The following is a 56356-nucleotide window of genomic DNA, read 5'->3' as shown; positions in this document are numbered from 1 at the left end:
AGGGAGTAATCGCGGGAATTGCCCCCCATGCTCGCACGATCGATCTGAATCATCAAATTTCGCCCCAAGACCTTTACGCTGGTCGTTTTATTCTCCTGAATGCCTATCAATACTTTCCCCAAGGCACTATTCATCTGGCAGTTATAGATCCGGGGGTAGGAAGCAAAAGACGCGGGGTAGGGATTCGTTTTGCCGGTGGTTATTTAGTCGGGCCAGATAATGGTTTATTTAGTGGCATTTTAAGCCAATATACCGCTATATCTGCCGTTAATCTCAATAATTCTTCCTATTGGCGCACCCCTAACCCTAGCACTACTTTTCATGGTCGTGATATTTTTGCTCCTGTGGCCGCTTATTTGTCCCGGGGAGTACCCCTAGAAATGTTAGGTGAGATTATTGATCCCGATAGCTTGCAACAATTAGCGATCGCTGTTCCGCAAATCGAGGAAGATAAAATCAGGGGTCAAATTCAATATATTGACATTTTCGGCAATTTAATCAGCAATATTCCCGATTATCTCCTAGAGGGAAAAAATTGGTCGGTGCAGTTGGGGCCAAAAATTATCCCCGCAAAAAACACCTACAGTGATGTTCCTTGGGGGGAAATAGTCGCTTTTATCGGTAGTCACGGGGGGTTAGAAATTGCCGTCAATAGTGGTAGCGCCCAAAAGCAATTACACCTAAATATTGGCGATGCGATCGAGGTTAGAATAGATAGGAGATAGGAGATAGGAGTCAGGAGACTCCGAGATAGGAGTTAGGAGTCAGGAGATAGGAGTCAGGAGATAGGAGTCAGGAGACTCCGAGATAGGAGTCAGGAGTCAGGAGTCAGGAGATAGGAGATTATTTCTATTTATTCTTCCCACACCCGTTACAGTAGAGCAGGAAGTCGCCTTCCCACCCCCTGCTTCAAAACCGGACTTACGACTTTCGCCGTATCCGGCTCCTGAGTAACTAGGCTACTGTCATTAGTAGAATAATAATGGGAATTATTATTTCCTTGTCTATTCAACCCTCTTGGCTGTATCCCCACCAGACAAGATTGTTGGTTTTAGGGCGTATATGACCGTTGATTGTTGCTTAGACTTCCTAGTTACCCGTCCTTTGTCAGCATATCTTTGATATTACTCAAAGCCTTGGCTTTTAAGGACATCCTCTCCCTCTATTGACTTGCGGATGGTTTCCTACTGCCCCGAACGGGCAGAGTCAATCAGGGTTACTTCGTTCCCTATAACCATTGGTTGAACCCTTAGGATGATACTGTCCACAACAGAGTAACGGGAATGCCTTACTGATAGTGGTATGAGCTATCAGCCCCAACTCTGTTAACTTTTGTTTCGAGCCTGTCAGCCTTTTGGCTCGTGGGTGTTGACGATGGTTAATTCGTATCTTCGCCCCAGGGCTATCCATAGGTTCTGGCTCAACGGGTTTCTGATTTAGGCTATCAGATACCGCTTTTTTTTTCCTCGCTCACTACCTCAGATGTACCAAGTCTAAAGCAGCAGGAAATGCCGTCACTCTAGGCATCTAGAGGACAGGACTAAGGTTATTACTAACCCGCACCTGTAGGGTTATAAAGTTATCAAGGTACTACATTTACCAAGCGGCTAATCCTCTAAACGTCTTACTGTCTAGTTTCTAGCCAACGAATCGCACCACACCCTACACCCTACACCCCACACCCCACACCCCACACCCCACACCCTACATCCCACACCCCACACCCCACACCCTACTGATAACTGATATAGCTTTTTAATCAATTCTCATACTAATATCTAACCAAGTAGAACGGGTAATCGGGGCGCTAGTGGAAATATAATCTACTCCTGTTTCGGCAACGTTGCGAATGCGATCGAGGGTAATATTTCCCGATGCTTCTATTTTGGTTTTACTATTAAAATTGCGGATCATCTCCACGGCAGTTTGCATCATCTCTAAATCCATATTATCTAACATAATGATCTCTACCTGCTGCTGCAGGGCCTGATTCACTTCTTCTAATTGGCTGGTTTCTACCTCAATTGTGAGAGGATAGGGCATATTTTGCCGTACACGACGCACTGCTTCCTCAATGCTGCCGGCTGCTTGAATATGATTATCTTTAATCATAATTGCATCATCTAACCCCAAACGATGGTTAATAGCGCCACCGATACCGGAGGCATATTTTTCTAAAATTCGCAATCCGGGGGTAGTTTTGCGAGTATCCACCAATCTTGTCGATAAATCGGCAATTTTCTGCACATACTGACGAGTGGCACTAGCAATCCCACTCAAGCGCATGGCAAGATTTAAAGCGACTCTTTCCCCGATTAACAGCGCATCGAGGGAACCTTCTATCTCAGCAATAACTTTAGACTTGGGGCAGAATTCCCCCTCGGCAACGGTGGGGGTAAAGTGAATAGTGGGGTTAAGCAGTTGAAAAACTCGTTCAGCTACGGGTAAACCGGCAATAACTCCCGCTTCTTTGGCAATCCAACTAGCTTGACCGATTTTAGCATGACCGAAGAAAATTGCTTGGGTGGTGCGATCGCCTCTACCGAGATCTTCTCGTAACCAGTTTTCTAACAAGGGATCAAGAACTAATAGGGGCGGTAACATAGAATTTATCGAAACAATCGGGACGTATTTATTTTAAGTCTAGGAATGTTTGACCTTTTTGTAAACTTTCTTTAATCGAAACTTATCCCTTCATAGAGTAACTCGATCGCACAGTGAAAATCGAGACTAGATAGAATAATTTCTTCCCCTTGACTATAAGCGCAGTAAAACCAAATTTTATCTTCACCGCGACGATAAACCTCGACACTGATCGATTCAGGATCGACTAAAACGTATTCTTGTAAACTAGGAATCTGACGATAATATTGTAACTTTTTAGTGCGATCATAGTTTCCTGTGCTAGGGGAAAGCACTTCAATAATCACTTGTGGATGTTGAATAAAATTACGAGATTCTCTATCCCTAAAATCGCAACTAATCACCAAATCGGGATAAAAATAACGACTATTATTAGCTTGTACCTTGGCATCAGATACATTGACTCGACAGCCTCGCGGACGGAGATGAGAATATAAAGTTCTGTAAAAATTTAGGGTAATATCATTATGAGGCAGACTACCCCCAGTCATGGCGATAATTTCCCCATCAATATATTCATGGCGACATTCCTGTGTAGCTTCCCATTCTAGATACTCTTCCGGGGTCATTCTTTCTGGGTATTGAGGTTGAGCGATCATTTTTCTTTTTCCTTGTCAACTAACTAAATTAATATCCCATTTCCTTTTTATCTTATACCATTTTCTCGCCCGAAGATTTAAGAATAGTTATAATTAAGCGGTGACTGATTACCCTAATGATAAGATGGAGACAGAAAGCATTATTATCGCAGGTCGCTAAGATGACGAAAACAGTTGCCGATATCATGACTCCCAATCCCATCACCGTCACCGCTAACACTTCTCTGTCTGAAGCAGTGAAGATTTTGGCCGAAAAGCGGTTTAGTGGTTTACCCGTGGTGGATGACAATATGCGACTGATTGGGGTTATCTCCGAAACTGACCTTATGTGGCAGGAAACGGGAGTAGAAGCTCCTCCTTACATTATGCTCCTCGATAGTGTCATCTATCTACAAAATCCTAGCCGTCACGAGAAATTACTCCATAAAGCTCTCGGTCAAACCGTGGGGGAAGTAATGACCGATAAACCTATTAGTATCACAGCCGATCGCCCTTTGAAAGAAGCGGCCTCGTTAATGTATGATCGTCATGTGCGTCGTTTACCGGTGATTGAGGAAGAAACCCACAAAGTAATTGGTATTATCACTCGCGGCGATATCATTCGCGATATGGCAAAATCGGAAGCATAATGGCTTTTCTAGGGCAACAATTAACTAAAAGGTCTTGAACAAATGAATCAATCTCAGGAAACGGTTACTTATTCCCTAGAAACTATCTTGACGCGGATGGAGGGAAAAATCGATTCGTTACAAAAAGATGTGACGGATTTAAAGGTAGGACAAGCGGTGTTAACGGGAAAAGTTGAGGGAATAGAAAATCGACTAAACTCATTAGAAGGAAACCAAAAATATCAGGTTTGGGCATTAATTGTCCTCTTAGCTGGGGCAATTGTGAAAACTTTTTTTTTCCCTCGATCCCCCCTTAATCCCCCCTTAATAAGGGGGGCATCTGATAATTTTTAACGCCTACCTACTTAAATTCTTATTTCCCTGGCAATTTCTCTAAAAACTATCAGAATGAAGCGCCGTCAATTTTTCATTAATTCCGCTCTAACTGCTGTTAGTTTTTCCCTAATTACCAGAAAAGTTATTAGCAATAATTTTCCTCTAATTAAACCGCCACATCTACAACCGGGGGACGGAGTGGGTATTATTAGTCCGGCGGGGGCAACTTTTAAAGAAGATGATTTGAATATAGTTATTGAAGCAGTTAAAGCTTTAAAATTAGTCCCAAAAGTTGGTCAACACGCTTTAGATCGTTATGGTTATCTAGCCGGTAAAGATAGGGAGCGAGCCGCGGATATAAATCAATTTTTTGCCGATGATAATATTGCCTTAATTTTACCAATTCGCGGCGGTTGGGGAAGCGCTCGTTTATTACCTTATCTCGACTACGATTTAATTGGCCGTCATCCGAAAATTATCTGTGGTTTTAGTGATATAACTTCTTTATTATTAGCTATTTATGCCAAAACTGGTTTAGTTACTTTCCATGCTCCCAATGGCTTTTCTAGTTGGCGCACCGCTCAAACTGAAAGCTTTCGACAGGTTTTATTTTCCGGGGAAAAGTTGACTTTTAGAAATATTCCCGATCCCGATGATGCCAATCGTTTAATGCGGGTAAAAAATCGGATTCAAACTATTACTAAAGGTCAAGCAAAAGGTAAATTAATCGGTGGTAATTTAACCACTTTAGCCTCGATCGCAGGTTCTCCCTATCTACCAGATTTTACCAGTGCTATCCTATTTTTAGAAGATATTGGTGAAGATATTTATGAAATAGATCGCCTGTTAAATCAATTAAAATTAGCAGGAATTCTCGATAATTTAGCTGGGTTTATCTTCGGTCAATGTAGCAATTGTAGCGCCGATAGTGACTATGGTTCCCTGACTTTAGAAGAAGTGATCCGAGAATATATCCAACCCTTAAAAATTCCCGCTTGTTTAGGTTTGATGATCGGACATTTGGAGATTATCGAGACTCTAGCTATTGGTATTGCAGTAGAATTTGATGCTAATCGGGGAACAATTACTATGTTAGAATCGGCGGTTAGTAAGTAGATGTTAAAGCATCAAAAACTGTTCCGGCGTTGCCACTCAAAGACTTTTTCAGCAGCTCCTATATTAATTTTTGGGGTACTGATAAGTAGTTGGACAAAAGTAAAGTTAACTGTGGGGTAAGGAGTCAGTCCCGATGAAAAAATTTTCACCCCCACAGATGAAAGAGGTTTCTTTCCCTACACCCCACACCCCACACCCTACACCCTCTTTCAAGTCAGAGGAATGTAGCGAAATATACGGAGCGATCGAACCAATTTGTAATATATGTGGGCTATAAAATAGGATGATGCGAGCGTTGTCCATACTTGCATCGGGAGGGAACCGTGACGACTTTTCTGGCTTCGCTCAATATACTGCCTTCTAGTTCTCCCGCTGCCAATTTTCGGACTGGAGAATGGACTTTTCCCACACTCTACTCCACTCTGGCTCCTGCTGCCCTAGCAGATTTGGTTTTTTCTCGTTACGAGATTGATGTACCGAAAAATTGTCAATTTTGGCATCGGGGTTTAAGTGATGTGTATCTCCTCGAAACCCTGAAAACTCCCTACATTTTGCGCGTATCTCACTGCCATTGGCGCAGCAAAATGGAAATAGACTTCGAGTTAGAATTATTAGATTATCTCGATCGCTCTCAGGTTCCCGTCGCTGCGCCAATTCGCACCAAAAACGGTAATTTATCCGTAGAAATTAAGGCTCCGGAAGGGAAACGTTACGCCGTCCTTTTTCCCTATGCTCCTGGAGGAATTGCTATTGGGGACATAGATATAGAACAAGCCTATCATTTAGGGGCGATCGTGGCTAATTTACATCGGGTGACAGCAGATTTTCAACCCCTAGCCTATCGTCATCCCCTCAACCTCAAATATCTTCTCGACGATTCCCTGCAAATTATCGCACCTTTTCTGCACCAACGACCGAGCGACCTAGACTGTGTTTTAGAAACCATTGGGGAAATAGAGGAAGAAACCGCTAAATTACCGACAGAATCTCCCTATTGGAGCATTTGTTGGGGCGATCCTCATAGTGGTAATGTGCATATCACCCCTGATAATCAGATGACCCTATTTGATTTCGATCAGTGCGGTTATGGTTGGCGAGTTTTTGATATCGCTAAATTTCTGCAAGTTTCCCTACAATCCGGCTTAAATCGCCAGGTTCGCCATGGTTTCATCCAAGGCTACGATGAAACAGTGCCTTTAACCGATGGTGAATTATCTTGTCTTCAGTATCTCACCCAAGCGGCCTATATTTGGTCTTGGTCAATTAGCTTAAATAACCTGCGTTTAACCGATTATAGTCGTCTGTGCGCCAATTATTTTAGCAGCCGTTTGGCCATTCTCAAACGTTTAAGAACCCAAGAATGGGAATTATTCTAAGCAGCCTTGATCCTGCTGGTGAGCAAATTTCCTGGGGGTAGGTTGTGGGGTGTGGGGTTTTACCTAATTTTCAGGGAAAAATTACCTGAATTTTCCCCCTGATCACTCCAATGACCGGCACTTTTTGATGGCCAAAAAGTCTAAAAGTCTTATCCAAAAAGCCGGCCCCAACTAACCAAGATCAACTTTCTTGCTGGTCAATGGCCAAACGAGGGATCGATCCCTGTATGCTGGTAAGTATAGATAATCACTAGGTAAAGACTTTCTTCTCCATCTGCCAAAAGTGAAGCAAGCTTTACCGCTTTTGAATACTCTCTCACAGCCTCACAGACAGATGGTATTATGTCCAGAAGAAAGAAGAAGTTTCCCTGTGGTCACAAGGGTTATGGCCAAGTCTGCCATCATTGCGCTCAACTAGATGCCGCGTGGGAAGAAAGAAAACGTCAAAAAAATGCTTGGGAAGCCACTTTTTCGCAAGATCCGATCGATCTGCGGGAATTACCGAAAAATGTGGTACTTAAAGCTAGGGAAATCCTGCAAGGATTGCAAAATCACCGCAATTATCGAGATTTCCACGGTAAACGATTGCGACACGATCGCTTTATTATCAGTATCCCCGTTACCCGCAATTATCGCCTCATCTGTCGCGACCACGGCAATCTCCTCGTCCCGGAAGCGGTCATCTCTCACGAAGATTATAACGTCTGTAAACCGGGTAGGTGAAGCTAATCTTTAGTTTGCTTGGGAAGATTTATCGCTGTTTATGTCTCCCGAAAATCCGGCAGCCAATTTTGATCGAGAATCTCCTCTAGACTAGCTAACAATTCCACAGGGAAAATACTGGCATCTAATTGGGTGATATCAATAATTATCTCCCGAGCATCGCTGTAACATTCCTCAAGTATCTCGGATAAATAGGGTTTGAGACTGGGACTATCTCTCAGTATTTTCTTGATTTGTTTCCGAAAGGTTCTAATTTCCCCTTTCCATGCTGCTTGATTATAATCTCGTTGGGATTGCCAGTAAGTTAACTTCAGTAAATGTTCTAAAAGTCGAGTTAATAAACTTTCTAATGCTCGTCGATTATTTTTACCCAAATCTGCCAACTCCTCTAATAAATTCGGCCAATCTACTGCTTGAAAATCCCCTTGACGCAATTGGTTGATAGTGGACTCTAACCAAAGTTGATAATCGCTATCGTAGAGATTTGAAATGGTAATATTCATCATTTTTTACTCCTTAATTGCACTTTTCAGAATCATTGCCGATAGCTTCCCAATCCGGCAGCCAATTTTCAGCGAGAATCTCCTCTAGACTAGCTAACACTTCCAGAGGGAAAATACTGGCATCTAATTCGGTTTCGTCAATAAGCAGATTGCGAGCATCGAGATAACATTCCGGCAAAATTTCCCTTAAATAGGACTTTAAACTGGGACTATCTTTGAGAATTTTTTTGATCTGAATACGAAAATTGCGAATTTCTTTTTTCCATCCAGCTTGATTATAATCCCGTTGGGATTGCCAGTAAGTTAACTTCAGTAAATGTTCTAAAAGTCGAGTTAATAAACTTTCTAATGCTCGTCGTTCACTTTTTCCCAAATCTGCCAACTCCTCTAATAAATTCGGCCAATCTACCGCTTGAAAATCCCCTTGACGCAATTGGTTGATAGTGGACTCTAACCAAAGTTGATAATCGCTATCGTAGAGATTTGGGATGGTAATATTCATCATTTTAAGTAGCTGGTTATAATTAAATTAAAAATGGATTTTAGGTTCGATCCCCCCTGCCCCCCTTGATAAGGGGGGTGCCGATAGGCGGGGGGAGCTACCCTTGATAAGGGGGGTGCCGATAGGCAGGCGGGGGGAGCTACCCTTGATAAGGGGGGTGCCGATCCCCCCTTAATCCCCCCTTAATAAGGGGGGCATCTGATAATTTTTAACGCCTACCTACTTAAAAATGGGTAAAAATCAGGGCTCTTCGGTAATTGTTATGCAATGGACGGGGGTTATAAGGGATGGAACCCTTATATAGAAAGGCATTTAGCGATTTTTGTCAATTATTTTTGATCTAGAGCGAACTAATCAATTAAGTCTCTTACCAGATAAGGATTTAGTCGATTTATGACCCCCTATCGAACCATACCAAGTAACGAAGAACCAAAATCAGGAGTTAAGCTGCCGGTGTCCAAAGTATAGGAGAAATTTGGGGCTAATCAATCAGCTAGTTTTGCCGGTTTAGCCGAATTATCCTCTCGATCACATCTAACTGCGAAAAAAACCGCCAAAAAGAGTGATAATAAACCTAAGTGGGTGGGTGGAATTAAATATAAGATGAACGTAGGTTGGGTTGAAGCATGAAACCCAACCTACGATTATGTTACGCTACCGCTAACCCATCCTACAAATAATTATGCCTCCCTACTTAGCTATTCCCAGAGTAACAAGAAAAGCCCGATGGTGAAAACAGTAATAGGTGTCGATTTAGGTGGAACTGCGATTAAAATTGGTAAATTTGACCAAGAGGGCAATTGTCTCGAATCTCTCACCTTGCCCACTCCCCAACCCGCTACACCCAAAGAAGTCGCCCTTACCATACATCAAGGCATTTGTCAAGTAAATTTAGATAAAAGTTGTCAAGCCATCGGTGTGGGAACGCCGGGGCCGGCGGATGCTCAGGGAAGAATTGCCAAAATAGCGATTAATTTGGCAGGATGGCGGGATATTCCCCTCGCCGATTGGTTAGAAGAAAGTACGGGAATGCCGACAATTTTAGCCAATGATGCCAATTGTGCCGGTTTGGGGGAAGCTTGGTTAGGAGCGGGCAAACGGTTTCAAAACTTGATCCTGTTGACCTTGGGGACGGGAGTAGGAGGGGCAATTATCCTCGATGGTAACTTATTTGTGGGCAGCAAGGGAACAGCCGCAGAATTAGGCTTAATAACCCTCAATTTTGACGGTCCATTGTGCAATAGCGGTAATCGGGGTTCCTTGGAACAATACGTCTCCCGGCAAGCTATTCGCCGGATGACCGGCAAAGAACCGAAGCAATTGGCAGAATTGGCCGAAAAAGGCGATCGAGAGGCTTTAGAATTCTGGCAGCGTTACGGCTGTTTACTGGGGGCTGGTATCGCCAGTTTACTCTATGTTCTCACTCCAGAGGCGGTAATTATCGGCGGCGGCATTAGCGCCAGTGCTAAGTTTTTCTTTCCCTCTCTGCTCACAGAAATCGAAGGACGGGTGTTACCTAGTTCCAGAGAAGGATTAGAGGTATTAACGGCCGAGTTAGGTAATCGCGCTGGGATGGTGGGGGCCGCTAAATTAGCTTGGCAATTATTGGACCTCCGCAAGGAGTCTATTATGGGGGGGGACTGACTTAATCGTGAATAATTAAGTGGCGATCGCAATCGCTGCTCACGGCTCCCTGACGCTGAAATTCGCCTAACAAACGCGTCACCGTTACCCTTGTAGTACCGATAGCATTGGCGAGATTTTGATGGGTTAAACGGATCTTTAAACGACTGCCTTGGGCGATTGGTTCTCCCATTTCCCGCTTTAATAACTGTAGTAACTGCTGGAGACGTTCCTCCACTCGTTTGAGTCCTGCGATCGCAAGAAGCGATTCCGTTTGTTGTTGACGACGGATCATTTGATTTAACATCATCCTAGTTAATTCCGCCGAATTTTCTACTTCGGCGATCGTGTACCATTTTAGGTACAGTTCCGACAAGGCTCTGGCGTGATAGGATTCTAGATGGGTCAAATTTAAGCCAAAAAAGTGGGATGAATGGGCCCAGCCTAGTAAAATTTCCTCTCCACTCTCAGATACTTGACTTAGTTGCGCCATACCCCGATAAACTTGCCAGACTCCATCAACCACCAGAGGAATATTTTCCCCGCGATCATAAAAATGGAGCCGACGACTCTCGCTATAGTCTTCTCGGAAGGGTGAGACGCTGGGATTATAGGTCAGCAACATGATCAAAGTTCTCCTGGGTGAGGGGCTAACAATTTTAACCCCACTTTACTGTATCAAGGTAAACATTAGGTAATCCCCAGATTAACAGTTATCAGTTATCAGTGGGTCAGTCATCAGTGGGTCAGTCATCAGTTTTCAGATGTGAGTTATCAGTTCACTGATTACTGTTTACTGTTCACTGAAATAAGACGGCCACTGCCATCTCCCGAAGCTGAAAAACCTAAAGATCATTAATTTAAAGCATCTTTAAGAGCCGTGCGAGCGGCCAGATGATTGCGAGTCGAGGTGAGAATTTCCGATTCTCGTTGCAGACGACTGACTGTATCGAGCATTTCTAATAAAGCTTGTTGTTCCCCGGCCACACCGTAGAGATTACCCGCCACCCAGTAGGATAATTCCAGGGGAAGACTAGGCAAATCGTCGGGGAGTTCAATTTTCTGAGCGGTTAATTTGGCTGAGAGATGAACCACATCCCGCAGCAGTCGATCCACTTCTTTGGCCAGAGGTCGCAGATCTTGGGTGGTGGGGACATCTTCAATCCACTCCACTAAACCGACACGATAGGGTTTTTCCCGGACGTATTCTAGGACACGGAAGCGCTGTTGACCGATGGTGAGAATTTTTAACCGGTCGTCCGGGAGACGTTGACAACGGACAACTTCGGCACAACTGCCGACTTTAGCGATTTCTCCCGTGGCTGGATCTACCATTAAGACCCCAAAACGGCGATCTTCTTCCAATATCGTATTCATCATAATCCGATAGCGAAACTCGAAGATGTGCAGGGGCAGAGGACGACCCGGGAATAAAACAACTTCGGGTAGGGGAAAGAGAGGTAATTCTCTAACGGCAATGGAAGAAGTGGCCATAGGTTTAGTAAAAAAAAACCGATCTTTTCTTATTTTTACACAATACCCCCTGAACCGCTAGGTAAGGGCAAGAGACTCCGAGCCAGTATTCAGGAGTCGGGAGATTGCCTTTATTTATTCTCCCCACACCCCACACCCCACACCCCACACCCCACACCCCACACCCCAGACCCCACACCCCCCCTCAATGCACCCCACACCCCACACCCCAGACCCCACACCCCCCCTCAATGCACTTACTGCATGATATAAATCCTTAAACACGATGGTTAACGGATTTCTGTTACAGACAATACAAAATTACCCAAGTTAAAACGAATTAAATAACAGATAGAGACTAGGTAAGTTACTAAATTTTTGCTAATGACGACGGTATTTTAAATAATACTTATTGTTAAATCCCGATTTCTTCATTTCTAACCCGCACCAACTAGAACAATTGCACCCAGAGACCAGTAAGGAGATAGATTCGTGGTACAAGCACCTGAAAAAGATGGAACAACTCTCAATAAATTCGAGAAATTTAAAGCCGAAAAAGACGGATTAGCCATTAAAGATGAACTAGATCATTTTGCCCAAATCGGTTGGGAAGCGATGGATAAAACCGATTTAGAACATCGCTTAAAATGGGTGGGGGTGTTTTATCGTCCCGTCACCCCGGGCAAATTCATGATGCGTTTGCGGGTTCCTAACGGCATTCTCAGCAGTGAGCAAATGCGCGTTTTAGGGGAAATCGTGCAGCGTTACGGTGATGATGGTAATGCCGATATTACTACTCGTCAAAACCTACAATTACGCGGTATTCGCATCGAAGATATTCCTGATATTTTCCAACGACTAAAATCCGTGGGTATGACTTCGGTACAATCGGGCATGGATAATGTCAGAAATATTACCGGTTCACCCATGGCGGGACTAGATGCGGATGAATTAATTGACACCAGGGAATTAGTCCAAAAAGTCCAAGATATGATTACCAACTACGGTGAAGGTAATTATCAATTTAGCAATCTGCCCCGCAAATTTAATATTGCCATCGAGGGGGGACGGGATAACTCCGTTCATGCGGAAATTAACGATATTGCCTTTGTTCCTGCCTATAAAGAGGGAGAATTAGGCTTTAATGTCGTGGTGGGCGGCTTTTTCTCGGCTAAACGCTGTGAAGCGGCAATTCCCATCAATGTTTGGGTGAGACCGAATCAGGAAGTGGTGGATTTATGCCGAGCAATTTTAGAAGTTTACCGCGATAACGGATTACGCGCCAATCGTCAAAAATCCCGTTTAATGTGGTTAATTGATGAGTGGGGAATTGAGGAATTCCGCACGCGGGTGGCTAATCAGTTAGGTTATCCCTTGGCAACGGCAGCCGAAAAAGATGCAATCGACTGGGAAAAACGGGATCATTTAGGAGTTTTTCCGCAAAAACAGGAGGGATTGAGCTATATCGGTTTTTGTGTTCCCGTTGGTCGTCTATTTGCCGATGATATGTTCGATTTGGCCCGGATTGCTGAAGTGTATGGCAGCGGAGAATTGCGTTTAACCGTGGAACAAAACGTGATTATTCCCAATATAGCGGCTGAAAATATGCCAACTCTTTTAAGCGAGCCTTTACTGGCTAAGTTTACCCCCAATCCCACTCCTTTGCAACGAGCGCTCGTTTCCTGTACGGGGGCGCAATTCTGCAATTTTGCCCTGATTGAAACCAAAAACAGGGCTGTGGACTTGATTAGTCAGTTAGATGCTGAATTAAATATCCCCCGGGGTGTGCGGATCCATTGGACCGGTTGCCCTAACTCCTGCGGACAACCCCAAGTGGCCGATATCGGTTTGATGGGGACAAAAGCGCGCAAAGACGGCAAAACCGTGGAGGGAGTTGACCTCTACATGGGGGGTAAAGTGGGTAAAGATGCCCACCTGGGAAGTTGTGTACAAAAAGGGATTCCCTGTGAAGACTTAAAATCGGTGTTAACCTCTATCCTCATCGAACAATTTGGGGCGACACCGAAAGGTTAATTAACAAGTTTCTCGATACGCTGGGGGGTTTATCCCCTCTTTTTTTTCTGTATCTCTGTTGCTTTAAATTGGCAAACCTCTTGCTATAGTAGGGGGCAGATAGGAGCAGGAAAATCCTTATGTATAGCGTTTCTCACACCTGTGTGGCACAGTCAAACCTTTGCTGATTAAGCTTTTCACCATCGACAATGTACCTCTTGCGAACAGGAAACGCTATATTTTCCTACCAGATGGGAATCGTTACTTAGGGTTTGCTGAATAAATGTGAAATATAGACGAGGTAAGAGTTTTAGGGTACTGTTTCGCCCCCACAGGTGCAAGATTTTGAGAGTCCTGTAAGGGCGAAGCATTCGGGCAATAACCTATCGGTGAAACCGTAGATTTTCTATCCGAATGCTTCGCCCCTACTTTTTGCCGCAAACCCTATTTAGCTTCAAATTGGGCTTGTTTACGAAGTAATTCCCCGATGGTTAAATTGGGTTGAGGTTTGCCCTCAAAAACCGTTCCTACCTCAAATTTTTGCAACTGTACCCTTGCCAAATGATAGGCCTCATCCGGTAGGGGAATATAACCAATATTATCTAATAAATTGGGAACTCGATCGAGATAATGTTCGACAAATTTCTCTAAAGCGGGATTCTCTTGGGCTTTTTGGGCATTAACATAAATAAACAAAGGACGCGATAAAGGCTGATATTTACTATCCTCGACATTGCTGCGAGTTGGTTCAATACCATTAACTTTCAAAGCTTTTAATTTATCCCGATTTTGTTCATAGTAAGCATGGCCAAAATAGCCTAATGCGTTGGGGTCTTGACTGACGGCATTAACTAAAGCTTGGTCATCTTCACTAAAATTAAAGTCCCCACGACTGGCATCTTTGCCGTTAATTACATCACTAAAAAAATCGTAGGTTCCGGAATCTTTACCCGGCCCGTGAAGGGTAATCGGTCGGTCGGTCCAAGCGGGATTAATTTGATTCCAACGTTTGATTTTATTCTCGGCTGCTGGTTCCCAAATAGTTTTTAATTCTCTGGTGGAAATATCATCAAGCCAGTTATTTTGGGGATTGACTACCACGGTTAAAGCATCAAAAGCGATCGGTAGTTCGATAAATCTGACCTTATTAGCATCACATTCTTTTAATTCTTCCACAGAAATCGGCCGAGAAGCATTATTAATATCGGTTTCTCCCGCACAAAATTTTCTAAAACCGCCGCCAGTTCCTGAAATATTAGCGTCAATTTTAACATCAGCCAAAGCTTTGTTAGGAGTATTAGCTTTAAAATCTTCGAGAACTTTATCGGTAATTGGTGCTACGGTACTCGAACCATCGATTTTAATTGGTTTTAGGTCTTGAGGATTAATATTGGCACAGGCGGGTAAAATTAGGGCAGTACCCAGGACAATTGCCACTACTTTGGTGGGACGAGATAGCTGAGTAAAAATTCCTAGCATAGGTGTAAAAAGGAGAAAGTAAAAACGGGTATTGGGGAGACTTTTCAGTTATCAGTGGGGTAGTGGGGTAGTGGGGTAGTGGGGAGTTTTTTGCTGTAATCGGTAATCGGTGAACTGAAAACTCACATCTGATAACTGATAACTGATAACTGATAACTGATAACTGATTCAAGGCTGAGGGATGATGACTAAAAACCTTAATCTTTTCTTTGTTGTTTTTACGTCACTACAATGATAGGGAAAGAGAAAAACCTAATCTAAACTGGAAAAGTCAGCGGCTTTACCCGCGACTTAAAACTAATGTTTAGTCAAAATAAATAGTAAAAGAAGAACGTAGGTTGGGTTGAAGCATGAAACCCAACGCCCGCATGGGTTACGCTACCGCTAACCCATCCTACAAATAATTGTGCCTCCCTACTTAAAACTAATGTTTAGTCAAAATAAATAGTAAAAGAAGTTGAGATTTTTGTCTAGTTATCGAGAAAATTTTTCTTGACAATACATTATGTTTTTTTATTCACTTCTTAACCTATTCTTTACCAAGGCGTGGTAGGTTTTAGCGTAAGATTTAAGGCAGTTTACGGATCAAAATTAATCCTATGCTCAGCAAAAACAGAACCCATTTACTAACAGCCTTATCCCTAGCGACTTTAACAGCGACTTTAACCGCTTGTGGGGGCGGTGATACGGCGGGAACCAGTGGAGAGGGAAGCAATAGGATCGCCCAAGTTCCTCTGCAAGGAGAGGTCGCCCTCAATGGTGCGGGCGCTTCTTTTCCTGCACCCCTATATCAAAACTGGTTTGTCACCATCAATCAACTATTTTCTAAACTACTAATTAACTATCAATCTACCGGTAGCGGGGCGGGAGTCGAACAATTTATTCAAGGTACGATCGATTTTGGCGCTTCCGATGTGGCCATGAGTGACGAGGATATGGCCAGAGTTAGCCGCGGGGTTTTACTGCTACCGATGACGGCGGGAAGCATCGTTATGGCTTATAATTTGCCCGGAGTAGAAGGGCTGAAACTAAGCAGGGAAGCCTATGTAGGCATCTTTTTAGGCACGATTACCCGTTGGAACGATGCCAAAATCGCCGCCGATAACCCCGATTTAAAACTACCCAATGAAGAAATTACCGTAGTTCACCGGGCAGACGGTAGCGGGACGACGGGAGTTTTTACTAAGTTTTTAAGCGCCGTTAGTCCCGAATGGAAAAAAAGTATCGGTGAAGGAAAAGCCGTACAATGGCCGACCAAAAAAGGTAAATTTCTCGGCGGTAGAGGAAATGAAGGTGTAACTGCCCTAATTCAACAAAATCAAGGCTCGATTGGCTATATCGAGTACGGTTTCGCTAAAAATAATAAGCTGCCCATGGCCACTTTACAAAACCAAGCCGGTCAATTTGTTATCCCCAATGAAACTAACGCCGCTGCCACCTTAGCCACGGTGGAATTACCCGAAAATCTGCGGGCTTTTATCGTTGATCCCCCGGGGGAAAATTCCTACCCCATTGTCACCTATAGTTGGATGTTGGTTTATAAAAAATACAACGATCCCCAAAAAGCTTTAGCTATGGAGGCGATGATCGAATTTGGACTCAATCAGGGACAGGAACAGTCCGCCGCCCTTGGTTATATTCCCCTACCGAAAAACGTCCGGGAACGAGTAGCCGCCGCTGCCGATGTCATCTATCCCGATTACACAATCAATGTGGATTAGTAGCCGAAAAAATGTATTCAAAGTTACAATAATAGTGGAGAAAGGCCAATTTCGACCTTAGCTACCGCAAACTAGCTGGATTTAAACCCTAATCATGAGTGCGCCCACAGTTTCACCCGACTCAAATTTTAAAGAACGTCCAGAATCGGAAAAAATCCTCGATAAAGGCTTTGTTGGATTAACTACCGCCTTTGCCATCGCTATTGGGGTAATTTTGCTCCTAATTGCCCTAGTGATTTTTATTCGGGCTTTACCGGCGATTCAAACCTTTGGTCTGGGATTTTTGACCAGTAGTGCTTGGAATCCCGTGCGCGGTCGCGAAGAATTCGGAGTTCTGCCCGTTATCTACGGAACTCTCGTTAGTTCTCTGATTGCCCTCCTGATTGCTGTTCCCCTCGGTATCGGTTCAGCCATTTTTTTAAGCGAAGATTTTATTCCCTTAAATGCGCGGACAATTTTGGTTTTTCTCGTACAACTTTTGGCCGCTATTCCCAGTGTTGTTTACGGATTATGGGGTATCTTTGTATTGATTCCTATCCTCAGACCCCTTGGTAACTGGCTAAATGGTAATTTTAGTTGGATTCCTCTGTTTAGTACTCCTTTAGGGGGTCCTGGAATGTTACCGGCGGGGGTTATTTTAGCAATTATGATCCTGCCGATTATTATCGCTATCTCTCGCGACTCTTTGGCCGCTTTACCGCCGGATCTAAGGCAAGCTTCCCTAGGCTTGGGGGCCACCCGTTGGGAAACGATTTTTCGGGTATTAATTCCCGCCGCTTTTTCCGGGATTGTCGGGGGGATTATGTTAGCTTTAGGGCGCGCTTTAGGGGAAACCATGGCAGTAACGATGATTATCGGCAATTCTAACCGCATTAGTGCCTCTATTCTCGCCCCCGCTAACACGATCGCTTCCTTATTGGCTAACCAATTCGCCGAAGCATCGGGAATGCAAGTATCAGCTTTAATGTATGCGGGTTTTGTTCTCTTGGTTTTGTCCCTAGTAGTCAATATCTTCGCCGAATTAATCGTTAATCGCGTCAAAGCTAAGTATTAAGCCATCAGTTATCAGTTATCAGTTATCAGTTATCAGTTATCAGTTTTGAGTTTTAAGTTTTGAGTTTTAAGTGAGCAGTATGTATTAAGTGATCATCATCAAATGGCAGTTTACTGCTGTCTTTTCACTTTTCACTGTTTACTGTTTACTAATCACTGTTTACTGATTACTGTTCACTGATTACTGTTCACTGATTACTGATTACTGTTCACTGATTACTGATATGGATAGTGCGAATTTAGGCAATAATCTCAAAAAGAAACCGAGTAGTCCTCGATCGCTATTGGGGACAATTATGACCGTCCTATCGGGTTTATGTTTAGCCGTCACCGTGATTCCCCTTTTTGCCGTCCTAGGCTTCGTTTTTGTGCAAGGGGTAGGCCGTTTAAACGCCAATCTCTTTACCAAATTACCGCCACCGCCGGGGTTAGGAGGGGGAGGCATCGCTAACGCCATTTTAGGGACAATTATCGTCGTCGCCCTCGCCACAGCGATCGCAGTTCCCATTGGCGTTTTAGCGGCGGTTTATCTCTCGGAATTTAGCGGTGATAATAAACTTGCCCAGGGTGTGCGCTTTGCTACCAACGTTTTAGCGGGTGTCCCTTCGATTATTGTCGGGGTTTTCGCCTACGGTTTGCTAGTTGCCCCCTTATTTGGCGAAGGAACAGCCCTTTTAGGCTTTTCTGCCCTTGCAGGTTCGATCGGTTTAGCGGTGTTAATGTTACCCACTATTATTAGAACCACCGATGAGGCTTTAAAAATCGTTCCCCAAGACATCCGCTGGGCGGCCATGGGTTTAGGGGCCTATAACTACCAAACCGTCCTAAAAATCGTCCTTCCTGCCGCAGTTCCCGCTATTTTAACCGGTGTGACTTTAGCAATTGCTAGGGCCGCTGGGGAAACCGCCTCCTTAATTTTTACGGCATTATTCTCTAACTTTTGGCCCCGGGGTGTCTTTGAACCGATTGCCACCCTTTCGGTCTTAGTTTTCAACTTTGCTACTGCCCCTTTTGCCCCCCAACAGCAATTAGCTTGGGCAGGTGCTTTAATTCTGGTGCTTTTGGTGTTGGTAACTAACATTTTATCCCGTTTAGCTACGCGCCAGAAAACCTATTAAGTGGGTGGGTGGAATTAAATATAAGATGAACGTAGGTTGGGTTGAAGCATGAAACCCAACGCCCGCATGGGTTACGCTATCGCTAACCCATCCTACAAATAATTGTGCCTCCCTACTTAAGTCAAGGAAAAAGTAAAAAGGGATATTTAAGTAAAAATCTACCTATCTTTCCAATTCCTCAATTATCCAAATTCAAGGTCAATAATTTATGCTAACTAATCGCACTACCCAATCAACTGCAACCGTTTTAAAGGTTGATAAGGCTAATATTTACTATGGAAATTATCGAGCAGTACGAGACGTTTCGATCAATATTCCCAAAAATAAAGTCACCGCTTTTATCGGACCCTCTGGCTGTGGAAAAAGTACCATTCTCAGGTGTTTTAATCGTCTCAATGATTTAATTCACGGTTTTCGTATTGACGGCAAAGTTTTTTATCATAACCAGGATATTTACTCTCAAGAGGTGGATCCGGTCGAAGTCAGAAAATATATCGGTATGGTGTTCCAGCGCCCTAATCCTTTTCCCAAATCCATTTATGATAATGTGGTTTACGGAGCGCGCTTAAATGGTTATAAAGGCGATTTGGATGAATTAGTAGAAACTTCCCTGCGTCGGGCTGCTCTCTGGGAAGAAGTAAAAGATAAACTGAAAGAAAGCGGTTTTTCCCTATCGGGGGGACAACAACAAAGATTATGTATTGCTCGCGCTATTGCCGCTCAACCAGAAGTATTATTAATGGATGAACCCTGTTCGGCACTGGATCCGATTTCAACTTTAAAAGTTGAGGAGTTAATGCACGAGTTAAAAGAACGTTACACGATTATTATTGTTACTCACAATATGCAACAAGCTACTAGAGTAGCAGATTTAACGGCTTTTTATAACGCTGAACCCACCGATAAAGGTGGCAAAATTGGTTATCTAGTCGAGTTTGATCATACGGACAAAATCTTCGGTGATCCTCAAGAACAAGCAACTAAAGATTATGTTAGTGGACGTTTTGGCTAAATCCAGTTATCCGTTATCAGTTATCAGCTTTTTTCTTCCCTCTCCTCCTCTCCCTTTTCCCTTTTCCCCAACACCTATTCCTTTGAAAATTATGTATAGTACCGATGTTGTTACCGATGCGGTTTTGAGAACCAAAAATTTAAATGTTTACTATGGTTCTAATCTCGCTGTTCGTGATGTTAACCTTGATATTCCTGAGAAAAAAGCGGTCGCTTTTATCGGTCCCTCTGGCTGCGGGAAAAGTACGGTTTTACGCTGTTTTAATCGCATGAATGATCTGGTTAAAAGTGCCAAAATTGAGGGAAAAGTTACCTTTCGCGGTCAAGATATTTATGGTAATTCCGTTAATCCTATCGGGTTACGCAGTCGTATTGGTATGGTTTTTCAGAAACCGAATCCTTTCCCTAAATCTATCTATGAAAATATCGCTTTTGGGGCGCGCTTAAATGGTTACATCGGCGATATGGATCAATTAGTGGAAGAATCTTTAAAAAAAGCCGTTCTCTGGGATGATGTTAAAGATAAACTCAAAGAAAGTGGTTTAGCTTTATCGGGGGGACAACAACAAAGGTTATGTATTGCCCGCGCTATTGCGGTTAAACCGGAAGTTGTTTTAATGGATGAACCCTGTGCGGCACTCGATCCGATTTCTACCCTAAAAATTGAGGAATTAATTCACGAATTGAAAACCCAATATACTATAGTTATTGTCACCCACAATATGCAACAAGCGTCGCGGGTTTCTGATTTAACGGCTTTTTATAATGCTGAACCGACCCCAAAAGGCGGTAAAGTAGGTTATTTAGTGGAATATGATCGCACCGAGGTAATCTTTCAAAATCCCGCTCAAGAGTCCACTAGAGATTATGTTAGCGGTCGTTTTGGTTAAAGGATTAATAATTAATCCTTATTCACGACCCCGGTATAGATTAATTTTTTCCCCAGGGAATGATTGAAAAACGATTAACTTAACTGATTGCGAAAACGTTTGGCGCTAATAGTTAAAAGTATGACAGCGAAACCAATCAGAGCCAATAAACGAATAGCAAAACCAAAGATAAAAAGAGTCATCAGGACGGAGAGAATTAGTTTCATAAAATTGCCCGATTACGGAGAGATTTTGACGGCAGTTTTCGGGAACTTCTCGCCCCCTTTCCCTGTCTAAGTCTAAGGCAGTAGCGAGGGTAATATAATCTAAATTTTGCTGGTAATTTTCCCCGTTGTTGACCTTCTTCTCTACCTTCTTTTATTGCTTCTTGATCGACTTTAGTTTGTTTGAGATGGCTAAGACTAAACATGGCTTCTATGCCAACTATGTCAACAAGGTTTTTAGATTTATTCAGCAAGCCCTATATAATTCTAAGTAGAGAGACAGATAAAAAGCTCTAAAGGGATTGTCACCCATGACGGATGAAAGATTAGAACGGATCGAGAGCATAGTACAGGCTACCGTTGTCCTCACGCAACAGAATCGAGAAGATATAGCACAGCTAACCCGTGAGGTTAGGACAATAGCAGGGAGTCTCGAAGGAACCAACGAGCGCTTAAATCAATTTATCACTCAAGCTGAGAGCGATCGGCAGTTTTTCCGCAACGAAGTCACCGGTATCCGTACAGAAGTTAAGCGAATCGTAGAGCATCTTTTCGGACAATCTTCAGATCAGGAGTAAAGATTAGCCAACGGGTATATATTAGCCAAATCACCGGCAAAAAGCTTGATCAACCCTAATTAGGGTCTGCTGAAAAAGTTTTTCGTGGGTGCAGGGTGTGGGGTTTTACCCATTTTTATACTAAATCCGGTTATTAAAAACTGATTATTTATTCACCCTTTTGCCTCTTGCCTCTCCTCATAACTAGCCTATACTCAACGGATTTAGTATGAATAGATACAATGGATTGTAGTCTTGATCGATCTAAATTATTGCCAAAAGCTGTGAACTTTTTAAATTAAAATTAACCGAAATTTTACCGAATCTTAACCAAAAAAATCTCCAATATTTCTAGATTTAAAAGTAATATTTATGCCTTAAACTATATTTTGAAGAAAGTTCAACTTTCCCAATTGTGCAGGATTCTTCAACCAGAAAATTTATGATATTCTCAACTGCTACCCTAACTCGTGTGTGTGCTGTCTCCTTCGCCACGGCAGCGGCCTTAGCAGGGACGATGGGAGAAGCTTTCGCCCAAACCCTGAACGGTGCAGGAGCCTCCTTTCCCGCGCCCCTATACCAGCGTTATTTTGCCGACTATAAAAACGCCACCGGTGTCACCGTTAACTATAATTCCGTCGGTAGCGGTGCTGGTGTCCGGCAATTTATCGCCGGAACCGTCGATTTTGGGGCTTCCGATGCCGCTCCTTCCTCCTCGGAAAAAAGCCAGATGAAAAACGGTTTACTGCTAGTTCCCACCGCCGGAGGAGCCGTCGCCGTGGTTTATAATCTGCCCGGGGTAAATAACCTGCAAATTTCCAGGGCTAACCTCGGTAAAATCTTCAGTGGCGAGATCACCAACTGGAAACAAGTAGATCCGAAACTGCCCGACCGACCGATTAAAGTAGTGGTTAGGGCTGATGGTAGCGGTACTACCGAGATTTTTACCTCTCACCTGAGCGCGATTAGTTCTTCCTTCAAAAGTAAAGTGGGAACCAGCAAAGAACCTAACTGGGGTTTTACCGTTCTCAAGGGACCGAAAAATGATGGTGTGGCGGCCCTGGTTAAACAAACAGAAGGCTCGATCGGTTACGTTCAAGATACCTTTGCCCGCAAAAACGAAGGGGCAACCATGAGAACCGCCAGAATTCAAAATAAAGCCGGTCAATTTGTCGAACCCAGTCTCGCTCAAGCTAACAAGGCGATGGAAGGGATCAAATTTAACGCCGATTTTACCGCTAATGTAGATGATCCGAGCAATGGCTATCCGATCGTCGGGATTACTTGGTTATTAGTACCGAAAGACTATGCTGATAACAAAAAAGCGGCGGAAATTAAAAGACTGTTGACTTGGATTCTCACCACCGGTCAAGGAATCAACAATCAATTGGAATTTACCCGGATTCCTCAATCGGTGACAGAAAAAGTTTTAGCCGAAGTTAACAAAATTAAATAAATAGGGTTTGCTGAATAAATGTGAAATGTAGGCAAGGTAAGGGTTTTGTGGCTTTACGAGCGAAACAGGTGCAAATTTTGAGAGAATCGTCGTTCAAAACCTTGCGTCTTCATCGGCCCGCGTCCTGTAGGGGCGAAGCATTCGGGCAATAACCTATCGGTGAAACCGGAGATTTTCTAACCGAATGCTTCGCCCGTACTTTTTGCCGCAAACCCTAAATACTTTTGTATTAGTTTGAACTTGATTGTCACCGCTTTCCAGTAAGATGGAAAAAAGTTACCGGTTAACCCCATAACTAATAACTGCAAGTATTTCTTTTCTCTGGGCTGAACATTGTTCAGCCCCTACAGTTGCGTTTTAAACAACTGATAACTGGTAATCGCTCTCTACCTTATGGCTAATTTTTCTGAACCCGTTGAGTCTTTTGATCTCTCGGCGGCCAATCTTAACGAAAGCCCCGGCACTGCGGGTTTATTCAATCGCATTTTTACGATTCTAGTCTGGATTTGTGCCGCCTCCGGTTTAATTTTTCTGCTGTGGATGGCCTGGATTGTTTTTCAGGATGCGCGGCCGGCGATCAATGAATTCGGTTGGGGATTTCTCTGGGGAACCACTTGGGATGTTAACGTCCTCAAATTTGGTGGTTTACCCTTTATTTTCGGTTCGATCGTTTCCTCGATTCTGGCTCTTTTATTAGCTATTCCCCTCAGTGTCGCCGTTGCTTTAACCACTAGCGAGAATTATTTGCCGGCAAGTGTCCGTTATCCCATCGGTTTTCTAGTGGAATTAATTGCCTCGATTCCCAGTGTAATTATTGGTTTATGGGGGATTTTCGTGCTAATTCCCGTGCTTAAACCCCTGCAAGAATGGTTATTTCAAAATTTTGCTTGGTTCCCTTTGTTTAATACCCAACCTTTGGGACCAAGTATGCTGATCGCCGGTGTGATCCTGGCGATCATGATCGTGCCGACCATTTCCGCTATCAGTCGCGATGTCTTGCTTACCGTCCCCCCCGAATTACGCAGCGCCTCCATGGCCCTAGGGGCGACTCGTTGGGAAACCATCTGGCGCGTGCTGTTGCCGGCGGCGAGTTCTGGCATTATCGGGGCGATTATCCTCGGTTTAGGGCGCGCTTTAGGGGAAACTATGGCGGTGGCCATGGTAATCGGTAACTCCTCGATTATTACTCCCTCCCTCTTGGCCCCCGGTTACACCATTCCCGCTGTACTAGCTAATACCTTCCCAGAAGCTTTTGAAAAAATCCACATCGGAGCTTTGATGTATCTAGCTTTGATTCTATTTTTTATTACCTTAGCCGTCAATAGTGTAGCGGCTTTATTAGTACAGTTTATCAACCGCAATCGTTAATTTTATGAGCCAAGGAGCTTTTCCCGAAGAAGATTTACAGCAACCCCTGTCACCCTGGCGACATTTTTTTACCAACGGTCTCACGGGTTTAGCGATCGCTCTTAGTGCCATCGCCATTCTACCTTTATTCGCTATCCTCTTTCAAATTGTCAAAGAAGGTTTACCCGGATTCAATGGGCAAGTTTTCACCTCTTTACCCGCCCCAGTTGGCTCTGATCCCAGTGTTCCCAACGGTTTTGCCAATGCGATCGTGGGTACTTTAACTATGGTCGGTTTAGCGGCTTTAGGCAGCATACCTCTGGGGATTCTCACCGGGGTTTTCCTCTCGGAATTCGCTCGGGGTTCCAAAATTGGCGGCATTCTGCGCTTTGCGATCGTGGTGTTGAGTAGTACCCCTTCCGTCATCGTCGGGGTGTTTTCCTTCGGGGTTTTGGTGTTAACTACCAAACAATTTTCCGCCGTGGCGGGGGCCTTTGCTTTGGGGGTGATTATGTTGCCCATCATCGCTTTAACCACGGAAGAGGCCCTAAAACTAATACCTATGTCCTACCGTCTCGGTTCCTCCGCTTTGGGGGGTTCCCGTTTCGATACGGTATTTCGCATTGTCCTACCAGCAGCGATCGCACCGATTATGACCGGGATATTATTAGCGGTGGCCCGGGCCGCTGGAGAAACCGCTCCCTTAATGTTTACGGCTTTATTTAGTCAATTTTGGCAAGAAAGTCTTTGGTCGCCCACACCGGCTTTAACGGTGTTGATTTATAACTACGCTAGTTCCCCCTTTCCTGAACAAAATTCCTTGGCTTGGACAGCTTCTTTAGTCCTAATTATCTTAGTTTTAATTACTAGCCTTCTCTCCCGTTTTGTCACTCGTAAACGCTCAAATTAAGCATTTTTCTGATGATCGATTCCTCTCTCATGAACAGTCCTACTTCTCTAGCTAATTCGGCGATCGAAGTCGAAAATCTTAGCTTTTTCTACGGTAGCAAAAAAGCCCTGGAAGGGGTTTCTTTACAAATCCCGCAAAGGCAAGTAACCGCCATGATCGGCCCCTCTGGTTGTGGTAAATCTACTCTCTTAAAAGCCCTCAATCGCATCGGGGAATTAGAGGGGCAAGTGACAGTTAAGGGCAAAGTTAGGTTTTTTGGCCAGGATATCTACGCCCCCAAAGTTAACCTTCATACCTTACGGCGACAGGTGGGTATGGTGTTTCAGCGCCCTAACCCTTTTCCCGCTAGTATTTACGATAATATTGCCTACGGTATTAGAATTTATCGTTCCGCTAGTCGCAGTGAATTAGATGGGATTGTGGAATCAGCTTTAAAAGGAGCTGCTCTTTGGAATGAAGTTAAAGATCTGTTGAAGAAATCCGCTTTAGGATTATCGGGAGGACAACAACAAAGATTGTGTATTGCTCGCGCTTTGGCGGTAAAACCAAAAGTATTATTAATGGATGAACCTTGTTCCGCTTTAGACCCCCTTTCTACCCTCAAAGTCGAGGAATTAATCCATGAATTGAAGCAACAATACACGCTCGTCATTGTCACCCATAATATGCAACAGGCCTCTAGGGTATCCGATCGCACGGCCTTTTTTAATACCGATGAAAGCCGCGTCGGTCATTTGGTGGAATGTGATGCCACCCAGAAAATTTTCACCGATGCAGTTAATCAACAAACTCGCGATTATGTAGCCGGTAGATTCGGTTAATTTGTCTTGTCAGGAGATAGGAGACAGTTATCAGTTATCAGTTATCAGTTATCAGTTATCAGTTATCAGTTATCAGTTATCAGTTATCAGTTATGGTTCTTCGGTTTGTGCTATGCAATGTCCTTTTCTATAAGGGTTTCATCCCTTATAGAAAAGGACATTGATGCGATTTTTGTCAATTGTTTTCGATCTAGAACGAACTAATCAATAGAACTCTTGCCAGATAAGGATTTAGTCGATTTATGCCACCCTATTGAACCATACCAAGTAACGAAGAACCTCAGTTATCAGTAGTCAGGAGACAGGAGACAGGAGATTATTTTTATTTATTCTCCCCATTTCCCCCCGCAACGCGCACGAAGTGGTCTCCCCACTTCCCCACTTCCCCACACCCTACACCCCACACCCCACACCCCACACCCTACACCCCATCTCCCCACTTCCCCATCTCCCCCACTCCCATAACCCAACCCCCTAAACAATAACGCTGCCCGATTTTGCTAGGATAAGAAATGTAACAAGAATCTTTCTCAACAGTCGGATAATTCATGGGCAACGATACCATCACCTTACTCTCTCCCCGGGAAATTGAAAAAATGCGTCGAGCCGGACGATTAGCGGCTAAACTGTTAGACCATCTGGCCGATATGGTTAAACCGGGGGTAAGTACCCTAGAAATCAATGACGAGGCAGAACGTTGGACTCGCGCCCATGGAGCCAAAAGTGCGCCCCTAGGATACCATGGTTTTCCTAAGTCCATCTGTACTAGCATTAACGAGGTTATCTGTCACGGCATCCCCAGCGCCGATCAAATCCTCAAAGACGGCGATATTATTAACATCGATGTCACCCCGATTTTAGAAGGTTATCACGGCGATACCTCGCAGACTTTCTTTGTTGGTACTCCCTCCCCCCTGGCCAAAAAGTTAGTGGAAGTTACCAGAGAATGTCTACAAAGAGGCATAGATGCAGTGCAGCCGGGGGGTAAAATCGGCGATATCGGGGCGGCTATCCAAGAATATGCCGAAGGACAAGGATTTTCGGTGGTTAGAGATTTTGTCGGTCATGGTATCAGTAATGTTTTTCACACCGGTCCGCAGGTTCCCCACTACGGCACTCGTGGCAAGGGCAAAAAAATTCGCCCCGGCATGGTATTCACCATTGAACCAATGATTAATGAGGGAACCTGGCAACATATTGTCTTAAAAGACGGTTGGACTGCTATTACTAAAGATGGTAAACTTTCGGCCCAATTTGAACACACCATCGCCGTCACCGAAACCGGTGTCGAAATTCTCACTTTATCCGATTAAATTTAGGGAACGGGGAACAGGGGATAGGGAATGGGGGAATGGGAGAATGCGGAAATAGGGAAGTTTCAACTAATACCCCAAAACCCTAAAACCCTAAAACCCCATCACCCCACCTCCCCATCTCCTCACTTCCCACTGATAACTGATAACTGAATATATGCAGTATCGTCGTTTCGGTCGCACTAATCTACAAATGCCGATGTTTTCCTGTGGGGGAATGCGCTATCAATTTCAGTGGCAGGATGTGCCGATGTCGCAAATTCCCGACGAGAATCAAGGCAATTTAGAGGCAATCATCAATAAATCTCTGGAAGTGGGGATTAATCACATCGAAACCGCTAGGGGTTACGGCACTTCGGAGATGCAATTAGGCAAAATTTTGCCGCAACTACCGAGGGACAAGATTATCGTGCAGACGAAAGTTTCTCCTAGTCAAGATGTGCGGGAATTTCGCCGTAAATTTGAGCAATCCAGGCAATTTTTACGGTTAGATTATGTGGATTTGTTGGGCATCCATGGCATCAACACCGAGGAAATTCTCGATGACACTATGGCCGAGGGCGGTTGTTGGCAAGAGGCGAAAAAATTACAGCAACAGGGAAAAGTTCGTTTTATCGGTTTCTCGACCCATGCACCAACTGATGTAATTGTCAAGATTATTGCAACAAATTGTTACGATTACCTCAATCTGCACTGGTACTATATTTTTCAGAATAACTGGCCGGCCATAGAAGCGGCAAAACAGCACGATATGGGGGTTTTTATCATTAGTCCCTCCGATAAGGGCGGCCATCTCTACAATCCTCCCCCTAAGCTCGTGGCTCTCTGTTTTCCTCTCAGTCCGATGGTTTTTAATGACCTATTCTGTCTCAGTCATCCGACCGTCCATACCCTGAGTATCGGTGCTGCGCGAGCCAGAGATTTTGATGAACACCTGAAAACTTTACCTTTACTCGATCGAGCCGAGGAGATTTTACCGCCAATTATCGAGAGATTGCAAGGGGAAATGATCAACTGTTTAGGCGATAATTGGGTGAAAACTTGGTCTGTGGGTTTACCTAGCTGGGAAAATACCCCCAATCACATCAATATTCCTTCTATCCTCTGGTTACGCAATCTCGCTATCGCCTACGATATGATCGACTTTGCCAAGGCCAGATACAATCTCTTGGGGAATGGGGGTCACTGGTTCCCCGGTCAACAGGCAAAAGAGGTGGAAAAACTCGATTTAACTGCCTGTTTAGCCGCTAGTCCCCACGCTGATCAAATTCCCTATCTTCTCGCCGAAACTCATCGATTATTGTCGGGAGAGACCGTACAACGCTTAAGCAGTAGTTAATTAGGGCTTGCTGAATAAATCTAAAAACCTTGTTGGATAAGGCTTTTAGACTTTTTTTCCCTCAAAAAGTGCCGACCATTGGAGGGATCGGGGGTAAAATTCAGATACTTTTTCCCTGAAAATTAGGTAACTGACTACCTCAAAATCGGTAAAACCCTACACCCCACACCCCACACCCCACACCCTGCCCCCACGAAAAACTTTTTGCCGCAAACCCTAATTAAAATTCGATGCCGGGTTGCGCTTTTACTCCCTGTTGACGAAAGGGATGTTTAATTAACTTCATTTCCGTGACTAAATCCGCTATCTCGATTAATTCGGGTAAAGCTCCTCTACCAGTGAGAATAACGTGAGAATTAGCGGGTTTTCGGGCTAAACCAGCGATAATTTCCTGAATATCCAGATAGCCGAATTTAAGGGCGATATTGATCTCATCGAGTAAAATTAACTTATATTGGGGATTTTCGAGAAAAGTTAGGGCTTTTTGCCATGCTTCTTGGGCTTTCTCTATATCTCTTTCTCTATCTTGAGTTTCCCAGGTGAAACCTTCCCCCATAGCATAAAACTCGATTTGTTCCCCCCAAACACTAAAAATCTTTTGTTCGGCAGGTTCCCAAGCACCTTTGATAAATTGTACCACCGCCACTTTGTAACCATGACCGAGGGAACGTAAAACCATACCGAGGGCTGCCGTGGTTTTTCCCTTGCCATCGCCGGTATTAACGATAATTAAACCTTTTTCAGCGATTTTTTCGGCTAAACGTTCCTCTTGGATGACCTTGCGGCGCTGCATTTTTTCTTTGTATTGTTCGGGAGTGAGTTGCATTCAAGTCTGTCCAGTCAAATCAAGATAATTGTAACTCAAGGGGTTATCGATCGCTGTTTGCAGATTTTAACCGGCTAAATTGTCTGGGGGTTGATGCCTAATTCTCGTAATTTTGCCGCTAATCTTTCCTTAGCTTGTCGTTCTTGTTCTTTTTCTAAAAGAGCCTGTTCTTTTGCCTGTCGTTCTTGTTCTTTTTCTAAAAAAGCCTGTTCTTTTGCCTGTCGTTCTTGTTCCTTTTCTAAAAGAATCTGTTCCCTTTCTAAAAGAATCTGTTCCTTTGCTTGTCTTTGCTGTAATTCAGCTTCTTGGGGAGTGGGAACCAGTTGACCATCGACGGTAAAATAACGCAGTTTCCGGTCAAATATGCCTAAATATAATCCTAACTGTTCACTCCATAGATAACCCTGCTCATTGGCAGAAATAGCTTGATATTGTCCCTCAATTAGTCTAAATCCCTGCCATTCTAAGGTATTAGGATCGAACCAAAAATAATTAGGAGTGCGAAAAGTATTTTGGTAGAGAATTTTCTTTTTATTGCGGTCAATATTGGCCGTAGAATCGGAGAGAATCTCGACGATTACATTGGGATATTTTCCCTGTTCTCCCCAAACCACCCAACTTTTGCGGGGACGTTTTTCTGTATCTAAAACCACAAAAAAATCAGGACCACAGAAATCGCGCTTTTTCAGTTGTTCTTCGTTATAGTAGATAGTCAGATTACCGGAAGCGTAGTAATCGTTTTTCTCTTGCCATAATAATTCTAGACAACTCAGAAGAATTATGATCTGTTGCAGGTGTAAATCACTTTCCAAGGGTGGTTCATCACTCCATAAATCCGTGGGGGGACAGGTGACTTCTGGTAAAATGTCGAGAGTTGTCATAGTTTTTCCCCTGGCTGGGACATTGATCTAATTATAACAGCTATGAGAAATTATCAATTAGGAATTAGGAATGGGGAATTTTAACTGGCTAAATTGTCTCAGGATTGATGCCTAATTCTCGTAATTTTGCCGCTAATCTTTCCTTAGCTTGTCGTTCTTGTTCTTTTGCCTGTCGTTCTTGTTCTTTTTCTAAAAAAGCCTGTTCTTTTGCCTGTCGTTCTTGTTCCTTTTCTAAAAGAATCTGTTCCCTTTCTAAAAGAATCTGTTCCTTTGCTTGTCTTTGCTGTAATTCAGCTTCTTGGGGAGTGGGAACCAGTTGACCATCGGCGGTAAAATAACGCAGTTTACGGTCAAATATTCCTAAATATAATCCTAACTGTTCACTCCATAGATAACCCTGGTCATTCGGAGAAATAGCTTGATATTGTCCCTCAAGTATCGTAAATCCTTGCAATTCTAAGGTATTGGGATCGAACCAAAAATAATTAGGAGTGCGAAAAGTATTTTGGTAGAGAATTTTCTTTTTAGTGCGGTCAATATTGGCCGTAGAATCGGAAATAATCTCGACGATTACATTGGGATATTTACCCTGTTCTCCCCAAACCACCCAACTTTTGCGGGGACGTTTTTCTGTATCTAAAACCACAAAAAAATCTGGACCACAGAAATCGCGCTTTTTCAGTTGTTCTTCGTTATAGTAGATAGTCAGATTACCGGAAGCGTAGTAATCGTTTTTCTCTTGCCATAACAATTCTAGACAACTGAGAAGAATTATGATCTGTTGCAGGTGTAAATCACTTTCCAAGGGTGGTTCATCACTCCATAAATCCGTGGGGGGACAGGTAACTTCTGGTAAAATGTCGAGAGTTGTCATAGTTTTTCCCCTGACTGGGAGAGTTATCTAATTATAACAGCTATGAGAAATTATCAATTATGAATGTAGTAGGGTGCGCCCTTCCACAGCGTAACTCAACAAATAAATTAATGATAGATAGGTGCGTTACGACGGATTGTTAGATTCAAGTTTAAGCAGAGATTGTCGCCGTTTAACGCGCCCTAAATTCTGCCAAACGCAGATAGGAAAAACTCAGGCGATTGCTTTAACTCCAGCGTTCAATTTCTCTAGCAGCGGCGGGACTTAATTAGCTCATTGTTTTTGACACTAAGCAAGATAATTTAAGGCATTTTTTAACTATAGCAGTTCTAGATGTTGGGGTTGGCGGTTTAGTTTTGGGGTATTAGTTGAAATTTCTCCATTTCCCTATCCTTGTCAATTGTGTATCAAAGCAGCTTGACATCCATATCTTGATAAAGTTATCAAAGTTACTCTGGTTTGAGACTATCTAAAATTAATTGTATATCTAAATCAAGAGCTTGAGCAATTTGTTCGATTGTTAATCCTAATCCTATTAGTTTGGGAACAGTTTCTAGTTTTGCTTTAATAACATTGTTTTCAGTTTTATCAATATGATAATTTTCTATTTCTCGATTATTAGAAGGGTTATGACAGAAAGTAACCTGATCAATTTTTACAGATTTATTACCCAAATTATTAATACTATTGCTGACAATTAACCTTTCAATTGCTGCTCGAACAGTTGATTTATTTAATTCTTCCCCTAACACTTCCGAAAGAATGCGCCAAAGTTCATAGGCTTTATCTCTGGCATGACCTTCAGAACAATTATATTTTTCTGCTATTTTTGCATATTTCTGACCATCAAAAACGTTCTTTAAAATCCCTAATTGCAATGTATCGAGATGCTTTCCCGTGTGGTCAAAAACCAGATTATCAATAAGTGAGAAGACTTCTTGGGTATCCATGGGAGTAATGTTAAGATTTGGGGACATAATACCGTCATTATCCGTTATTTTCCGATATTTGTAAACATAGTTAACAAAACTTCCGACAATATCCGTTTTTTTCCGTCTTGAAAATGTTTAAACTTATTAGTTAGGATGGTACTGTTTATGGTTGTTTTTGCAGTAACTACTCACTATGAGAGTCATTAAAATCCTTTTTATGTTCATTGGTGTGGGATTAATTCATTCTGCTCCCATACAAGCAAACAATATGAGTAATGATATTTTAATTAGCCAATCTCGTCGTCAGTATCAGTGTAAAACAGGACCTATGTTTATTAATGAAAGACAAATAGTTGAACCTAATATATCTGGTGCTTCAGTTAGCGGTGATTATTGTTATGTTCCTGTGTCAGCTGGAAAATGTATAGCGATGGCTCCTTTTTTCAATTTTGGTGGTGGTAGTGGTCCATCGGGAATGAGCAAATGTAATCCTAATAGTATTACTGTCACAGATGACGCAACTGGTATCAAATATTATCGATTTAATGGAGGAGATAGCTTTGTTCTTCAATAATTGATATTTTATCATCTCATCGAGTGCGATCACCAATTTTGTAGGCTGCATTAACGCAGTGTAATGCAGCATTGCCTTAATATCTTAGCCCAGACTCTTGAAAAATGGCTTAAATTCATTTTAAATAGGTTGTTATAAACTTACTACTGTTGCTGTTCCTTTTGTTACTGTTGCCAAAACTTCTAAAACTTTAGGGACCAAAGGCTTTAAATCAGCCAAACGATTTGATTGTGATTGTAAAATAATAATAGCTAGATTAAACTGCGGTAAATTTTGCTCAAACGGCAAATTCTTATCCACTGTAATAAAAATATCAAATTCTTGTGAAGCTAAACCTAACAGTTGACCATTCTTGATCCCAGTCCATCCCATTTGCGGAACAGTTTTGATATTATAACCTGTAAACTCCCTCATTAATCTTCGGTCAATACATTCATCTAAAAGAAGCCTCATTTCACGCTACCCTATCAATAAGCTCTTTTTCAAATTCTGCAAGTAAGCTAATAACTTGTTCTCTTGTTACCGTTGGAAAACCCTCTAAAAAATCATCAATTGATTCTCCTGCTTTAAGATAATCAAAAAGTGTTTGTATCGGAACTCTAGTACCTGAAAAAACAGGAACACCACTCATAGTTTCAGGAGATACATGGATAAGAGGCGAATATTTAGCCATTTTGATTACCTTCTTAGCTTCTACAGAGTAGATTAACCCAGAGCAATACGTCTTGTCTTTATATTCTAGCCTAGATTCTTGAAAAATGGGTTAAACTGATGCTAAATAGGTTAGGGAAGTGACTTTCAGTTAATGATGCTAAAAATGAACAATAATCTAAAATCAAGCCGATAATGACTAAATGCAACCGACGGAAGCCCAACTTAGACAACTCTATCAGCTAATTTCAATAAAGTGCGAAAACTATGGACGGGTAGGTTCTTTATGGGAGGGGAGGTCGGCGACGACCTTCTCGACCCCTAACTATCAGTTAACGATTTTTAAAAGCTTCGATCGCCGCCGGCAAAGTATAGTAAATTCTCTCCTCGCTAACTTTATCTAACAAGCGAGAAAGTTGCAATTGTAAGTACAGATCGTGTTTAACCCTAGCGAGGGCAAAAACTATACCCCGTCTTGATAATTCTGCCGCTAATTCCTCAAGAATCTCCACTGCTGTACTATCCAATTCCCCAAGGGCCTCCGTATTCAAGACAAACCATTCTACCGGTTTTGTCTCCCGGGCAATGGCGCTGAGGGCGCGACGTTTAAAGTCGGCCGCATTAGCAAAAAATAAGGGGGCATCGTAACGATAGATAACTAAACCCGGTATTGTTTGCGCTTCCGGCCAATCCTGGAGCGCGTGTAAACCCATCACCCCCGGAACCGTACCCAAGACCGCATCATCGGGCCGAGTAATGCGGGCCAATAAATCGATAACCGAGAGACCGATGGCGATGGCAACCCCGCTTAAAATCCCCGTGGTTAGCACCCCCACCATGGTCAGGACAGCGAGATTAAACTCACTATTGCGAAAGCTTTTTAGTCGTTTAGCGCCAGCAATATCCACCAGTTTACAGGCCGCATAAATCACCAGCGCACCCAAGGCAGCCTTCGGAAAGAGTGCCAGTACTGGACCGAGCAGGAAAATGACCGCCACCACCACCACTGCCACCACCAGGGAGTAAAGTTGACTTTTACTGCCCACCGAATCGCCCACCGCGGTGCGACTGGCGCTGCTGCTGATGGGAAATCCCTGACAAAAACCCGCCGCCAGATTCCCCAGTCCTAGGGCTAAAAATTCTTGATTGGCATCGATTTCTTGGTTATGACGTGCGGCGAAGGCTCTGGCGGTCAAGACGTTATCGGAATAGCCCACCAGGGCAATGCCGACGGCTGCGGTTACTAGGGGTAGTAATTGGGAAAAATCTAGGGTTGGTAAGCCAAAATTCGGCAAAGTATTGCTAATTTTCCCCACTACTGCCACCCCCTCTCCATCGAGATGGAGGGTGGCGACGGCGAGGGTTCCCAGTAAAACCGCCAGCAAGGGACCCGGTGCTTTGGGAAAATATTTTTGGATGACAAATAGAAATAGTAGCAGCAATAGAGCGAGGCTAAGGGTTGGCCAGTGCCATTGGTTTATTCCCCGAAAAAAAGCTAAAATTTCTTTAAAAACCGTATTTTCACCGATTGACAAACCACTAATTTTACCCAGTTGTCCGGCAATCATGATCACCGCCACTCCCGCCATATAACCGATCAGGATCGGTTTGGAGAGTAAATTAGCTAAAAATCCCAAGCGAGCGATATAACCAACTAAACAGATTAAACCGACCATTAGGGCTAAAAAAGCCGCTAAACTGCCGTAATTTTCTCCTTGAAGGCTCACCATCGGTGCGATCGCTGCCGCCGTCATCACTGCCGTGGTCGATTCTGGTCCGAGGGATAGTTGCGATGAGGAGCCGAAAAGGGCGTAAACTAGGGCGGCTGGCACGAGAGTCCACAATCCCACCACGGGATCGACCCCGGCCAGGTCCCCGTAAGCCATACACTGGGGAATAGCGTAGGCCGCCACGGTGACACCGGCGAGTATATCTCGGCCCAGCCACTGCCATTGATAGGAGCGCAGGTTTTTTAGCCCGGGTAAATCAGGAAAATCGACTCGTCGGGAGTTTTTACTCATAGTTTTTCTCTCTTAACGGCGACTTAACCTAATTTTAACGGAAGAATTAGCTAGGGTCTGCTGAAAAAGTTTGTTGGTGGGGGCAGGGTGTGGGGTGTGGGGTGTGGGGTGTAGGGTTTTACCGATTTTGAGGTAGTCAGTTACCTAATTTTCAGGGAAAAAGTACCTGAATTTTACCCCCGATCACTCCAATGGTCAGCACTTTTTGAGGGGAAAAAAGTCTAAAAGCCTTATCCAACAAGGTTTTTAGATTTATTCAGCCAGCCCTGGCTAGGAAAAGCCCTTAGGTTGAGATATTTTCTGTCAGCAGGATATTTATACCATGTTAGCCGCAATTTTAATTAAATTGGCTAAATATACTCAGAAATATCTTCTTGACAATCATCGGCTAAGTATGAAAGGGCGCGGAAGCGTAACCCGACTAATTGCTCGTAGAGAGGATTTAACTTGCACAGAGGCGGAATATGGACTAATTTATGACCAAACAGCACGATATCGCGTTCAAAAGGACATTGAGGCGGCACCATTTTGCAGATAAACCGGGCCAAGCGCGGATCGTGCATTTCTACCCCATCTAACCAATCTTTGAGGGGATGAAGCAGATCCGGGTGGGGATGTTCGGCGCTGATAAACTCGGATTTATTCGCTTCTGTGGTAATTTCGGGAATTTCACAGATAGTATGTTCTAAAGCTGACAGGGCCTCGATTTCTAACCCGAAAGCATCCCGATAACTACGCAGTAATTGCGCTTCTGCGGGGGAATAAATGCCGTCGGCGATCGCTACCATGACCGCCGTGCGGAGGAAGTTTTCTGATATTTTGGGGTCATGACCGAAACTTGCGGCCAATTCTTCGGGACTAATCGATTGATAGAGAACGTGGTCGTCATCTAATTCTAATTCGTGAGCGAAACGGGCGATCGATTCCTGTTCGCTGGTGCTATAATCCCCATCAGACCAGGCAATTGTCAGTAATCCCCGTAACCAGTCCCTAACTTGTTCGTTAGTGTAGCGGTATTGAACAGAGCTAACCATAGTTATTGCTAAAACTGATTTCTAGTTTCTCAATTCAATTCTACCGATCGCTTCTGGATTCTAGTAGCCCCGTTCATATCATTTAACTATAGCCAATAACCCCATGGTCAACTAGGAAGTTTTCGGGTTTCAGCTGGCATAATCGGGCAGTTTTCGCCTCCAGGAGCAGGGGTAAGGGTTGCTGCTTCTTGCTCCTTCCCCACCCGCGTCAGTCCTGATAAAAAGGCGGATTGCTGGGATTAACGTCCAATCCCCAGGTAACGGAAACCGGCTGCTGTCACCACCGCAGGATCGAGGAAATTGCGACCATCAATTAACACGGGTTCGCGCATGGTTTTAACCATTTTGCCGTAGTCAAGACGGAGAAATTCTTGCCATTCCGTCACCACCACCAAAGCGTCACAACCATCGGCCAATCTTTCCGGATCCGATTCGATAATCACACCACTGAGACCGTGACTTAAACCACTTTGGGAAACGATCGGATCGTAAGCTTTTACCTTAGCACCTAAACGATTTAACTGTTCGATCATAGTTAAAGCCGGGGCATCGCGCATATCATCGGTATCGGGTTTAAAAGTTAATCCCAACAAACCGACGGTTTTACCCTTGAGGATTTTTAATTCCTGTTGCAGTTTTTCGATCGCAATTGTCCGTTGACGTTTGTTAACATTGATAGCGGCGTTGAGTAATTCCGTTTCGTAACCGTAGTCTTCTGCGGTATGTACCAAAGCCGACACATCTTTGGGGAAACAGGAACCCCCCCAACCGATCCCGGCCGAGAGGAATTTGCTACCGATACGGGAATCTAAACCGATACCTTTAGCCACTTGGGTGACATCGGCTCCCACGCGATCGCAGATGTTAGCTACTTCGTTAATAAAGCTAATTTTGGTGGCTAGGAAGGCATTAGCGGCGTATTTAATCATTTCCGCCGAACTGAGATCCGTAACCACCACGGGAACGGGAGGCAAGGAGGTATCCTCAGCGAATTGGCGTTCAATCAAAGGCGCGTACAATTCCTTCATCATTTCGATTGCTTTCGGGTTATTACTGCCTAAAACAATGCGATCGGGGTTAAAAGTATCATAAACCGCCGAACCTTCCCGTAAAAATTCGGGATTACTGACCACATCGAATTCCGCTTCAATACGTTCTAATGTACTAATACCGCCCCCAGCGGCCACGAGATTTTTTTGTCTCTCGGCCACGCCATCGAGGACGATCATCCGTACCCAATCGCCAGAACCGATGGGAACGGTAGATTTATTGACGATTACTTTATAACCACCGTTGAGATGGGCCCCAATACCCCGGGCCACCGCTTCCACATAACGGGTGTCACTTTCCCCAGTCGGTAGTGCTGGTGTACCAACAGCGATAAAGAGGATTTCGCCGTGTTTAACTCCCGCTTCTAGGTCTGTGGAAAATTCCAGATTGCCAGAGGCTGCCGAAGACTGCATTAATTCCGATAACCCCGGTTCATAGATGGGGGATTGTCCCGATTTCATCAATTTGACTTTTTCTTCGTTGTTATCAATACAGATAACATGATGGCCGATATGTGCTAGGCACACCCCGGTGACTAAACCCACATAACCCGTTCCGATAACACAAACACGCATGATAATTACTCCAGTGACAATTAAGTTAAATTTATTGATTAGGGATTAGCTTAGACGAGAACGGAAATCCTCGATCGTCATTTTTAAACCCTGACTTAGAGGAATAGTTGGACTCCAATCCAGATAAGTTTTAGCACGAGTGATATCCGGTTGTCTTTGCTTGGGATCATCTTCCGGCAGTGGTTTATAGACCAATTCGGCCTCGGGATTAATCATGCCTTGGATGACTTGCGCTAATTCCAAAATTGTGTATTCGTCGGGATTGCCTAAATTAACCGGCCCGATAAAGTCTCCATTCATCAAACGCATTAACCCTTCCACCAGGTCAGAAACATAGCAAAAACTGCGGGTTTGGGAACCTTCACCATACACCGTTAAGGGTTCACCTCGCAAAGCTTGGACCACGAAATTACTCACCACTCGTCCATCGTTTTCCAACATTCGCGGGCCGTAGGTGTTGAAAATCCGAGCCACCCGGATATCGACTTTATGCTCCCGATAATACTCAAAAGCCAGGGTTTCCGCTACCCGTTTACCCTCGTCATAACAGGAACGCGGTCCGATGCAGTTGACATTACCTCGATATTCTTCCGTTTGCGGATGCACATCGGGATCGCCATAGACTTCCGAGGTAGAAGCGAGCAAAAATCGCGCTTTTACCCTTTTAGCTAGGCCCAGCATATACATAGTCCCTAAAACATTGGTTTTAATCGTTTTTACGGGATTATATTGATAGTGAATTGGGGAAGCAGGACAGGCTAGGTGATAGATCTGATCCACCTCCAAACGGATCGGCTCGGTGATATCGTGACGAATTAGCTCAAAATAAGGATTTCCTAGCCATTTAACGATATTTCGGCGCACCCCCGTGTAGAAGTTATCCAGACAGATCACTTCATGACCCTGTTCCATCAAGCGATCGATTAGATGGGAACCAATAAAACCTGCACCGCCTGTAACTAGGATTCTCATGTAATCGCAAAGTACTCATATAAAATTATTCTTAAAATACCCTTACGCTGGCTTTTTGGCAAATATTTTTTTTGAGGCGGTGTTAAGTATCAGTGATCAGTTATCAGTTATCAGTTATCAGCGATCGCCGATGCCAGGCTAATGGCTGAATAATGGCTGGGTAATCCTTAAAAAATGTAACAATTTTCGTAGTCATCCCTACAGAGTTCTATATTGTCCAATCTTGTAGGCGTAAATTAGGGATTTGAGAGAAATCACGATAATTGCGTGTTACTAAAATACTGTTTTCTGATAAACTAATCGCTGCAATTCTTAAATCTTGTGTTCCTATACGAATTTTTTGCTCCCGTAATTCTCTGAAATGATAATGAGCTTCTAAAGTATAGTTCAAAATTTTAAATTTGCTCAGATAATTAACTATATCTCTCAAACCTTGATAGCCTTTGATTAACTTTTCATATTGATTGCTTTGAGAGTATTTTCTGATCACGCTGAACCATCCTCTTACTTGTTCTTCTAAAGTAATAATTGTTATAGCCGTATCATCAGGATCGATAGACGCTACTCTCCGAACTAAGTTCGGATGTAGTTTTTGCAGTAGGGTTATATGATCGGTATCTAATATATATTGAGTCACGGTGTTTCAACTTGTTGACTGTCTTCTTGGTCAACTTTTTGACGATAGGTTTCTATACTCTCTATGACTTCATCTAAGAGGGGATTATAGGTTAGTGTAACTGGTATATTGAGCAGTGGATGCTCTTGTTGTTGTTTTTTCTGCGCTAATTTTTCAAATAATTGGTTTTGTTCTTCTAAAGAAAGTTGATCGATAGATTCTATAATCTGGCTAAGAGAAAGATGAGGAGTCATAAATTACAAGCCTTTTTGACTAGATATTGATGCTAGTGTAGCATAATTCCCTTCGCTAACAGCTTTAAAACAGAACCTACAGTAATCCGCATTTTTCTGATAGTTAGTTATTCTAAACAAATATTGGGAGCTACTGTAATTCGGTCTAGTTTTTCCCTAGTGGTACAAGCAGGATGCCTGTAAATGCTATTGATGCAATTGGTAGCACAATCGGCCGCCTGTCAAGAGATAGAAAGATTTAAGTTTAGAACAATGCCAGCATCTGTTATACTCTAAACAGAAAAACCCCCCTTGTCAAATTTGGGCAAAATAGGGAATGTAAATTTTATACAATATTTAGTATTATTTTGATAGGACTAAAGAGGCTAGATTATGACCAGTACCGAGCAAAATAAGCTATTTATCCTGATTGATGGGCATTCTTTGGCTTTTCGTGCCTATTATGCCTTTGCCAAGTCTCGTTCTGGTCCTCTGCGTACTTCTACCGGCATTCCCACCAGTGTGTGCTTTGGGTTTTTAAATTCTCTGATGCAGTTACTTGAAACTCAAAAACCCACTTATTTAGCAGTTGCTTTTGATTTAGCAGCTCCTTCTTTTCGCCATGAAGCTGATGCCAATTATAAGGCTAATCGGCAAGAGACTCCCGAAGAATTTCGCCCCGATTTAACTAATCTGCAAAGTCTCTTGGCAGCGATGAATATTCCTATTGTGACTTCTCCGGGTTATGAAGCAGATGATGTTTTAGGAACTTTGGCAAAACAAGCCGGTGATCATGGTTATACGGTCAAGATTTTAACAGGCGATCGAGATTTATTCCAATTGGTAGATGAGGAGAAAAAAACCACGGTTCTCTATCTGGATATTAATGCGGTCAAAAGTACATCGGGACAGGGTTATACAGAATTCAATTCCCAAGCTGTCACGGAAAAGTTAGGGGTGACACCAAAACAGGTAGTAGATTTTAAAGCTCTTTGCGGTGATAAGTCTGATAATATCCCCGGGGTGCGCGGAATTGGCGAAAAAACAGCGATAGATTTATTAAAAAAATACGATAACTTAGACGATATATATACCAATCTGGAATCGATTAAGGGAATGGTAAAAACTAAATTATTAGAGGGAAAAACCGCCGCCGAAAGTTCTCGCTATTTAGCCAAAATTGCCCTTGATGCCCCCGTTAGTCTCGAGGAAGAGAAATTTCGTCTCCGAGGTTTTAATCGGCGTTTAGTTCAACCTTTATTGGCAAGATTAGAGTTAAAGAAAATTCTCCAGAAACTCGATCAAATTCAACAGCATCTAGGTGGCACTCCTACCCTAGAATTAACTAGCGATGCTGATTCTAATCAATTGTCTCTGTTTGATTTACCCCCTATTTCTCCACCGGTTCTAATTGCTCCCGACATTATTGATACTATTCCTAAGTTAGATGCTTTACTGGCAAAATTAACAACTTTCACTAATCCACATTTTCCCGTCGCTTGGGACACCGAAACCACGGATTTAAATCCTCGTGTAGCCAAATTGGTCGGGATCGGTTGCTGTTGGGGAAAAGAATTAAATGCTATGGCCTATATTCCCATCGGCCACCAGAGCGGTGATAATTTAAATCTAGAGATAGTTCTCGAAAAATTACGCCCAATTTTAGCCAGTGATGATTATCCAAAAGTCTTCCAGAATGCGAAATTTGATATTGATGTTTTTTATCATCAAGGAATTACCGTTAAAGGTCTAGTTTTTGATACTATGGTGGCTAGTTATGTCCTCCATCCCGAACTAACTCATAATCTCGAAGATTTATGCGATCGCTATTTAACTGGCATCACTTCCCTTAGTTATAAAAGTCTCGGTATTCCTGCGGGAAAAACCATCGCTGATTTAGATATTCCCACCACTGCTAACTACTGCGGATTAGATGCCTACGCTACCTATTTACTTCGAGAAAAATTACAGGCAGAATTAACTAAAATTCCCCCTTTGTATCAATTATTCTCTGAAATAGAATCTCCCTTAGTCATGGTGCTGTGGCAGATGGAAAATTATGGTATAAAAATTAATATCAATTATCTAAAAAACTTTTCCCAGCAACTAGAAAGAGACCTAGCATACATAGAAAAAAATGCCTACGAATCTATCGGAGAAACTTTTAATCTTAGCTCTCCTAAACAGTTAAGTGAAATCCTCTTCGATCGATTGGCACTCAATCGCAAAAAATCCAGAAAAACTAAAACAGGTTACTCCACCGATCAAAGTGTTTTAGAGAAACTACAAGGAGATCATCCCTTAGTTGATTATATCCTTGAACATCGCACCTTATCCAAATTAAAATCAACCTATGTGGATGCTTTACCGAAATTAGCCGAACCAAAAACCGCACGAGTACATACAGATTTTAATCAAACCATCACCAGCACCGGACGCTTATCATCCTCCAATCCTAACCTGCAAAATATCCCCATTCGCAGTGAATTTTCCAGACGAATTCGTCAAGCTTTTATTCCCGAAAATGGTTACTTATTAGTGTCAGCGGACTACTCACAAATCGAGTTAAGAATTCTCGCTCATCTCAGCCAAGAACCAGTTTTATTAGAAGCCTATCGTAGTAATCAAGATGTGCATAAAGTCACCGCTCAATTGCTCTTTGATAAAAGGGAAATTACCCCCGAAGAACGCAGTTTAGGAAAAACAATTAACTTCGGGGTTATTTATGGCATGGGAGCGCAAAAATTCGCCCGTGAATCGAAATTAACCGTAGAACAGGGCAGAAAATTTATTGAAAAATATCATCAACGTTATGCCCAAGTATTTGAGTATTTAGAGAATAGCAAAAAACAAGCGATCACTCAGGGATATGTGGAAACAATTTTGGGCAGAAGACGTTATTTTAACTTCGATAATCCTCTCTTAAAAAGACTGCGGGGACTGTCCTTACATGACATCGATTTAGATAGCCTCAAACTCAACAACGAGGAGGCACAATTATTAAGATCGGCCGCTAATGCGCCCATTCAGGGTTCCAGTGCTGATATTATTAAAGTAGCGATGGTAAAATTGGCAGAGGTACTGCAAAATTATCGAGCGAGATTACTGCTGCAAGTCCATGATGAATTAGTCTTGGAAGTACCGAGGGAAGAATGGCCATCCCTAGAGTCAAAAATCAAGACGACTATGGAAGAAGCTGTCTCCTTGACGATCCCTCTCTTGGTAGAAATTAAAGCCGGTGACAATTGGATGGAAACCAAATAAAACTATGATCGAAAACAGACAATTTTTAACCCCAGAAGAATCCGCAGATGTGGACGCTGCCCTCTTGACTTCTCCCGAAAAATTCCTGACTCGTTTAACGATTTCTTCCCTACGCTTACTAAAAATAATCGCCGAAGATACGGGAGTAACCCTAGAAGAACTAACCCATAAACAGGTAATCCAATGGCTAGAAAAAGATAGTCAACTGCGTCGGGAACAGGGGATCGAAGCGGCAGTGCTGAAATGGTAAATAAACTCTTAAAAAATCAGCTACCTCTGACAATTTATGCTAGTTTTTAGCTATAATTTACTGAACGCAATTAATCACACAGATTTAACTACTTCTTGCCTATTGCCTATTGCCTATCCTAACCAAGAAATTAATTTTGCAAGACTACTTATAAGTTACTGGAGTTACAACAATGACAATTACCCTAAAAGTGCCTAGTATTGCCTGTGAAGGTTGCGCTAATACCATTACTAAAGCGATTAACAATCAGCAACCGGCGGCCCAAATATCGGTGGATGTAGCCAATAAAATCGTCACGGTAGAAACCACCGCATCCCCCGCAGAAATTGCCCAATGGATCAGCGAAGTCGGCCATACTGTTGAATCTGGGAGTGAGGGTTGACATCCTCCCCCGTTAAAAATAGACCTCTGGTAAAAATCCAGGGTAGTTCTATTTTTGTCTTGATCAGATTAGTTTGACTCTCAAGCTTTCTAGTTGTTGGTTTATCCAAGCGGTTGCCGTTTCTTCATCGGTTTCTATCGCTTTTTCTACTCCTAGAGTAGCAATTTCTAATAGTTGTTTGGATTTTGCTTTTCAAGCACTCTTAGAGTCAAGGTGCGATCGCTTTCAAAAGTTCTGTTAATTTATTTTTCCATCAGGGTAATCGCATATTGATAAGACCTCTTGCAAAAGTCTTAAGTCGATCCTTGTACAGCAACATTTTTGAAGATTATCAACTACTAATAAATAATTAACTGAAAGTCCTTCCCATTATTGTTTCTATCGTTTGTTTTCGGATTTATGCAAGAGGTCTATAGAGTTCTCAAATTCCGAGGAGTTAGGTCTAAAATTCGATGGGCAACTCAGGCTTTGACCTGCACAAGGCTCCGGAATCTCTGGTTTTGCCAGTCATTATGGCCTAACAAACCCCCAACTGACCTTATCTCCCACATTCCGCACCCTAGTCGTTGAAATCAAAAGTTGCTCTAGCCCTTGTATAGTAAGACTTTTAGCGATTACTAAGAATTATGAAGTGTCACACTCTAGTCAGCGATCGCCAGCTTAATGAGAGTTTATCTCAATAATTTGGTATCAGAGCTATCAGATTTTTAGGGCTAATTGTGCGTCTGCTGGGCAAACAAATTAGCCTGTAATTCAGAGCCGGCAATCGTTTTGACGATTTAGATAAAATTTTCAATGTGACAGTTGAGGGTGCGGAATGTGGGTTATCTACTCAGTTCCTTAAATTCCCAAAACTCCTCATCAACTACAGGATTAACATCTACCTCCTCTCGCTGTCAACGGCACTGGCGGCTAAGATTTTCACCATGAAATCATTAGATCTCTTGCAAAAGTAATCAAGATATATCCTTTTGTCGGTAACGAAGTTCGTAATTGTAGATACCAGCAATCAAATTCAATCTCAGACCAAATCGCCGTCTGCGATTTCTGTATCTTGATGAAAGTATCCGAAATATTTTGAGACGAAGATGAATATGTTCTATAACTATGCGCCGTTGTGATAACTGACGATTGGCTTTTTTTTGCTCTTTACTTAGTTTTTCTTTTTTCTTTTTTTATGAGGAATTTGACTGTTTTGATGGATTTTCTGAATTCCTTGATAGCCTTTATCCCCTAATATTTCTATTTCCTTATTTAACCTTATTTTGCTCTCTTTCCACAGTCGAAAATCATGGACTCTTCCTTTCTCACAACGGACACAGATTACCTGCTCGCTTTTTTGATCGGCAACGACTTGCGACTTTAATGTGTGGTATCCCTGCTTGCCACTATAGCATGATTTCTGTTTTTTTTTGGGTCTTTCTATCTCCTGTTCTGACACATCCACCACTATTACTTCTATTTCACTATTACTTTCTAATAGGGCTTTTTTTCTGGGTAGATTAAACAGACCTGATTTGATGAGAATATTCTCTACTTTCCTAACAATTCTATACGCCGTTGATTCGTTAATACCCCAACTATTTCCCAGATGAAAATAGGTGCGATATTCTCGCCAATATTCTAATGTTATTAGTAGTTGGTCTTCCGTACTCAATTTGCTAGGTCTACCTGTCTTTTTTTGCCAAACTTTTTCTGCCTTTAGGACTGTTACCATATCCTTAAATGTATCTGGATACACGCCACACAAGCGTTTGAACTCTGTTGGCTTTAAAGTTTTTACTTGTTCGTAATTCATCTTTCAATCTTAACTCTTGGACTATTTTATCCTATTTTGTCTAGACTTATGCAAGAGATCTACTATCAAAGTGCGTTGTCGGCGTTCACCCGGGGCGAGATGGATGCTGCCACAATGGGGGCACTTTTCGGCTTTGACGCTCTCAGTGCGGTCTATTCGTCCAAATCCTTTGCGGGTTTTTCCCTCATGCCCTTTTTGCCCTCCTGGGCTGCGTCCCTCTTTCTTTTCGCCTTCTTTGGCTTTTTCTGGCTTTCTTAGCAAGTCTGTGGAGGGTAGGGCTGTTTCATTCTCCCATCAGAATATCAAAAGTAAAAGCGATCACAGTCAGGTAAAATGAGGAGTGACCGCCAACTTTTTAAATATATGTTGAGCTTAATAGAAAAACTAAAACAAGTCAAGGACTTTCGGAAAGATCAAGGAAAAAGACACCCTTTATGGATAGTATTAATAGTAATAATACTGGTAACAATGCTAGGATACTCAGGTTATAGAGAACTGGGAGAGTTCGCTAAAAATAATCGGCACAGGCTCAGTCAAGAATTTAACATAATTCCAGAAAGAGTCCCATCCTATTCAACAATTAGAAGGGTAATGATGGGAGTTGAATGGCAGAGTTTGTTAAAAATGTTTAATGAATGGGCATTACAAGAATATGGACAAAGAAGTGATATAAATTGGCTAGGCATAGATGGAAAAAGTCTCAAAAACACCCTAAAGAATCCTAACAATGAACAACAAAATTTTATTATGTTTGTCTCATTGTTTAGTCAAGAAAGTGGATGAGTATTACACTTAAAAAGAATCGAAAACAAAAAAGGGTCTGAAATCGACGAAGATCAAGCTATAATTCAGGATTGCTCTCTCCAAAATAAAGTTTTTACTGGGGATGCTTTACACTGTCAGAAAAAAACAATCAGCTTAATAGCCAAGAGTAAAAATGACTATGTTATCACCGTTAAAGGAAATCAGAAAAATCTTTATAAGCGAATACAAGACCTGAGTAATTCCTCAAAGCCAGAAAGTTGTTTTCTTGAACAAGACAATAGTCATGGACGAAAAATATCAAGAAAAATAGAAGTTTTTAAAGTGAGGAAAAATGAAAGACAAGGGTTTGAAAATCTGCGCCGAATTATTAAAGTAGAAAGAAGGGGTAGTCGCGGGGATAAAACTTATGAAGAAACAGCTTACTATATCAGTAGCCTAACCGAATCCGCCCAAGTATTTGCTAAAATTATTCGAGGACATTGGAAAATAGAAAATCAGTTACATTGGGTAAAAGATGTAATTTTTGAGGAAGATAAAAGCGAGATAAGTGATTTTCAAGCGGCCAGCAATTGGTCAATTCTCACAACTATAGGATTGAATCTTTTCAGAGGTTTGGGTTTTCTCTCAATAACAGAGGGACAGAGGTGGTTAGCTGAACGTGGGGAAAAACTGATAGTTTTATCGACGTAAGAAGCAGAAAAATTAGCTAAATTAACAGGATGTACTCTCAGAAAATTTGAAGAGAGATAGGCTTTTAGTGGCTTGGAAACAAGCTTTATCAATTTATTCATAATCAATATTGGCAGAGGATTAAAGATTAGTTATTGTCACTAACTTTTTTGATTAGAAAAAGATAAACTTGAGAATTTTCATTCAAATTTATTGACTCAAAATCCGCTGTACTTAATTTAAATGAATCAACCCTACGCTGTAGGGGGGATTAAGAGAATTTCCGCCGTTCCGTTACTGGCTAAAAATCGGGAAAAAGCCCAATAAATCTAAAGATGCCCAAAATCCTTAACTGGTTACTAGATACTGGTTAACGGAACAATGGGAAGAATTGATGAAACAACTCAATCTGTTTAAAGAGAGCGATCTCGCGTAGCGAGCGCGTTGCGACCGCAAGCTCCCTCGTCAACAAGAAAAGCTAGTCGTGGACAAAGAGAACCTTGTCCTTTGGAAGCAGCGCATTTTCGAGTACCAGCAATCTACTAGGGAGCAGAAACAGCTGCAACAGCGGGCTTTATTCGATTTACCCCGTCAAACTTGGCATACTCCCAACGAAATTGACCCTTTCGTCTTGATTCTCACTGGTACTATCAACTAAAACAAGACAAATTTGATCTCTAATTTGCTTTAGATAACATCCTGTATCCATCAAAAAAAATTAGCCATCCGACCACAACGAGCCAATGAATTATTGCCGAGAGCCAAAGTGAACCAGATTTAAAATAGGAAATTGTACAGATTACGCCTAGTAGTGTCATTGAAAACAGAAAAATTGGGTTAAAAAAAGTTGGAAAACCTGCTCGATAAAAAGTTAAAGCGTTCAAAGGATGATAAACAATATAAGCAATTAAGCTAATACTTCCCCACACAAACATGGAGATAAGCGAAGGGTTTTCTAAATTAACATTGGGCAAGAGTAAAACTCGGAAAATGATTTCCTCTCCCATTGCAGGCATGAAAAAGAGAAATACAAGCAATCGGGTTAGTTTTGGCCATGACAGGGTTAGTATTTCAAATTTAATAAAGTTAAACCTAAATCCTAGAGGTAAGACAATTAAAGTAAATAATAATAAGAGTAGGAGGGATAGCCCACAGTCAGCCAAAGATGGAATCACCGAAAAAGCTACATTTAGGCGAAGAAAAATTACTCTAACTATGGGTTCAATAAAAGTGTAAATCTGTTGACTTATTACCATTAACGACATTTAATCAAGTCAGAAGTTGGTGGGGTGAATTCGATGAAGGCAATATCGTCTTTATTGATTTGTAAGAGATGATTTTTTGTTGGATTTACTTGTTTTTTTTGCAAGCATCGGTTCCAATATCGGGACGTTGGGGATGTGTCTGACCGTGATTGTAGTTTTTCGGTTCTTTAGATTGTCCGCTATTACTTTTTGCTTTTGCCATGATTACCCCGCTATCCTGTGATCGCTTATTCGAGCTGCATCTAGTTATTAATTGATGAGAATAGATAGCGATCGCTGATCGAGAAGCTTAATACTTTTGACATAATCTGATTTAATCTAAGATAGTGTACATTATATAGCATCTTATAAGTAATCTAATCTACCATCTAACAAAAAGTATCTGATCAAGGTTAGATGGGCTCTTCGTTACCCTTTATGCTAAATCAACATACAAGATGCCAAGATAACATACTTCTAACCCAAAAATTCCGAAAGTTTCTAAAGCCATAGCCTCTCCGTTTTATTAGTTTAAGTTTATTGTTGATTCCCTCGACCACCCCATTCGTTGTCCTTCGCTCGAAATAACTAATTATTTCTCCAAACCAGTTTCGGATTGTTTGACAACTCTTGGTAAAAACACTGGAGGATTTTGCCAACCATTCCGAGATGGATAGCATTCCCTCTGTCGGATTCTTTGAGGTTTCATAAATCTTTCTAAATTCTTCCTTTAATTCCTGCATCTTTTTCAAATTTGTCAAATTTTCTTTGATAGCTTCTAGTTTAATTTTTTGGGGTTCCGTTAAATCTTCTTCATTTTTTAACAGGCTATATTTACTTCGCTTTAAAACTTCTAGCTTTGCTTCTTTTTCCGCTTTCTGTTTTTTATTTTTCTGCGCTTCTACGGCTCTTTTTTCCGCTCTTCTCTGTTCGTCTAACTCTTGATTAATTTGTTTCATGACATGGAATCTATCGGCGACTACCTCGGCCGATGGCATCAATTCTTTCATCAAATTTTTATAGGGCAACCAAAGATCTATGCTGACTTCTTCAATTTGCTCTAACACCTCTTTTCCCCAGCCCGTAAGCGTTTCTCTCAACTCCTCTTGTGTTCGCTTCTCTAGAATAGCTATTAGTTTTCCCGTATCTAAATTTACTAAAACCGCACAGTAATTTTTTTGTCCTTTGACTAGAGCGATTTCATCAATTCCTAGTCTTTTTAATTTCGATAAATCTGGCTCTGTAATTTCTTCGGCGATGTCCTCTACCATTCTTTGAATCTCTTCTTCCGTTACGTTATTTCTTCGGCTAACATTTAAAATATCTCCTTCTTTTAATTGTTCGAGTATATTTTCGGCTAGTCTTTTCGTATAGGTTCGTTTCTTGGCGACAAAATCTAACTCTTCGCTAAAGGGTCTCTGACAATTACCGCACTTAAATTGACGACGATTAACTTGTAGGTACACTGGTTGTCCTGAGATTGGTAAATCTTTGACTAAATATCGATGATTTTGGTGTAGTTTAGGGAGCATCTCACCTTTGTAACCCCTAAATCAGGTTTTATGTCAAGCTATTTTGAAAGCCTTGCTAGAAACCAGTTTTAGGGACAAGTATAATTACTCGCTTGCATAAATGAGACGCTCCCGTAGTTTTCAAATTCTGACCAGGGAATGAGGTTGGCCATAATTACCCAACGATTTTCTTGGGATAATTTCCCCTCAAAGGGCAGCTCGAAGTTTTCCGGTGGGGTTGAGGGTAACTCGATTTTACGGTACATTAGCACTAATGAGAGAAGATGCAAGGGTGATGCAAGGGTTTTGAGCGATTCTAGCAGATTTAAGTGCATTTGGGAAGCTCTCAATCAAGCTAAAAGCCCTTTCCTGTAAGGTTTTTACCATTATTCAGCAAACCCTATTTAGAGAATTGGTATTAAGCTTAGACGCATTTAAGTTTCCTACTCGTATCCCTATCTACAAGGCGTTCCAGGATATTAAAGTGCAATGTAAGTGCGTCTAAGCTTAGTTGCTTGAAGTGCGTTAATCAACAAAAAAGAAGGGTGATTTAACTTCACCCTTCCCTCTAATCAGTGAATTTTCTTGCCATCTTTAGAGAGCGTTACCGCGAGGTAATACTTCTTCAGGGAAGATAAAGTTTTCGTGGGGTTGGTCTTGGGGAGCCATCCAAGCTCTCAGACCTTCGTTAAGCAGAATATTTTTAGTGTAGAAGGTTTCAAATTCCGGGTCTTCCGCCGCTCTCAATTCCTGAGAAACGAAGTCATAGGCCCGTAGGTTAAGCGCTAATCCAACCACACCCACAGCACTCATCCATAAACCAGTCACGGGGACAAAGAGCATGAAGAAGTGTAACCAACGTTTGTTAGAGAAAGCGATGCCGAAGATTTGCGACCAGAAACGGTTCGCAGTGACCATGGAGTAGGTTTCTTCCGCTTGGGTGGGTTCAAAAGCTCGGAAAGTGTTGGAACCTTCACCGTCTTCAAACAGGGTATTTTCTACGGTCGCTCCGTGAATAGCACAGAGAAGCGCACCACCGAGGATACCAGCTACACCCATCATGTGGAAGGGGTTGAGGGTCCAGTTGTGGAAGCCTTGGAAGAAGAGAATAAAACGGAAGATACCAGCCACGCCGAAGCTAGGGGCAAAGAACCAGCTAGACTGACCGAGGGGGTACATCAGGAAGACACTGACGAACACCGCAATCGGACCTGAGAAGGCGAGGGCGTTGTAGGGACGAATGCCGACCAAACGGGCGATTTCAAACTGACGTAGCATGAAGCCAATCAGACCGAAAGCACCGTGCAGGGCGACAAAGGGCCATAAACCGCCGATTTGACACCAACGGGTGAAGTTACCTTGGGCTTCCGGTCCCCAGAGAAAGAGGATGGAGTGACCGAAGGCATCGGCGGGGGTGGAGACGGCTACAGTCAGGAAGTTGCCGCCTTCCAGGTAGGAACTGGCTAACCCGTGGGTGTACCAGGAGGTGACGAAGGTGGTGCCGGTTAACCATCCACCTAGGGCCATGAAGGCGCAGGGGAAGAGTAGTAAACCAGACCAACCGATGAAGACGAAACGGTCTCTTTTGAGCCAGTCATCGAGAGCATCAAACAGCCCTCTTTCTGGGGCGCGTCCGACAGCAATGGTCATGGGGGTTTTCTCCGAAAAATGTATATTATTGCTAAGATTCCGCCCTCTCTCCTCCATCCATCCGAGCAGGCGAGCAGATGTGTGGAAGAATTGTGAGAAATCTTTACTTTTCTTAACTTACACTATATTGGAAAAAATAGCCAATGTTTTTCAGGTCGATCTTAAGAAAATCTAAAATTTTTCGGCGAGACCACTTGCTGCGCATTGCGGGCGGAGATGGGGAGATGGGGAGATGGGGAGATGGGGAGTTATGCCGCCTCAATTGCTTGGTATTGTCGTCTTCACGTCTTGAGTGGAATGCTAGACCCCTCTGTGCGGTAATTATCCTCAAATTGCGGTGATTAAACCGCACGGTGCGCTATTGGGTTTTATTTAGGGTTTGCGGCAAAAAGCTTTTCGGTGGTGGCAGGGTGTGGGGTGTGGTGCAATTCGTTGGCTAGAAACTAGACAGTAAGACGTTTAGAGGATTAGCCGCTTGGTAAATGTAGTACCTTGATAACTTTATAACCCTACAGGTGCGGGTTAGTAATAACCTTAGTCCTGTCCTCTAGATGCCTAGAGTGACGGCATTTCCTGCTGCTTTAGACTTGGTACATCTGAGGTAGTGAGCGAGGAAAAAAAAGCGGTATCTGATAGCCTAAATCAGAAACCCGTTGAGCCAGAACCTATGGATAGCCCTGGGGCGAAGATACGAATTAACCATCGTCAACACCCACGAGCCAAAAGGCTGACAGGCTCGAAACAAAAGTTAACAGAGTTGGGGCTGATAGCTCATACCACTATCAGTAAGGCATTCCCGTTACTCTGTTGTGGACAGTATCATCCTAAGGGTTCAACCAATGGTTATAGGGAACGAAGTAACCCTGATTGACTCTGCCCGTTCGGGGCAGTAGGAAACCATCCGCAAGTCAATAGAGGGAGAGGATGTCCTTAAAAGCCAAGGCTTTGAGTAATATCAAAGATATGCTGACAAAGGACGGGTAACTAGGAAGTCTAAGCAACAATCAACGGTCATATACGCCCTAAAACCAACAATCTTGTCTGGTGGGGATACAGCCAAGAGGGTTGAATAGACAAGGAAATAATAATTCCCATTATTATTCTACTAATGACAGTAGCCTAGTTACTCAGGAGCCGGATACGGCGAAAGTCGTAAGTCCGGTTTTGAAGCAGGGGGTGGGAAGGCGACTTCCTGCTCTACTGTAACGGGTGTGGGGTGTGGGGTGTGGGGTTTTATCGATTTTCAGGTGGTCAAGTACCTAATTTTCTGGGAAAAAGTCCCGGAATTTTCCCCCCGATCCCCGCAATGGCTGGCACTTTTTGAGGGGAAAAAAGTCCAAAAGTCTTATCCAACAAGGTTTTTAGATTTATTCAGCAGACCCTATTTAGGGGGTGTTAGACCGATGGAAGTGGGATAGTGGGACTTAAACACAGAACCGAACTTTTTTAGCTATAATCAAGTCATAGTAGGCTTTCACGTCAAAATACGCCCATGGGAGAAACGACCCCATCCGCTATGCCGCCCTGCTTCGAGAGATGGTGCGCTAGATTCGATGACTGTTTCAAAAACCAGTCGCAAAAAGATGGCTTCCGACAATATTTAGGCGGATTATTAGGAGAAAGCGAGCGAAAAAACCTAACCCAGATGGCGGATAACTCGGTGGGGGTGGTTTATCACCGATTACATCACTTTTTAACCGAGGCTCCTTGGTCGGCGACGCCAATTAACCAACGTCGTCTGGAAGTGATGAACAAATGCTCGCCGACTAGGATCGGCGTGGGCTTCACGATGATTCTGGATGATTCGGGACATCGAAAAAGTGGCAATTTTACCGAGGGAGTCGGAAGACAATACCTCGGTGAGATCGGCAAGACAGACAACGGAGTAGTGGTAGTAACCACCCATCTCTACGACGGGAAAAAAAGCTTACCCTTAGACATCGAGCTCTATCAACCGGCATCTTCTCTACTATCGGGAAAAGAAGACGAAGAGTTGAAAAAGAAACCCGAACTCGGACTCGAATTAATCGACCGAAGTTTAAAGCGAAAATACCGACCGAAAATTGTCTTGATAGATGCGGGGTATGAAAACAACACGCCGTTTCTGAAAGAGTTAGAAAAGAGAAAACTAAAGTATTTAGGAGGAGTGGCTAAAAATCGAAAAATTATCCGAAAAACGGAATCAGGAATCGAGGAAGAAATCAGTCTGGAGAAATTAGCAAAAAGCTTGAATCTAGAGAGTTTTAACCCAGTAATTCTCTCAGTTGAAAAACCGAAAACCCTATACGTGTTTATTGTTTACGCTCGCATCGCTTCTTGAGAAGAAGAGAGAACTTTTGCCATCGTCATGAACGCAAGTTCTTGGGAAGAAGCGACGGACATCGATTATTTTATCACGAATGTCCAGGCGGAAAAAGTAACCCCGCAATGGGTAGTAGAAACTTACTCCCAAAGAAATTGGGTAGAAGTTTTCTATCGAGAGGCGAAAGGATGGTTAGGGCTAAGAGAATATCGGGTTCGCGAGAAAGAAAGCCTTCTTCGCCATTTTATCCTAGTGTTTTGTGCCTACACTTTTATTCTCTGGCATCACTTAACCGGGGGACTACAAAGGCGATGGGCGAATAAACCTTTGGAGACATTTACTGATGCTTTGGAGGCTTTTCGTACAGCGATGTCTTTTCGTTTTTTCACTTGGCTAACGCAGAATATTGATGTCTTTTCCGCTCACAAAGCGGCTTTGGGCTACATTTGGGCTTGAAATTTGTTTAAGTCCCAATATTATGCTTAAAATTTCTAAAACCTCTCTTCAATTATTAGGCAGTGAAATATTTAATCAGATAACCAAAAGTAAATAACTAAAAACAAAAGATTTATTAAATCAAAAAAGGTTGAACATGGCAAGAAATGCGACAAATAAATTATTGCAAAATGCTAAAAAATTAAAAAGTGACGAGTTTTATACACAACTTTCAGATATAGAAAGTGAGTTGCAACACTATAAAAGTCATTTTGAAAATAAAGTAGTTTATTGCAATTGCGATGACCCCCGAATTAGTAACTTTTTTAAGTATTTTGCCTCAAACTTTAAAAAGTTAGGTCTAAAAAAAATAATAACATCTTGTTATCGAGAACAAGTGAGAGATTTATTTAATGCAGAAGAAGATGAAAAGGGTTTTTTCTTTGAATATACAGGTACAGAGAGAGAAAAAAATAAACATAGTTCAACTGACATTGTTTACTTTAATGGGGATGGGGATTTTCGTAGTCCTGAAAGTATTGAACTATTAAAAAAGTCCGATATTGTTGTGACTAATCCCCCATTTTCATTATTCAGAGAATATGTAGCTCAATTAGTTAAATACGACAAAAAGTTTTTGATAATTGGCAATATTAATGCAATAACCTATCAAGAAATTTTCAAACTAATTAAAGAAAACAAAGCGTGGTTAGGAATAAATCTTGGTAGAGGTATTTCTGGTTTTATTGTTCCCGAACAATATGAACTTTATGGAACAGAGGCTCGTATTGACAATTCTCTCCAAATAATTGTTTATGGTTAACCAACTTAGACACATCAAAACGACAGGAAGATATGGCTCTCACAAAAAGATATTTTGGCAATGAAGCTGAATATCCAAAATATGACAATTATGATGGAATTAATGTCAATAAAACCCAAGACATTCCCTTAGACTTCAAGGGGGTTATGGGTGTACCAATAACATTTTTACATAAATTCAATCCCGACCAATTTGAAATAATTAAATTCAGGAAAGGGAATGATGATAAAGATTTATCAGTAAATGGAAAATGTCCGTATTTTAGAATACTAATCAAGAATAAACGAATAAAAACTGAATATATTGATTTAACTGACAAAGAAAAACAATGTATAACTCAGTCCTAGGGTGCGTTCCCTAATGCAAGTCCTACTACTCCAGCGATCGATTTTGGAGAACGCACCATGCACATTGATTGCAGCTGTGAGTCTAAGTGCGATGCCGAAGAACGTAGTGCGATCGCCGTCATCTTCTTGATTAATGTTTAAAACTGCCATTGCTTGGGATAGGAACGCAGAGGGCGATCGCTTTTTGGGGATGAGGAGGGGAAAATAGCGATCATCTTGGGTTAAAATGGATTTTTGCTCAAGCTCATTGTTGAATGGCATTCACTCGTGTCTAAAAGGGATAAACTACTAGAACTACTGAAGAATAGTCCTAATAACGCAAGATTCAACGATATTTGTCAACTGCTAGAATTAGAAGGGTTTTCCCTTGATAGAATTACAGGTAGCCATCACATTTTTAAAAGAAATGATATTATTTTGGTCATACCTGTTCATAATAAAAAAGTAAAATCTGTTTATATTCGTCGAGTTCTTGAAATTATCGGAGATAACTAAAGATGAATTATCCAATTATTATTTATCCCTGTGAAGAAGGCGGTTTTGTCGCTGAAATTCCAGCACTATCTGGCTGTTTGGCTCAGGGTGAAACCTTAGAAGAAACCCTACAAGAATTACTGATAGTAAAAGATTTATGGTTAGAAACAGCCCAAAAATATAATCAAAAACTTCCCAACTTAGAAACAGAGATAGCGAAAATCAAAGCATTAAGCACTGTATAGAGCAATTTTTGGGGAATGGCGATCGCTTTTTGATGAAGAGGGGCGATCGCTAATTGCCGTCTTGACTTAAAAAATAGTTACTTAACGCACTTTTTTGCTTTTAATCATGATTAATTTGTAATTATTCTGCGTTACGCTAACACATCCTAGCGTGCTACTATTCTGGTCAGTGATTCTTTACAGTAACCAGACGCGAGCGATGATTCAGGCGGATCAACAGTTTCC

At 42.5% G+C, this 56356-nt stretch carries 59 protein-coding genes and 6 pseudogenes (2 of these 65 only partly in view); 32 read left to right on the top strand and 33 right to left on the bottom strand.

Going from position 1 to position 56356, the window contains the following annotated elements:
* A protein-coding gene (locus tag MAE_RS08130; RefSeq protein ID WP_012265150.1) for an SAM hydrolase/SAM-dependent halogenase family protein crosses the window boundary here: on the top strand, positions 1-725 show its 3' portion. The gene continues 70 nt to the left of window position 1, outside the view; 725 of the gene's 795 nt are visible here — the last part of the coding sequence; the start codon falls outside the window, past its left edge; the stop codon is at positions 723-725.
* Positions 726-1631: 906 nt separating this feature from the next.
* On the opposite strand, the gene MAE_RS35645 is transcribed toward MAE_RS08130, so the two are convergent.
* The 3 genes from MAE_RS35645 to MAE_RS08120 form a co-directional block, all read right to left on the bottom strand.
* Positions 1632-1763 carry a hypothetical protein gene (locus MAE_RS35645; protein ID WP_269453977.1) on the bottom strand — a complete coding sequence of 44 codons (132 nt, stop codon included), beginning with the start codon at positions 1761-1763 and terminating at the stop codon, positions 1632-1634.
* On the bottom strand, positions 1756-2604 hold the full coding sequence (gene nadC / locus MAE_RS08125) for a carboxylating nicotinate-nucleotide diphosphorylase (RefSeq protein ID WP_012265149.1): 849 nt from the start codon (positions 2602-2604) through the stop codon (positions 1756-1758). The genes MAE_RS35645 and nadC overlap by 8 nt, the downstream gene beginning before the upstream one ends.
* A gap of 71 nt (positions 2605-2675) precedes the next feature.
* Positions 2676-3242 carry a Uma2 family endonuclease gene (locus MAE_RS08120; protein ID WP_002797834.1) on the bottom strand — a complete coding sequence of 189 codons (567 nt, stop codon included), beginning with the start codon at positions 3240-3242 and terminating at the stop codon, positions 2676-2678.
* Positions 3243-3403: 161 nt separating this feature from the next.
* Between MAE_RS08120 and MAE_RS08115 the strand changes: the two genes are divergently transcribed.
* From MAE_RS08115 to MAE_RS08105, 3 genes are read left to right on the top strand one after another with little or no spacing between them, the layout of a single operon-like run.
* Positions 3404-3871, top strand: a complete 468-nt coding sequence (locus tag MAE_RS08115; protein WP_012265148.1) for a CBS domain-containing protein — start codon at positions 3404-3406, stop codon at positions 3869-3871.
* A 42-nt stretch (positions 3872-3913) separates the two neighbouring features.
* Positions 3914-4204, top strand: a complete 291-nt coding sequence (locus MAE_RS08110) for a hemolysin XhlA family protein (RefSeq protein ID WP_002760030.1) — start codon at positions 3914-3916, stop codon at positions 4202-4204.
* A 54-nt stretch (positions 4205-4258) separates the two neighbouring features.
* Positions 4259-5302, top strand: coding sequence for a S66 peptidase family protein (locus MAE_RS08105; protein ID WP_012265147.1), 1044 nt, complete (start codon positions 4259-4261; stop codon positions 5300-5302).
* Positions 5303-5407: 105 nt separating this feature from the next.
* Here the strand turns inward: MAE_RS08105 and MAE_RS33245 are convergent, their stop codons facing one another.
* The gene (locus MAE_RS33245; RefSeq protein ID WP_012265146.1) at positions 5408-5605 is read right to left on the bottom strand and encodes a hypothetical protein; all 198 of its coding nucleotides are present in this window, start codon (positions 5603-5605) and stop codon (positions 5408-5410) included.
* Between the two features lie 20 nt (positions 5606-5625).
* Between MAE_RS33245 and MAE_RS08100 the strand changes: the two genes are divergently transcribed.
* Together MAE_RS08100 and MAE_RS08095 are read left to right on the top strand one after the other, a co-directional pair.
* Positions 5626-6678 (top strand): phosphotransferase enzyme family protein, encoded by a 1053-nt coding sequence (locus MAE_RS08100; RefSeq protein ID WP_012265145.1) that lies wholly within the window; start codon positions 5626-5628, stop codon positions 6676-6678.
* 342 nt (positions 6679-7020) lie between these two features.
* Positions 7021-7401 carry a DUF7682 family zinc-binding protein gene (locus tag MAE_RS08095; protein WP_002747647.1) on the top strand — a complete coding sequence of 127 codons (381 nt, stop codon included), beginning with the start codon at positions 7021-7023 and terminating at the stop codon, positions 7399-7401.
* A gap of 38 nt (positions 7402-7439) precedes the next feature.
* On the opposite strand, the gene MAE_RS08090 is transcribed toward MAE_RS08095, so the two are convergent.
* Both MAE_RS08090 and MAE_RS08085 read right to left on the bottom strand, forming a co-directional pair.
* Positions 7440-7907 (bottom strand): DUF29 domain-containing protein, encoded by a 468-nt coding sequence (locus tag MAE_RS08090; RefSeq protein ID WP_041803944.1) that lies wholly within the window; start codon positions 7905-7907, stop codon positions 7440-7442.
* 10 nt (positions 7908-7917) lie between these two features.
* The gene (locus MAE_RS08085) at positions 7918-8409 is read right to left on the bottom strand and encodes a DUF29 domain-containing protein (protein WP_041803942.1); all 492 of its coding nucleotides are present in this window, start codon (positions 8407-8409) and stop codon (positions 7918-7920) included.
* Between the two features lie 723 nt (positions 8410-9132).
* Here MAE_RS08085 and MAE_RS08080 point away from each other — a divergent pair.
* The gene (locus tag MAE_RS08080; protein WP_012265141.1) at positions 9133-10050 is read left to right on the top strand and encodes an ROK family protein; all 918 of its coding nucleotides are present in this window, start codon (positions 9133-9135) and stop codon (positions 10048-10050) included.
* A 1-nt stretch (position 10051) separates the two neighbouring features.
* Here MAE_RS08080 and MAE_RS08075 read toward each other — a convergent pair whose 3' ends face one another.
* The 4 genes from MAE_RS08075 to MAE_RS33240 form a co-directional block, all read right to left on the bottom strand.
* Positions 10052-10654 carry a Crp/Fnr family transcriptional regulator gene (locus tag MAE_RS08075; protein ID WP_002760023.1) on the bottom strand — a complete coding sequence of 201 codons (603 nt, stop codon included), beginning with the start codon at positions 10652-10654 and terminating at the stop codon, positions 10052-10054.
* Positions 10655-10884: 230 nt separating this feature from the next.
* On the bottom strand, positions 10885-11523 hold the full coding sequence (locus tag MAE_RS08070; RefSeq protein WP_002739408.1) for an LON peptidase substrate-binding domain-containing protein: 639 nt from the start codon (positions 11521-11523) through the stop codon (positions 10885-10887).
* 4 nt (positions 11524-11527) lie between these two features.
* Complete coding sequence (locus MAE_RS34835; RefSeq protein WP_231859748.1) at positions 11528-11701, bottom strand: hypothetical protein; 174 nt, start codon at positions 11699-11701, stop codon at positions 11528-11530.
* On the bottom strand, positions 11638-11787 hold the full coding sequence (locus tag MAE_RS33240) for a hypothetical protein (protein ID WP_158303502.1): 150 nt from the start codon (positions 11785-11787) through the stop codon (positions 11638-11640). Before MAE_RS33240 ends, MAE_RS34835 begins: the two co-directional genes overlap by 64 nt.
* A gap of 207 nt (positions 11788-11994) precedes the next feature.
* Here MAE_RS33240 and MAE_RS08065 point away from each other — a divergent pair, with 207 nt between their 5' ends.
* Positions 11995-13536 (top strand): ferredoxin--nitrite reductase, encoded by a 1542-nt coding sequence (locus MAE_RS08065; protein WP_012265139.1) that lies wholly within the window; start codon positions 11995-11997, stop codon positions 13534-13536.
* Positions 13537-13959: 423 nt separating this feature from the next.
* On the opposite strand, the gene MAE_RS08060 is transcribed toward MAE_RS08065, so the two are convergent.
* Entirely contained in the window at positions 13960-14994 is a 1035-nt protein-coding gene (locus MAE_RS08060; protein ID WP_012265137.1) for a PstS family phosphate ABC transporter substrate-binding protein, read from the bottom strand.
* 599 nt (positions 14995-15593) lie between these two features.
* Between MAE_RS08060 and pstS (MAE_RS08055) the strand changes: the two genes are divergently transcribed.
* The 5 genes from pstS (MAE_RS08055) (at position 15594) to pstB (MAE_RS08035) (ending at position 20787) form a co-directional block, all read left to right on the top strand.
* Positions 15594-16715: a phosphate ABC transporter substrate-binding protein PstS gene (gene pstS / locus MAE_RS08055; protein WP_012265136.1), complete on the top strand. Its 1122-nt coding sequence runs from the start codon at positions 15594-15596 to the stop codon at positions 16713-16715.
* Positions 16716-16809: 94 nt separating this feature from the next.
* Complete coding sequence (gene pstC, locus MAE_RS08050; RefSeq protein WP_012265135.1) at positions 16810-17769, top strand: phosphate ABC transporter permease subunit PstC; 960 nt, start codon at positions 16810-16812, stop codon at positions 17767-17769.
* Between the two features lie 223 nt (positions 17770-17992).
* Positions 17993-18886: a phosphate ABC transporter permease PstA gene (gene pstA / locus MAE_RS08045; RefSeq protein WP_002797854.1), complete on the top strand. Its 894-nt coding sequence runs from the start codon at positions 17993-17995 to the stop codon at positions 18884-18886.
* Positions 18887-19094: 208 nt separating this feature from the next.
* The gene (gene pstB / locus MAE_RS08040) at positions 19095-19898 is read left to right on the top strand and encodes a phosphate ABC transporter ATP-binding protein PstB (RefSeq protein WP_012265134.1); all 804 of its coding nucleotides are present in this window, start codon (positions 19095-19097) and stop codon (positions 19896-19898) included.
* Between the two features lie 91 nt (positions 19899-19989).
* Positions 19990-20787: a phosphate ABC transporter ATP-binding protein PstB gene (gene pstB, locus MAE_RS08035; RefSeq protein ID WP_012265133.1), complete on the top strand. Its 798-nt coding sequence runs from the start codon at positions 19990-19992 to the stop codon at positions 20785-20787.
* Between the two features lie 74 nt (positions 20788-20861).
* On the opposite strand, the gene MAE_RS35640 is transcribed toward pstB (MAE_RS08035), so the two are convergent.
* Together MAE_RS35640 and MAE_RS34830 are read right to left on the bottom strand one after the other, a co-directional pair.
* Positions 20862-20993 carry a hypothetical protein gene (locus MAE_RS35640; RefSeq protein WP_261779587.1) on the bottom strand — a complete coding sequence of 44 codons (132 nt, stop codon included), beginning with the start codon at positions 20991-20993 and terminating at the stop codon, positions 20862-20864.
* 116 nt (positions 20994-21109) lie between these two features.
* Positions 21110-21205: pseudogene (locus MAE_RS34830) on the bottom strand (flagellar assembly protein H); the annotation flags it as partial.
* 96 nt (positions 21206-21301) lie between these two features.
* Between MAE_RS34830 and MAE_RS08025 the strand changes: the two are divergent.
* The 5 genes from MAE_RS08025 (at position 21302) to pstB (MAE_RS08005) (ending at position 26081) form a co-directional block, all read left to right on the top strand.
* Positions 21302-21568 (top strand): hypothetical protein, encoded by a 267-nt coding sequence (locus MAE_RS08025; RefSeq protein ID WP_012265131.1) that lies wholly within the window; start codon positions 21302-21304, stop codon positions 21566-21568.
* A gap of 421 nt (positions 21569-21989) precedes the next feature.
* The gene (pstS, locus tag MAE_RS08020; RefSeq protein ID WP_012265130.1) at positions 21990-23003 is read left to right on the top strand and encodes a phosphate ABC transporter substrate-binding protein PstS; all 1014 of its coding nucleotides are present in this window, start codon (positions 21990-21992) and stop codon (positions 23001-23003) included.
* A gap of 393 nt (positions 23004-23396) precedes the next feature.
* Positions 23397-24371, top strand: a complete 975-nt coding sequence (pstC, locus tag MAE_RS08015; RefSeq protein WP_012265129.1) for a phosphate ABC transporter permease subunit PstC — start codon at positions 23397-23399, stop codon at positions 24369-24371.
* Positions 24372-24375: 4 nt separating this feature from the next.
* Complete coding sequence (pstA, locus tag MAE_RS08010) at positions 24376-25260, top strand: phosphate ABC transporter permease PstA (protein WP_002760009.1); 885 nt, start codon at positions 24376-24378, stop codon at positions 25258-25260.
* 11 nt (positions 25261-25271) lie between these two features.
* Entirely contained in the window at positions 25272-26081 is an 810-nt protein-coding gene (pstB, locus tag MAE_RS08005; RefSeq protein WP_012265128.1) for a phosphate ABC transporter ATP-binding protein PstB, read from the top strand.
* A gap of 326 nt (positions 26082-26407) precedes the next feature.
* Here pstB (MAE_RS08005) and MAE_RS33235 read toward each other — a convergent pair whose 3' ends face one another.
* Positions 26408-26563, bottom strand: a complete 156-nt coding sequence (locus tag MAE_RS33235; RefSeq protein WP_158303501.1) for a hypothetical protein — start codon at positions 26561-26563, stop codon at positions 26408-26410.
* 66 nt (positions 26564-26629) lie between these two features.
* On the opposite strand from MAE_RS33235, the gene map reads away from it, so the two are divergent.
* Positions 26630-27394: a type I methionyl aminopeptidase gene (gene map / locus MAE_RS08000; RefSeq protein WP_002760006.1), complete on the top strand. Its 765-nt coding sequence runs from the start codon at positions 26630-26632 to the stop codon at positions 27392-27394.
* Positions 27395-27551: 157 nt separating this feature from the next.
* Positions 27552-28733, top strand: a complete 1182-nt coding sequence (locus tag MAE_RS07995) for an aldo/keto reductase (protein ID WP_012265126.1) — start codon at positions 27552-27554, stop codon at positions 28731-28733.
* Positions 28734-28953: 220 nt separating this feature from the next.
* On the opposite strand, the gene cobO is transcribed toward MAE_RS07995, so the two are convergent.
* The 4 genes from cobO to MAE_RS07975 all read right to left on the bottom strand — a co-directional run bounded on the left by cobO (position 28954) and on the right by MAE_RS07975 (position 32264).
* Positions 28954-29559 (bottom strand): cob(I)yrinic acid a,c-diamide adenosyltransferase, encoded by a 606-nt coding sequence (gene cobO, locus MAE_RS07990; RefSeq protein WP_002797868.1) that lies wholly within the window; start codon positions 29557-29559, stop codon positions 28954-28956.
* 74 nt (positions 29560-29633) lie between these two features.
* Positions 29634-30440 (bottom strand): Uma2 family endonuclease, encoded by an 807-nt coding sequence (locus MAE_RS07985; protein WP_012265125.1) that lies wholly within the window; start codon positions 30438-30440, stop codon positions 29634-29636.
* 88 nt (positions 30441-30528) lie between these two features.
* Positions 30529-31314 (bottom strand): Uma2 family endonuclease, encoded by a 786-nt coding sequence (locus MAE_RS07980; RefSeq protein WP_012265124.1) that lies wholly within the window; start codon positions 31312-31314, stop codon positions 30529-30531.
* 449 nt (positions 31315-31763) lie between these two features.
* Positions 31764-32264 (bottom strand): hypothetical protein, encoded by a 501-nt coding sequence (locus MAE_RS07975; protein WP_012265123.1) that lies wholly within the window; start codon positions 32262-32264, stop codon positions 31764-31766.
* 199 nt (positions 32265-32463) lie between these two features.
* On the opposite strand from MAE_RS07975, the gene MAE_RS07970 reads away from it, so the two are divergent.
* On the top strand, positions 32464-32820 hold the full coding sequence (locus tag MAE_RS07970) for a hypothetical protein (protein ID WP_231859747.1): 357 nt from the start codon (positions 32464-32466) through the stop codon (positions 32818-32820).
* A gap of 132 nt (positions 32821-32952) precedes the next feature.
* Here the strand turns inward: MAE_RS07970 and MAE_RS07965 are convergent, their stop codons facing one another.
* The 8 genes from MAE_RS07965 to MAE_RS07930 all read right to left on the bottom strand — a co-directional run bounded on the left by MAE_RS07965 (position 32953) and on the right by MAE_RS07930 (position 39993).
* Complete coding sequence (locus MAE_RS07965; protein ID WP_002781446.1) at positions 32953-33273, bottom strand: DUF5615 family PIN-like protein; 321 nt, start codon at positions 33271-33273, stop codon at positions 32953-32955.
* Position 33274: 1 nt separating this feature from the next.
* A complete protein-coding gene (locus MAE_RS07960; RefSeq protein ID WP_002781447.1) occupies positions 33275-33493 on the bottom strand; it encodes a DUF433 domain-containing protein in 219 nt (72 codons plus the stop codon).
* Positions 33494-33803: 310 nt separating this feature from the next.
* Entirely contained in the window at positions 33804-35492 is a 1689-nt protein-coding gene (locus MAE_RS07955) for a SulP family inorganic anion transporter (protein ID WP_012265121.1), read from the bottom strand.
* A gap of 350 nt (positions 35493-35842) precedes the next feature.
* Entirely contained in the window at positions 35843-36526 is a 684-nt protein-coding gene (locus tag MAE_RS07950; protein WP_002754710.1) for a Mo-dependent nitrogenase C-terminal domain-containing protein, read from the bottom strand.
* 239 nt (positions 36527-36765) lie between these two features.
* On the bottom strand, positions 36766-38151 hold the full coding sequence (locus MAE_RS07945) for a UDP-glucose dehydrogenase family protein (RefSeq protein ID WP_012265120.1): 1386 nt from the start codon (positions 38149-38151) through the stop codon (positions 36766-36768).
* Positions 38152-38196: 45 nt separating this feature from the next.
* Positions 38197-39123 (bottom strand): UDP-glucuronic acid decarboxylase family protein, encoded by a 927-nt coding sequence (locus tag MAE_RS07940; RefSeq protein ID WP_012265119.1) that lies wholly within the window; start codon positions 39121-39123, stop codon positions 38197-38199.
* Positions 39124-39331: 208 nt separating this feature from the next.
* Positions 39332-39760, bottom strand: a complete 429-nt coding sequence (locus MAE_RS07935) for a type II toxin-antitoxin system VapC family toxin (protein ID WP_002781451.1) — start codon at positions 39758-39760, stop codon at positions 39332-39334.
* The gene (locus tag MAE_RS07930; protein ID WP_002746188.1) at positions 39757-39993 is read right to left on the bottom strand and encodes a hypothetical protein; all 237 of its coding nucleotides are present in this window, start codon (positions 39991-39993) and stop codon (positions 39757-39759) included. The genes MAE_RS07935 and MAE_RS07930 overlap by 4 nt, the downstream gene beginning before the upstream one ends.
* Before the next feature lie 372 nt (positions 39994-40365).
* On the opposite strand from MAE_RS07930, the gene polA reads away from it, so the two are divergent.
* The 3 genes from polA (at position 40366) to MAE_RS07915 (ending at position 43868) form a co-directional block, all read left to right on the top strand.
* Positions 40366-43236 carry a DNA polymerase I gene (polA, locus tag MAE_RS07925; protein WP_012265118.1) on the top strand — a complete coding sequence of 957 codons (2871 nt, stop codon included), beginning with the start codon at positions 40366-40368 and terminating at the stop codon, positions 43234-43236.
* A 4-nt stretch (positions 43237-43240) separates the two neighbouring features.
* Complete coding sequence (locus MAE_RS07920) at positions 43241-43486, top strand: hypothetical protein (protein WP_002746191.1); 246 nt, start codon at positions 43241-43243, stop codon at positions 43484-43486.
* Positions 43487-43658: 172 nt separating this feature from the next.
* On the top strand, positions 43659-43868 hold the full coding sequence (locus MAE_RS07915) for a heavy-metal-associated domain-containing protein (protein ID WP_012265117.1): 210 nt from the start codon (positions 43659-43661) through the stop codon (positions 43866-43868).
* A gap of 956 nt (positions 43869-44824) precedes the next feature.
* Here the strand turns inward: MAE_RS07915 and MAE_RS07910 are convergent.
* Positions 44825-45666 (bottom strand): IS5 family transposase gene (locus tag MAE_RS07910; RefSeq protein ID WP_231859746.1). Its coding sequence is split into 2 segments (ribosomal slippage): positions 44825-45039 and positions 45039-45666, totalling 843 coding nucleotides; the frame shifts between segments, so codons are not numbered across the junction.
* A gap of 96 nt (positions 45667-45762) precedes the next feature.
* A pseudogene (locus MAE_RS34825) lies at positions 45763-45939 on the bottom strand (IS66 family transposase); the annotation flags it as partial.
* Between the two features lie 90 nt (positions 45940-46029).
* Here MAE_RS34825 and MAE_RS27905 point away from each other — a divergent pair.
* Positions 46030-47121: pseudogene (locus tag MAE_RS27905) on the top strand (ISAs1 family transposase).
* Between the two features lie 463 nt (positions 47122-47584).
* Positions 47585-47758 (top strand): hypothetical protein, encoded by a 174-nt coding sequence (locus MAE_RS34020; protein ID WP_002797876.1) that lies wholly within the window; start codon positions 47585-47587, stop codon positions 47756-47758.
* Positions 47759-47777: 19 nt separating this feature from the next.
* Here MAE_RS34020 and MAE_RS07890 read toward each other — a convergent pair whose 3' ends face one another.
* From MAE_RS07890 to psbD, 4 genes and pseudogenes are all read right to left on the bottom strand, one after another.
* Positions 47778-48356, bottom strand: coding sequence for a CPBP family glutamic-type intramembrane protease (locus MAE_RS07890; RefSeq protein ID WP_231859745.1), 579 nt, complete (start codon positions 48354-48356; stop codon positions 47778-47780).
* A gap of 434 nt (positions 48357-48790) precedes the next feature.
* Positions 48791-49867: pseudogene (locus MAE_RS07885) on the bottom strand (ISL3 family transposase); the annotation flags it as partial.
* A gap of 77 nt (positions 49868-49944) precedes the next feature.
* The gene (locus MAE_RS07880) at positions 49945-50121 is read right to left on the bottom strand and encodes a hypothetical protein (RefSeq protein ID WP_158303500.1); all 177 of its coding nucleotides are present in this window, start codon (positions 50119-50121) and stop codon (positions 49945-49947) included.
* 328 nt (positions 50122-50449) lie between these two features.
* Positions 50450-51505, bottom strand: coding sequence for a photosystem II D2 protein (photosystem q(a) protein) (gene psbD / locus MAE_RS07875; protein WP_002737445.1), 1056 nt, complete (start codon positions 51503-51505; stop codon positions 50450-50452).
* Positions 51506-52716: 1211 nt separating this feature from the next.
* Between psbD and MAE_RS33750 the strand changes: the two genes are divergently transcribed.
* The 3 genes and pseudogenes from MAE_RS33750 to MAE_RS07855 all read left to right on the top strand — a co-directional run bounded on the left by MAE_RS33750 (position 52717) and on the right by MAE_RS07855 (position 55412).
* Positions 52717-52923: a hypothetical protein gene (locus tag MAE_RS33750; RefSeq protein WP_012265107.1), complete on the top strand. Its 207-nt coding sequence runs from the start codon at positions 52717-52719 to the stop codon at positions 52921-52923.
* 74 nt (positions 52924-52997) lie between these two features.
* Positions 52998-54263, top strand: a pseudogene (locus MAE_RS07865) (IS701 family transposase).
* Positions 54264-54399: 136 nt separating this feature from the next.
* Positions 54400-55412: pseudogene (locus MAE_RS07855) on the top strand (adenine-specific methyltransferase EcoRI family protein).
* Here the strand turns inward: MAE_RS07855 and MAE_RS34820 are convergent.
* On the bottom strand, positions 55374-55673 hold the full coding sequence (locus MAE_RS34820) for a hypothetical protein (RefSeq protein WP_231859744.1): 300 nt from the start codon (positions 55671-55673) through the stop codon (positions 55374-55376). The pseudogene MAE_RS07855 and the gene MAE_RS34820 sit on opposite strands and share 39 nt — an antisense overlap.
* Positions 55674-55679: 6 nt before the next feature.
* Between MAE_RS34820 and MAE_RS07850 the strand changes: the two genes are divergently transcribed.
* The 3 genes from MAE_RS07850 to MAE_RS07840 form a co-directional block, all read left to right on the top strand.
* Positions 55680-55907, top strand: a complete 228-nt coding sequence (locus MAE_RS07850; RefSeq protein WP_002744562.1) for a type II toxin-antitoxin system HicA family toxin — start codon at positions 55680-55682, stop codon at positions 55905-55907.
* A gap of 2 nt (positions 55908-55909) precedes the next feature.
* On the top strand, positions 55910-56131 hold the full coding sequence (locus MAE_RS07845; RefSeq protein ID WP_002795684.1) for a type II toxin-antitoxin system HicB family antitoxin: 222 nt from the start codon (positions 55910-55912) through the stop codon (positions 56129-56131).
* Between the two features lie 151 nt (positions 56132-56282).
* Positions 56283-56356, top strand: partial view of a DUF1214 domain-containing protein gene (locus MAE_RS07840; RefSeq protein ID WP_080506949.1) — the 5' portion only. 211 nt of this gene lie beyond the right edge of the window; the window shows 74 of its 285 coding nt (coding positions 1-74); its start codon is at positions 56283-56285; its stop codon lies off the right edge, out of view.

The organism is Microcystis aeruginosa NIES-843, assembly GCF_000010625.1.
Lineage (GTDB): Bacteria > Cyanobacteriota > Cyanobacteriia > Cyanobacteriales > Microcystaceae > Microcystis > Microcystis aeruginosa.
This window is presented reverse-complemented; position numbering and strand designations above follow the sequence as displayed.

Excerpts from the sequence above, each read along its gene's own strand:
- MAE_RS08115 (WP_012265148.1), top strand. The coding sequence starts at position 3,404 with ATGACGAAAACAGTTGCCGATATCATGACTCCCAATCCCATCACCGTC.
- pstS (WP_012265136.1), top strand. The coding sequence starts at position 15,594 with ATGCTCAGCAAAAACAGAACCCATTTACTAACAGCCTTATCCCTAGCG.
- MAE_RS08110 (WP_002760030.1), top strand. The coding sequence starts at position 3,914 with ATGAATCAATCTCAGGAAACGGTTACTTATTCCCTAGAAACTATCTTG.
- MAE_RS35640 (WP_261779587.1), bottom strand. The coding sequence starts at position 20,993 with ATGAAACTAATTCTCTCCGTCCTGATGACTCTTTTTATCTTTGGTTTT.
- MAE_RS08060 (WP_012265137.1), bottom strand. The coding sequence starts at position 14,994 with ATGCTAGGAATTTTTACTCAGCTATCTCGTCCCACCAAAGTAGTGGCA.
- MAE_RS07945 (WP_012265120.1), bottom strand. The coding sequence starts at position 38,151 with ATGCGTGTTTGTGTTATCGGAACGGGTTATGTGGGTTTAGTCACCGGG.
- map (WP_002760006.1), top strand. The coding sequence starts at position 26,630 with ATGGGCAACGATACCATCACCTTACTCTCTCCCCGGGAAATTGAAAAA.
- MAE_RS07970 (WP_231859747.1), top strand. The coding sequence starts at position 32,464 with ATGTTCATTGGTGTGGGATTAATTCATTCTGCTCCCATACAAGCAAAC.
- pstA (WP_002760009.1), top strand. The coding sequence starts at position 24,376 with ATGAGCCAAGGAGCTTTTCCCGAAGAAGATTTACAGCAACCCCTGTCA.
- MAE_RS07845 (WP_002795684.1), top strand. The coding sequence starts at position 55,910 with ATGAATTATCCAATTATTATTTATCCCTGTGAAGAAGGCGGTTTTGTC.
- MAE_RS07980 (WP_012265124.1), bottom strand. The coding sequence starts at position 31,314 with ATGACAACTCTCGACATTTTACCAGAAGTTACCTGTCCCCCCACGGAT.
- pstS (WP_012265130.1), top strand. The coding sequence starts at position 21,990 with ATGATATTCTCAACTGCTACCCTAACTCGTGTGTGTGCTGTCTCCTTC.
- MAE_RS07890 (WP_231859745.1), bottom strand. The coding sequence starts at position 48,356 with ATGGTAATAAGTCAACAGATTTACACTTTTATTGAACCCATAGTTAGA.
- pstB (WP_012265128.1), top strand. The coding sequence starts at position 25,272 with ATGATCGATTCCTCTCTCATGAACAGTCCTACTTCTCTAGCTAATTCG.
- MAE_RS07930 (WP_002746188.1), bottom strand. The coding sequence starts at position 39,993 with ATGACTCCTCATCTTTCTCTTAGCCAGATTATAGAATCTATCGATCAA.
- psbD (WP_002737445.1), bottom strand. The coding sequence starts at position 51,505 with ATGACCATTGCTGTCGGACGCGCCCCAGAAAGAGGGCTGTTTGATGCT.
- pstB (WP_012265133.1), top strand. The coding sequence starts at position 19,990 with ATGTATAGTACCGATGTTGTTACCGATGCGGTTTTGAGAACCAAAAAT.
- MAE_RS07915 (WP_012265117.1), top strand. The coding sequence starts at position 43,659 with ATGACAATTACCCTAAAAGTGCCTAGTATTGCCTGTGAAGGTTGCGCT.
- MAE_RS07950 (WP_002754710.1), bottom strand. The coding sequence starts at position 36,526 with ATGGTTAGCTCTGTTCAATACCGCTACACTAACGAACAAGTTAGGGAC.
- pstB (WP_012265134.1), top strand. The coding sequence starts at position 19,095 with ATGCTAACTAATCGCACTACCCAATCAACTGCAACCGTTTTAAAGGTT.
- MAE_RS34820 (WP_231859744.1), bottom strand. The coding sequence starts at position 55,673 with ATGCCATTCAACAATGAGCTTGAGCAAAAATCCATTTTAACCCAAGAT.
- MAE_RS07985 (WP_012265125.1), bottom strand. The coding sequence starts at position 30,440 with ATGACAACTCTCGACATTTTACCAGAAGTCACCTGTCCCCCCACGGAT.
- MAE_RS08095 (WP_002747647.1), top strand. The coding sequence starts at position 7,021 with ATGTCCAGAAGAAAGAAGAAGTTTCCCTGTGGTCACAAGGGTTATGGC.
- MAE_RS33245 (WP_012265146.1), bottom strand. The coding sequence starts at position 5,605 with ATGGACAACGCTCGCATCATCCTATTTTATAGCCCACATATATTACAA.
- MAE_RS07960 (WP_002781447.1), bottom strand. The coding sequence starts at position 33,493 with ATGGCTAAATATTCGCCTCTTATCCATGTATCTCCTGAAACTATGAGT.
- MAE_RS07940 (WP_012265119.1), bottom strand. The coding sequence starts at position 39,123 with ATGAGAATCCTAGTTACAGGCGGTGCAGGTTTTATTGGTTCCCATCTA.
- MAE_RS08090 (WP_041803944.1), bottom strand. The coding sequence starts at position 7,907 with ATGATGAATATTACCATTTCAAATCTCTACGATAGCGATTATCAACTT.
- cobO (WP_002797868.1), bottom strand. The coding sequence starts at position 29,559 with ATGCAACTCACTCCCGAACAATACAAAGAAAAAATGCAGCGCCGCAAG.
- MAE_RS08120 (WP_002797834.1), bottom strand. The coding sequence starts at position 3,242 with ATGATCGCTCAACCTCAATACCCAGAAAGAATGACCCCGGAAGAGTAT.
- MAE_RS07965 (WP_002781446.1), bottom strand. The coding sequence starts at position 33,273 with ATGAGGCTTCTTTTAGATGAATGTATTGACCGAAGATTAATGAGGGAG.
- polA (WP_012265118.1), top strand. The coding sequence starts at position 40,366 with ATGACCAGTACCGAGCAAAATAAGCTATTTATCCTGATTGATGGGCAT.
- MAE_RS08075 (WP_002760023.1), bottom strand. The coding sequence starts at position 10,654 with ATGTTGCTGACCTATAATCCCAGCGTCTCACCCTTCCGAGAAGACTAT.
- MAE_RS08080 (WP_012265141.1), top strand. The coding sequence starts at position 9,133 with ATGGTGAAAACAGTAATAGGTGTCGATTTAGGTGGAACTGCGATTAAA.
- MAE_RS08025 (WP_012265131.1), top strand. The coding sequence starts at position 21,302 with ATGACGGATGAAAGATTAGAACGGATCGAGAGCATAGTACAGGCTACC.
- MAE_RS08105 (WP_012265147.1), top strand. The coding sequence starts at position 4,259 with ATGAAGCGCCGTCAATTTTTCATTAATTCCGCTCTAACTGCTGTTAGT.
- pstC (WP_012265129.1), top strand. The coding sequence starts at position 23,397 with ATGGCTAATTTTTCTGAACCCGTTGAGTCTTTTGATCTCTCGGCGGCC.
- MAE_RS07975 (WP_012265123.1), bottom strand. The coding sequence starts at position 32,264 with ATGGATACCCAAGAAGTCTTCTCACTTATTGATAATCTGGTTTTTGAC.
- MAE_RS08085 (WP_041803942.1), bottom strand. The coding sequence starts at position 8,409 with ATGATGAATATTACCATCCCAAATCTCTACGATAGCGATTATCAACTT.
- MAE_RS07995 (WP_012265126.1), top strand. The coding sequence starts at position 27,552 with ATGCAGTATCGTCGTTTCGGTCGCACTAATCTACAAATGCCGATGTTT.
- pstC (WP_012265135.1), top strand. The coding sequence starts at position 16,810 with ATGAGTGCGCCCACAGTTTCACCCGACTCAAATTTTAAAGAACGTCCA.
- MAE_RS07920 (WP_002746191.1), top strand. The coding sequence starts at position 43,241 with ATGATCGAAAACAGACAATTTTTAACCCCAGAAGAATCCGCAGATGTG.
- MAE_RS08070 (WP_002739408.1), bottom strand. The coding sequence starts at position 11,523 with ATGGCCACTTCTTCCATTGCCGTTAGAGAATTACCTCTCTTTCCCCTA.
- pstA (WP_002797854.1), top strand. The coding sequence starts at position 17,993 with ATGGATAGTGCGAATTTAGGCAATAATCTCAAAAAGAAACCGAGTAGT.
- MAE_RS07880 (WP_158303500.1), bottom strand. The coding sequence starts at position 50,121 with ATGTACCGTAAAATCGAGTTACCCTCAACCCCACCGGAAAACTTCGAG.
- MAE_RS07955 (WP_012265121.1), bottom strand. The coding sequence starts at position 35,492 with ATGAGTAAAAACTCCCGACGAGTCGATTTTCCTGATTTACCCGGGCTA.
- nadC (WP_012265149.1), bottom strand. The coding sequence starts at position 2,604 with ATGTTACCGCCCCTATTAGTTCTTGATCCCTTGTTAGAAAACTGGTTA.